The organism is Heliomicrobium sulfidophilum (assembly GCF_057715735.1).
On the sequence record NZ_JBVTZZ010000001.1, the window covers coordinates 57,672 to 112,477 of the forward strand.

Sequence of the window (54,806 nt, forward strand, 5' to 3'; positions counted from 1 at the left end):
GGTGCTGACGACGGCGACGGTGATGGAGGTGTCCAAGGGAAACCTCGATGTGGCCATCGCCCTCAGCTTAATCCTGCTCATTTTGGCCTATACGGTGACCTTGATTCTGACTGTCATTCAACAGGGGAGGCGGATGGGATGACGCCGAAGATCTGCGCTGCCTTAGAAAAGGTCGAGGTGGTCAAAAGCCGCCGCAGCCTGCTACATATCGACGAACTGCATTTTCGCGCCGGCGAGATCACGGCCATCATCGGCCCCAACGGCGCCGGCAAGAGCACCCTGCTCAAAGTCCTGCATGGGCTGGAAAAGCCGACAGTGGGCACGGTCCGCTTCCGCGGCCAGCCCGTCGGCGGCCCGGACCTGTTGTCGACCCGGCGGCAGATGGCCATGGTCTTTCAAAGCCCTTGCCTCTTTCAAACGACGGTCTACGAAAACATCGCTGCCGGATTGCGCATCCGCAAGGTCCGGCGCTCGGAGATCGAACCGATCGTCCGCCGTTGGGCGGCTCGTTTTGGCGTGGAACACCTCCTGGACCGGCAGGCGCGCCATCTCTCCGGCGGCGAAGCCCAGCGGGTGGCTTTGGCCCGGGCGCTGGCCTGCGGCCCAGAACTGTTTTTGTTGGACGAACCCTTTGCCTCCCTCGACCCGCCGACGCGGGACACCCTCTGCCGGGAACTGCGCGCCGTGATTAAGGAAGAAGGGATCACCGCCGTCATCGTCACCCATGTGATGGAAGAGGTCTTCCTGCTCGCCGACCGGGCGGTCATGCTGTCAGCGGGGCGGATCGTCCAGGACGGTGCGCCGGAGGAATTGCTGGCGCGACCGGTCAACAGCGAGGTCGCTGATTTCGTGGGTAAGCGGCGCATCCTCTTAGGCCGGGTCGTGGACCGCACTGGGGAGATGGTGGAAGTGGTCACGGCGGAGGGCCGATTCCGGTTGCCAGCCGCCGCCGGCGGGGAGGGAACCTTCCTCCTCTGTCTGCGCGACGGGGAATAAAAATAAAAATACATAAGGAGGTCATTCTATTGCTCCGTAAGACACCCCGGAAGACACTCGCCCTTGCCCTGTTCCTTATCCTTTCCCTGTTCCTGGCGGCCTGTGGAACGACGCCACAGCCGGGCGCGCAACCGGGGGGACAAGCCCAGATCGCCCCGACGCCCGCTCAACCTGATCTGATCCTGGCCACGACAACCAGCACCATGGACAGCGGTCTCCTCGACGTGCTGATCCCGGCCTTTGAGAAAAAGACAGGGTACAAGGTAAAGCCCCTTTCCGTCGGGACCGGACAAGCCCTCGCTTATGGGGAAAAAGGGGAAGCCGACGTGCTGCTCGTCCACGCCCCTGACGCCGAGAAGAAGGTCGTCGAAAAAGGCGCCGCCGTCAACCGCAAACTCGTCATGCACAATGACTTCATCCTCGTCGGTCCCGCTAACGACCCAGCCGGCGTCAAGGGGCTCCATTCGACGGTGGAGGCGTTAAAGAAGATCGCCGCTTCCGGCAAACTCTTCGTCTCCCGTGGCGATGATTCGGGCACCCATAAGATGGAGAAATCCTTCTGGCAGAAAGCGGCCATCACCCCGGCGGGCAACGCTTGGTACCAAGAGACAGGCGCGGGGATGGGGCAGACCTTGAGTGTGGCTTCGGAGAAGCAGGGCTATACCCTGACTGACCGGGCCACTTACCTGGCCCAGAAGAAGAACCTGCAACTGGGCATCGTTTTGGAGAAAGAGCCGGCGCTCCTCAACATCTATCATGTGATGGAAGTCAATCCGGAGAAGTTCCCCAAAGTCAACAAAGACGGTGCCAAAGCCTTCAGCGATTTCTTGCTTTCCACTGAAGGCCAGGCGATGATCAAAACCTTCGGCGTCGACAAGTACGGCGAACCGCTCTTTGTGCCGGACGCTGGGAAAAACGTGGAGACCCTCGGGAAGTAAGGAAGGCAGAAAGGCAGTCGTAGGGAGCGCCTGACCAGGAACTCTCCCTGGGGAGTCGTCGAGCAAAAAAACAGCAAAATGATGTATGTAAAGCGGAGGCGCCAGTCTTCGCTTTTTCTTTTGCTTCCGTTCCTTTGGTTGAGCAAAACGGTGGAGTCATAGGACGGGTGCCAAAGGCGTATGTATCAGAAAGGCAGTATGGCCTTTTTTGCGATACCCTTCAGTAAAGAGGGGGCCGACACCGTTTGGAGAAGGACGATGCTGCCGGAGGAGGGTGATGATGAAGACGATGACCCTCTTGCTCCTCTTTCCCCTTGACGGTTATGCGGAGGCTGGCAAAGCTTTTTTACGCGAAACCGGTCCAGGGGAAGTCGAGCTCTCGCTGCTTCCCGGCGCAGGGTGGCCGAAAGGCCGGATCCGTCTTCTCCTGTCTCCCTGGTCAGAGGCGGTTCGAGAAAAGCTGGTCCGGCTGGGCCGGATCGTCGACGGGCACCTATTGGGTACCTGGGAGGCGGAGATGGGTCCGCCATTTTGGACGCGACGCCTGAAAAGTTGTCCCTTGCAGCAGCCCTTTTCCTTGATCGCCCTTGTCGATGAGCAGGGTGGTCCTGTCCACCTCTTTCACGGGCGAAGGCCGATTGCTGTCGTATTGAATCGGTCGGTCTTTCCGGTGGATCGGGGGTGGCGGCAGTGAAATCCGCCTCCGCGATAAGCGGAATCGATCCGCGGGTGCTCTTGGTCTATGGGATACGACCCCGGCGCATTGAACCGATGCGGGGCGCTTTTCGGATCGACGGGGCTGAAGGCGGATGGGTGATCAAGCGGTTTCTGCATTCCGTGGAGGACTTGCAGTTCCTATTCCGGGCGCAGCGCCATCTGGTTGAGCGGGGCTTTCGGCGCTTTTCCCCTATCGTGCTGACGCCCCAAGGCGCCCTTTGCCTGAGCCTGGGAAGGGAGTATTGGCTTTGTTCGGCTTGGGTGGAAGGACGCGAGTGTGATTACGACCGCTGGCGCGATCTGGCGGCAACGGCGGCGGCTGTGGCAGAGCTGCATTATGCCGGGCGAGGCTTCACATCGCCTGAGTTTGCCGGGCGTTATCTCTGGCTGCGGTGGCCCCAGGTGTTTGCCGAAAAGGTAGCTCAGTTGGAGACCTGCCGGCGATTTGCGGAACAACGGATGGAACAGCAACTTCGGCCGGCAGGTAGCGAGCAAGGCAAATCGATGGAATTTGACCGGTTGTTTCTGGACCATGCCGACGCCCTGCTGGGCGAGGCCCGCGAGGCGTGCGCCCTCCTTGACCAGTCTCCCTATCTCAGGCTGATGGAAAGGGAAGCCGGTGAGGGCGGTCTTTGTCACCATGATCTGGCCCATCACAACGTGATCATCGATGGCGTGGGACAGATCTTCTTTCTTGACTTCGATCATGCGCTGATGGACACGCGGCTCCACGACATCGGCAGCTTGCTGATCCGGGCCTTGAAACGGGATCGCTGGTCTGTGGAGAAGGGGGTCAATCTCCTGGCCGCCTATCATGATGTTTACCCTCTGTCCCAGGATGAACGGGAAGTATTGATGGCTTTCCTGTCCTTCCCCAACGATTTTTGGCAGTACGCCTATGCCTACTATTTTGAATCGCTCAGCCAGTCGCCCGAATACCATATCAAGCGGCTAAAACGCTTCTTAAGCCACCAGAAGCAGAGGCGGCGTTTTTTGTGCGATTTTCCCGGGCGTCTATAACCCATGAAACAAAAGACGCCGGAGCGGAGGCGGGGGGAGGTGGAGCGTGAGGATAGGGATTGACGCCCGCGCGGCCGTCTGGTACCGGGGAACGGGAATCGGAACATACACCTATCAGTTATGCCGGCATCTTTACGAGTTGTATGACGCCGCTGCGCCGGAGCGGTTGCGGCTGTTTTGGCCCGGCGAGGAGTACCGCCATCTGCACATCACCCAGGACGATGTCTTTCGCCTCGTCGAGCAGAACCGAGAACGCTTTTGGGAGGAGGTGCACATTCCCCAGGCGATCCAACAGGAGAAGATCGATCTCTATCATGTCCCCCAAAACGGCATCGGCTTGCCGGCCAACAAGGCATGCAAACTGGTCGTCACGATCCACGATCTGATCCCCTACATCTGCCCTGAAACGGTGGGCAGGGGATACCTGAAAATCTTTCTGGAAGAGATGCCTCGCATCTTAGAAAGGGTCGACCATATCATCGTCCCCTCCTGTTGCACCGCCCGCGACCTGATGCAGATCGCCGGGGTGCCGGAAGGGAAGATCACGGTTATCTATGAAGCGGCAGAACCGATCTACCGGCCCTTGGACAAAGAGCGGGCGCGGCGGTTCATGCAAGCAAAGTACGGTGTCACCCGCCCTTATGTTCTCTATGTGGGCGGTTTTTCCCCCCGAAAAAACCTGAAGCTCCTGATCCATGCCTTCCACCAGGTCCGCCGCCATCTGCCGGAGGACGTTTGCCTCGTTCTGCCTGGGAAGCAGTCGAAGGAGTTCAACGATATCGAGATCATGGTGTCCGCGCGAGGGTTGCAGGAGCATGTGCATTTTATCGGTTTTGTGGGGGTGGACGATCTGCCCTGGATTTACAATGGGGCAAGCGTATTCGTCTACCCTTCCCTGTATGAGGGGTTTGGCCTCCCGCCTGTGGAGGCCATGGCCTGTGGCACGCCAACCCTGGTGGCCAATGTGGCTTCACTGCCGGAGGTGGCCGGTGATGGCGCCTTGTTCTTTTCTCCCGTCGGCGCCAGCCAATTGGAGGAACTCCTCTATGCCTTGCTGACCGATCGGGCGCTGGCCGCAGAATTGGGGGAGAGGGGATTGCGCCGGGCCGCTTACTTTAGTTGGCGCCAGGCGGCATTATCCACAGAGGAAGTGTTCACGCGCCTGATCTAAGTGATCTGTGGCGAGACGACGAAGGTTGGGAGGGAACAACATTGACCCTGGAAAGGATCAACGGTTCTGGAAACGGGGAATGGGGGCAATCGGGCGTTGAACTGTATCTCGTTTCCCTCGATCTCGGATACCCGGACCGGGATAGGGAACGGGTGGGGAGTGTTGACGCGGAAATGGAACTCCTCCATGTGACACGCAAGGATGATGAGGTGCGAGCCAATGTCCGGTTGCAGGTGCGCGCCATCATGGAGACTGCTGAGGAGAGAGGTGGCTCCAGTGGCGCTGGAGGCAGGGAAGGCGACGGCGGCGGCTCTGGCGCGGGTTTTAGAGAGAGCTTGGAAACCCTGTCTCTGATCGAGCAGGAGATCCCGCCGGGACCGAAGATGTTTCGCCAGGAGCAGATGCTGGTCGTCCAGATGCCAAGTCACGGCGATGACCAGACGTATGATGGAGACATCGATATGGCGCAAGAGGCTTCCGCCCTGTCGATTCTGCATATCCATCCCTATTGGAGCGATGAACGGTTAAAAGTCGATCTGCTCCTGTCTGTCGGTCTGGTGACCGAGGGGGTCTCTAGCAGCCGCGCCTTCCGGTGGATGGAACAGACGGTCCGGATCGAGGGGGAAGGGCTTCCGGAAGAGGCCAAGGTCATCGCCTTTGCCTGGCGAGTCGAGGGAGGCAACGGGGAGGCGACGACAGAGCTCCGCACGCAACTGGCCTATCTCTCTGATGAGCGGGAACCCATGGGGATCTTAGAAAAAGTGACGCCCTTCAGCGGCGGGATCCTCTGGCTCGGAGAGCCTCGCCTCACTCTTGGCCAAACGAATTGGGAGATACAAGGCCCGGCGTGGCTGCCCCAACCGCAATGGGAGGAAGCGATGTACAGCGGCGTCGTCGAGGGGCACTATGTAGGAGCCGAACTGCCTGAGGAAAAGGGATTGTATGAAGAATCCGAACGCGAGAGGCCGGAGGGGCTAGTCGATGATGGAGACGAGGGAGTGAACATTGCTCATGGTATCGCTGCCCGGGGCATTGCTGGAGTGGATGTTGCAGGAGTGGACGCTGCTAGAGCGGGCATTGCTGGGGCGGATGTTGTGGAAGCAGTCGTTCCTGGAGCAGGTTTTTATGGGGACGTGCCAGTGGAAACAGATGATATGTATGGAGAATTTGGCCCCATTCCATTGAGCGCATATCGAGAGGACGCAGAGGAGCGTACGGAGAGCGGGTACGGAGAGATTGCAGCGACAAGTGATGATACGACTTATAGCGTCGAAACGGCTTTGAGCGGTGATGAGGCTGTAAGCGGTGAAGGTGATCTCCATCTTGAACGGTTGAGTATCGCCCAGGCTGAGGCGGATGCCGCTCACGAAGAGGCCACGGTGACGTTGGATGAACCGATTTTCTCCGAACCGAAAAGAACAGGAGAAATGGGCGAAGCGCCTCTTCCTGATGTAAGCCTCTACCCGCTGCCCTTCGGGAACCTGGATGATGCATCGAGTGGTCCGACGTCGCCTGCTTTTGAGGGCGATACCGAGTATCCGGCAGCCGATGCCGATATGCCGCAGGTGTTTCATGATGAAGTGGCGGACGCCAGCGAGGCGGGGCTCACGGTGGAACGGGACGACCGGGACGACGCGACCCAACTTATCGGGGGATTTGCCGATTACCTCGACAGTTCTGCCTACACCATTCAGTATGCGGAAGGCTTCTTATCGGCAGAACCGTCGCCGGCGATAGATGCGAGTGAGAGTGTGGCAGCGGAACCGGGAACGGCTGTTGGTATCCTATCTGTGCCAGAAGAGTCCGGCGAGCCGGTGATGACGAAGATAGAGGAAGAATCTCCCCTTCTTTCATCAGACGCTGAATCTCCCCGGATAGCTGCCGAAACGGAAGATCCGCTCCTTTCAGCCAGCCTAGAAGCGCCGTTCATTGCAGCCGAACCGGAGCCCTTGAAAATACAACCCCTTTCCGTAAAACCCTCCCTACCGTCAACACCGCGCATCACCTCGCGATACCGGGAGCGGATGGGAGCGGGCGATGAGGTGCCGGAGAAAAGGATCAGCCACCGGGAGGAACCGCAAACGGTTCCGGCAGTGCGACGGCTGGCGCGGCCTCTTCCCGACATCCCTGCCGCCGCCAACCCTGTGCCGGAAAGGCCGCCCCGGGAGTCAAAACCTCGTGACATACGCCGGATCCAACGCCCCGGAGACGATTCAAACAAGACGGCGGCGGCAAAAAACGCCATAGTCGATTCGGCCGAAGTGAAAAGAAGTCGCAAAGACGGCAGTTGGCGATTTGTCGTCGTCGGCGCCGGCGACACCGTCAGCAGCATTGCGCGCCGTAACCGCATCCCTGAGGAAGTGGTGCGCAGCGTCAACAAGCTGTCCACCGAGGACACCTTGCGAGCCGGCCAGACGTTGATGCTCCCCCGGCACTGGATGTAATGGCTGTGATCGGCGATGGACGACGAGAACCAAAAGGGCGAATGGAAAACGCTTGCCGATGTGTCCGAACAGTTGAAAATTCCTCAGGAACGGGTGGTGGCCTGGGTTTTATCGGGCGATCTGGCGGCTGTGGACCTTGACGGCACCGGCGACTACCGTATCCGCCAGGAGGAAATCAGCGACTTTATCGATCGGCAACGGGAACGGACCAATCAGGCTGTCGAAAAGACGCGCCGCAAGATCGAGGAAGAGGCCATCGTCCTGTCCGGCCTCTATGACTGGCTGCAACAGGAAAACACCTCCCTGGCTGCGTTGTATAAGGCGATGGACGATTGTCTGCTGCAGGTGATCGACCAGTTTAAAAGCCAATACGACAACGCCCGCGCCTCAGGGGAATCGTCCCGGGCGCGGGCCTTCCAGGATGGCCTGCTTGAAGTCTACGCCCGTTGGGAAAAACCGAAACAGGCCTATCAGCAGTGGCTGTTGTCACAGGAGCGGCGGTGGCAGATCTTCATCGCCCAACTGGGGCCGATGATGGAGTCTGAGGGGGTGCTGCTCACACCGGCCGATCCCTTCCTGGCCATCAATATGTCGGACAGCAATGATGACAGCCAGGGAACGGCCTTGGAGAACCGGCGCCGTTACAGGGATTTTTACCAGGCTCTGTACCTCTGGACTAAGCGGGAGAACAACAGTCTGCGCGAACACTATGAACGGATAGAACGCTGCATTAGTAAGATGGTCGACGCGATGCAGGACATGGCCAAAAAGGCCAGCAAGAACATGGAGTTCGAGCGGGGCCAGGCATTTCAGGAGGCGTCGACGATCATCTACCAGCAGTGGGAGATCGCCCGCTCCCAGTATAACCAGTGGCTGCTGGGTTTTCATGAACGCTGGCTCACCTGTCAGTCGTCGGTAAAGCTGGAATTGGCGAAATATCGGCAGCAATAGGAGCGATTCGTTGGCAGGCGCAGAAGGTCGGCATAGGGATAGCGAGGCATCGCGGTGACAGGCTGAGGGCCGGAAACCTTTTGAAGCGGTTTCCGGCCCTTGGCATTTCTTCGTCCGGGAGGGTACAATAAAAACCGGAGGGAGAAGATGGAACGTCATGAAGTATTGCGCCTGGCTATGGAGGCCGGCGAAATCATGTTGGTTAACGGCGGGGAGACCTACCGCGTGGAGGATACGATCCGGCGCATCTGCCAGGCCGGGGGGTTGTCTGGCGCCGAGGCCTTCGTCACCCCGACGGGAATTTTTCTGTCTGTCGACGGCGCCGGCAACGATCCGCCGCTGTCTCTGGTCCGGCGGATCTCCCAGCGGACCATTGACCTGAACAAAATCGCCGGGGTCAACGATTTTTCCCGCCGTTTCGCCGCTGGCCAGATGGCGGTGGCCGAGGGGCTGGAGGCGCTGGCGGCCATCCGAGGCGAAGTGACCCACAACCCGGGGCGTACCCTGCTGGCCTCGGCGGTTGGCGCCGCTGCCGCGACGCTGCTGCTCGGGGGAACCCTCGCTGACCTGGTTCCGGCTGCCCTCGTTGGCGCCGTCACCATGCGTCTTTTGGATCGGCTGACGGTCTTGCAGACGACCCACTTTATCAAAGAGTTTGCCGGCGGAGCCATTGCCGCCGTGATCGCCCTGCTGCTCTCGGAAGGGGTCCGCCTGGCCGGTGGACAGGCCGGGTTGTTGCATCCCGACAAGATCATCCTGGGCACACTCTACCTGCTGGTGCCAGGCGTGACCTTTACCAACGCTGTCCGCGACCTGATCGCCGGAGACCTGGTCTCAGGGGCGGTGCGGGGGCTGGACGCGCTGCTGGTAGCCGGGGCGCTGGCTGGGGGCAGCGGCTTTGTGCTGGCCTTCTGGGGAGGCGGTTTCTGATGGCCCTTTTGCTCGATCTCATCCTATCCTTCATCGTGACAGCTGCCTTCGGGGTGCTTCAGCAACTGCCGTCCCGGACGTTGCTCCCAGCTGGGATCTTGGGCGTTGTCGGCCGCTTAATTTACCTCGGTGTCAATGCCCAGGAACCGTCGCCGGTTATGGGATCCTTTTTAGGCGCGGTCGCCATCGCCGTTCTGGCGGAGGCGCTGGCACGCTGGCAGAAGATGCCTGTCATCGTCTATGTCGTCGCCAGCTTCATTCCCCTCGTTCCCGGATTGACCATCTACGAATCGATGCGCGTCCTCTTGCAAGGGGAATACACACGGGGGATCGCCCTGGCCACCCAGGCCGGGCTGATCGCCGTAGCCATCGCCGCCGGGTTGGCCATCATCTCTTCGGTGGCGCGCTTTTATAAATCCCGGGCGGCCCAGGGACGCCGCTGAAAGGAGTTGCCGCCATGCTGCTGCACCAGATGAAGGTTTTTTGGGACCGTTACGCCCGCAAGGGTCCCGTCACGGAGGGGAACATGGCATTGGTCGTCGATCACGCCTCTGACCGTTACGGCCTGCCGGTGCGGGTGCTCGCCATCCAAGACGGTTTGGCGACCGTCTTGCCGCTTCGCTTCGCCGAACCGACGCAGGAGTGGCCCGGCGAGGCGGGCGCTTTTTCTGAAACACCGGAGGAGATGGAGCTGCGCAGCCTGATCGGGATCGCCGAGGTGACGCCGGAGGCCATGTGGGACCGCGTCGCCGCCGCCATTGCCAGAGTGGAAGCGGAAGCGGAGCGAGAGCACTGGCGGGAGAAGTTTCTCGAAACGCTCCGCTCCTTCCGTTTCGTGCCGGGCGGGCGCATCCTGGCGGCAGCCGGGACGGAACAGAAGGTGACCTTTTTCAACTGCTATGTGCTGCCCCATCCCAAGGACAGCCGCTCGGGCATCATGCAGCGCGTCACCGAGATGGTGGAGATCATGAGCCGCGGCGGCGGCGTCGGCATCAATCTCTCCTCCTTGCGGCCGAGCGGCGCTAGGGTCAAAGGGGTGATGGGGACCTCTTCAGGCCCCCTCTCCTGGGCTTGCGTCTTTTCGACAGCCACCGCATCCGTCGAACAGGGGGGAAGCCGCCAGGGCGCCCTCATGCTCATGCTGAACGATTGGCACCCTGATATCCTTGAATTTATCACCTATAAGAACCGGCGTCCCGGCGAACTGACGAAAGCCAATCTGTCCGTGGCCCTTTCGGACGCCTTCATGGAGGCTGTTCAGGAGGATCGGATGTGGGACCTGCTTTTCCCTGATACGGATGATCCCGACTACAACCGGCTATGGGACGGCGATCTAACCGCCTGGAAGGAGCGGGGCAAGGGCGTCATCGTCTACCGCCGCATCCCGGCCCGGGAGATCTGGCAGGCGATCATCGCCGGCGCCCATGCTTCGGGCGAACCGGGCGTCGTCTTCCTGGAGCGGTACAACCGTCTCTCCAACACGGCCTACTGTGAGCGGATCGTGGCCGTCAACCCCTGCGGCGAGGAGGGCTTGCCGCCCTGGGGAGTCTGCAACCTGGGCTCGCTCAACCTGACCTCCTTCGTCGACGGCGAAGGGGACGATCGGCGTTTTGACTTTGAGGCCCTTGACGCGACGACCCGGATCGCCGTGCGCTTTCTCGATAATGTCATCGACGGAGGCTTCTACTTTTTTGCCGAAAATGAGCAGCAGCAAAAAGGCACGCGGCGCATCGGCCTCGGCACGATGGGTTTAGCCGATACGCTGATCCTGCTGCGCCTCCGCTATGGCAGCGCCGAGAGCCTGGCCTTCATCGATGCCGTGTATAAGCGGATCAAGCTGGCCGCTTATGCTGCTTCTGTTGAGATCGCCCGCGAGCGGGGGCCCTTTCCGCTGTTTGAGCGGGATGGCTTTCTCCGTTCTCCCTTCCTTAGCGATTTTCCTGAGGAGTTGCGGGATGACATCGGTCGGCACGGCATTCGCAACGCCACGCTGCTCACCCAGGCGCCGACGGGGACGACGTCCCTGTTGGCCCGGGCCAGTTCGGGCATCGAGCCGGTCTTTGCCTTCCGCTTCCGGCGGCGGGACCGCTTGGGCGAACACCACCTCTGGCACCCACTGGCGGAGGCATGGATGCAGGAGCACCCCGGAGGGGAACTGCCGTCCTGGTTCGTCACTGCCGGCGAACTGACGCCGGAAGAACATATTCACGTCCAGGCCGCCATCCAGGCCCATGTGGACGCCTCCATCTCCAAGACGGTCAACGCCCCTCACCACCACAGTGTCGATGATACGGAACAGGTCTTCCTGCTCGCCTACCGGGAGGGCTGCAAGGGCGTCACCTACTTCCGCGACGGCAGCCGCGAAGGCGTCTTGGCCAAGGTGGAGGCCGGCGCCTGGCGGGAAGCCGGCGAGCCGGGACGCGGGATGGTTGGCCCGGAAGAAGGGGAGGGAGCGGGCGCTGGAACCGGCTCGGACGTTCTGACAAGGCCTAGAGCCCTCTCCGCGCCTTCGGTAATTCGCGTCAATGGGCCCGTCGTTGAAGATGTGCCTGAACGGGTGACGGGGAAGACCTACCGGATCAAGAGCCACCTGGGGACGACGCGGGTCACCGTCAACGAGGTGGACGGGGAGCCTCATGAGGTGCTCGTCATCCAGGGCAAGGGCGGTACCGATCTGAACGCCATGGCGGAAGCCCTCGGACGAACCTTGTCGCTCTACCTGCGGACGCGCTGTGACGTACCCAAGCTGGACCGGTTCTCGCTGGCGCTGGAACAGTTGCAGGGGATCACCGGCCGCACCTCGACCGGCTTCGGACCGGACCGGGTGTCCTCTTTGCCGGATGCGGTGGCGCTTGCCTTGCGGCGGTATCTCGCTGAGACAAGCCGACCTGACGCCTCGCGTATCCCCTTCCAGGCGGATGTCTGCCCCCACTGTGGCGCTGTGGCGCTGGTGCGGGAAGAGGGGTGCGCTAAGTGTCATGTCTGCGCCTATAGTGAGTGCTAAGCTGACGCTAAGAAAAAACCGCCTCAGATTGATTTCTGAGACGGCTTTGCTTTAAAATCTTATTTGTAGTTCTGTCACTTTTTCCAACTCTTTTTACCCAATCCGGATTCCCGCCAACCTCCGCACCCTCTCTGCAATCGGCGGGTGTGTGCTGAAGAGGCTGGCCAGGGAAGAGCCCGACAAGGGGTTGGCGATGTACATATGGGAGGCGGCGGGGTTGACCGCCATGGGCATCATCCGCATGGAGAGACCTTCGATCCGGAGCAGGGCGTTCGATAGGCCTTGAGGGTTTCCGGTGATGCGGGCGCCCGTCTCGTCGGCCAAGTACTCCCGCTGCCTCGAGATGGCCATCTGGATGATCATGGCCGCAATGGGCGCCAGGAAGGCCATGACGATGGCGCCGATGCCGCCGCCTTCCTCTTCGTCATCATTGGAACCGAAGATGGCGCCAAAGGTGAGCATGTCGGCGATCATGGTGATCGCGCCTGCCATGGAAGCGGCAATGGTGCCGACCAGCACGTCCCGGTTTTTGATATGGGCCAGTTCATGGGCGATGACGCCTTCCAACTCGTCGCGGCTGAGCGCTCGGAGCAGGCCTTCCGTCACGGCGACGGCGGCATGCTTCGGGCTCCGTCCGGTGGCGAAGGCGTTCGGCTGTTCCGTCGGCTGGATGTACAGTTTAGGCAGCGGCATGTCAGCCCTGCGGCAGAGCCGCTCGACCATCTCATAGAGTTCGGGGGCTTCATGACGCTCAACAGGGTGAGAACCAGTCATCTTGATGGCAATTTTGTCGCTGTAGAAGAAGCTGAAGAAGTTGATCGCCAGGGAGATGAGGAAAAAGAGCAGGGCGCCCGATTTTCCGCCGATGAAAGAACCCATCAGGACGAATAAACCGGAGATGAGCCCCATCAACACCCAGGCTTTGAAATTACTCATGGTAACCTTGTTTCCTCCTTATACACGTTCTAATACTTTTGGTAATAACCGACGTTTTTTACCCTGGCCTTTCTGCATGGTCCCTCGCTACCAGCTTACAAAAGACTGAAGTCAGACGCAAAGGGCGCTAAAGGGCAAATTTGCTGGTTTTCTGGCGTAAAAGACGATTTGCTCGCCTTTTCAAACCGTACAGTTTTGCTGTATGGTTATTATCGCCCTTTTGCGGTCAACCTAAACGTAACGTGAGATGAGGTGATTCTCTTGGGAAGGGCCTGCTGAAGATCGGCGAGTTAGCCGAACGGTGCAATGTCAACAAGCGGACCGTCGATTACTACACGGCGATGGGGTTGCTCTCGCCGGCCCAGCGCTCGGAGGGGAAGTATCGCCTCTACGACGAAAGCGCCGTCGAGCGGATCCACTTCATCCGCTCCATGCAGGACCAACGGTTCAGCCTAGAGGAGATCCGGCAGATGCTGTCGGACGACCCGCTGGTCCAGAAGCTGAAACTGCTGCAATCCCAGGTGGATGTGGCGAAGGCGGAACTCAGTTCTCTCTTTCCCGCCATGCACCAGGGTGTCGACAAAAGTGACGAGGTGAATAAGCTGCTGGTGGAGTTGCTGATCAAAGAACAGGAATTGACCCAGTTGATCATGAAGCTGCTGGGAAACGGTTTCTAGGCTTTTTCTAGAGCCGTTTTTTTCTTTTGGCGCTCATTCAGATGCCAGCCCAGGCCCAGGACCAATGCCGTCACGACGGCGCTGACCAGTTTTTCTTCCAGCAGAAAGGGCGAGACGCCGGCGTTTTTCATGAAAGCGAAGACCATGGGGTCGTGAATCAGCATTTTACCGGCTGACCAGGCCAGGATGCCAGAGCCGCCGTAGAGGATCAAGGGGAAGCGATCGATCAGGGTGAGGAAGAGTCGGCTGCCGTAGACAACAAGGGGGATGCTGACGAGGAGACCAAACCAGAGCAGACCCGGTTTGCCATGGGATACGCCAGCGACCGCGAGGACGTTGTCGAGGGACATAACGGCGTCGGCGATGATGATTGTCTTGACGGCCTGGAAGAGACGCTCCGGACCGGCCACGTCACCGTGGTCGTTTTCCTGGATCAAGAGCTTGACGGCGATCCAGATCAGCAGGAGCGCGCCAACCGCTTGCAGGAGGGGCACCTTCAAGAGGTAGATGATCAGGGCGCCGAGGATCATGCGTAAGCCGATGGCGCCGGCGGTCCCCCAGATGATGCCTTTCGATCGCAGTTCCGGCGGAAGGTTGCGGCAGGCCATGGCGATCAGGATAGCGTTGTCGCCGCTGAGGATCAGGTCGATGAGGATGATGCTGCCGACGGCCATCCAAAAGGCGGGGTCAGAGAAGTCGCTGAGCGTAATGCCGCTGAGTTGACTGAGCAGTTCCAATTGGGGCACTCCTTTCCAAAGAAGGTGATGTTTTTTTCGATATATAAAAAGACCTTTGATTCAAAGTGTGAGCACTTTGAATCAAAGGTCTTGCTAGCGAATGTACGCTCTGGCGGCCAGGTTTTACAACCGGTTGTTGACCGACCAGTAGGAAGCTACTCCCCTTTGAACAAACCATTCGGTTTTGCTGGACGATTTTAGTATATCCTATTTTTTTTCGCTGATCAAGTGCCACTGGGAAGGGGAATCAAGAAATATTTTCGGCAAGATAGCCTAGAGCACCAAGTCAAGGACTTTTTGCATACCCATCGTCCCCATGATCCCGATCAGGGAGATATAGACCGTCGCCACGGCGGTCATTACATAGCCCGATAGAACGAGGTAGCCGTCTTTTTCCAACAAGCCCATCGATAGCAGCAGGATGCCGTAGGCCGGCAGGGCGTTGGTAAAGGGGAGCGGGAGGGGGATCATCAGCAGCAGCGCGCAGAGGAACAACAAAAAGCCGTTCAAGCGCTGCGCAAGGCGGCCGTGGGTGACAGAGGCGCAGCGTGGCCGAACGATCCGCTCCATCCGTTCAAAGAGGCTGACACCGCGGTGCAGCGCTGTTCCCAGCTTTTTCGAGCAGATGGGCCGGTCCATGATCTTTTCGGGGAAAGAGGGGGTCTTCTGGGTCATGAGACCGAGTCCGACAAGGGCGATGACGAGCCCGAAGGGCGTGCTGGTTCCGGGGATCGAGACAGGAAACAAAAAGGGGATCGTCAGAATGGCGCTCAGAAGCAACAGGCCCTGTTCGCCGAAACGGTCGAGGATATGCCGGAGCGTAGTGCCCTGTTCCGGCAAGGAGCTTTTAAACAATTCCAGTTCTTTGGAAAAGCGGTTACCCTCTCGCACTGCGTCGCATCCTTCCCTGGTCTACGTGATTTGCGCTGCGCCGAAAGAAGAATAGATTCTCATGATCGCATCGCTACTATTGTACTCAAATTCTAGAGGGGAAGTAAAGAAGCGGAGAGCCGCCAACCATAAGAAAAAGTGTCCCTGAGCACAGGTGACGACCCCCTTATAGCCTGCGCCGTTTGCTTTGTCCTAAACATGCCTGTAAATCACTTGTTAAAAGTACGTTCTTGAACTTACCCCCTGGTGTCGATAAAATGACAAAAGGATCTTAGTGCTATTTTCCGGTTTTTTCGCATTTATTCGACAATTTCCAGGCCGATGAATAAGTGTTGAAATTCACAAGCGCCTATGCTACAGTAAAAGTGTCCTAGTGGTCTGATCATTGTACCATACTACGATTTTTTGTGGGGGGTTCGGAGTAATGCTCTCGCAGCGCTTGCGAAACGAGTCATTCAAAGATCGGATTGTGTCTGCAGAAGAAGCCGCCATGCTGATCGAAGACGGCATGACACTTGGTTTCAGCGGTTTCACGCCGGCCGGCGACGCCAAGGCGGTTCCTGTCGCCCTGGTCGAGCGGGTTAAACAAGAAGGTCAGCCGTTCAAGATCAACCTCTTCACCGGCGCCTCTATCAGCTCAAAAATTGACACCCTTCTGTCTGACGCCGGCATCGTCAATATGCGTTTGCCCTACCAGTCTGACAAAGGGATGCGCAAGAACCTCAACGCTGGCAAGGTCCATTACATGGATCAGCACCTTTCCCATACAGCCGAATTTCTTCGCTCCGGTGCGCTTCCGCCCGTTGACGTGGCCATTATCGAAGCTGTTGCCATCACGGAAGAGGGCCATCTAGTCCTCAGCACCGCTGTCGGCAACACCCCGATTTTTGCCCACATGGCTCACACCATCATCGTGGAACTGAACCTGGCCCAACCGCTGGCTCTGGAAGGGCTTCACGACCTCTATATGCCGGCACCTCATGGCGACCGCGAACCGATTCCCTTGAAGCACCCCGGCGACCGCATCGGCACGACCACCCTGGCTGTCGATCCGGACAAGATCAAGGCCATCGTCATCACCAACCAGGCCGATGTGAACGCTGCCATGACGCCGGCCGATGAAGAGACAGCCACCATGGCCAACTACCTGATTGACTTCCTCCGCAAAGAAGTGGAAGCTGGTCGCCTGGGCCCCAACCTGGCCCCGCTCCAGTCCGGTGTTGGTTCTGTCGCCAACGCTGTCTTCTACGGCTTCCTCAACACCGATTTCAGCGACCTGGAAGTCTACTCGGAAGTACTCCAGGACGCTGTCTTCGAACTGATGGACGCCGGCAAGATCAAGATGGCTTCCGGCTGCTCCCTCACCATCTCTCCGGCCAAGCATGAAGAGGTGCTGGAAAACCTGGACAAGTACCGCGACCGTCTGGTCTTGCGGCCCCAGGAACTGTCCAACAACCCTGAGATCGCCCGTCGTCTCGGCCTGATCGCCATCAACACGGCCATCGAGGTCGACATTTACGGCAACGTCAACTCGACCCACATCATGGGCACCCAGATGATGAACGGAATTGGCGGTTCCGGCGACTTCGCCCGCAACGCCCGCCTGACCTTCTTCTGCACCAAGTCCACCGCCAAGGATGGCAAGATTTCCAGCATTGTGCCCATGGTCTCCCATTGTGACCACACAGAGCATGACGTCGATGTCATCGTCACGGAGCAGGGCCTGGCCGACCTGCGTGGCCTCAGCCCCCGCGATCGTGCCCTGGTACTCATTGAAAACTGTGCCCACCCCGACTACAAGCCGCAACTGATGGCCTACTATGAAGAGGCGCTCCAGCGCGGCGGCCACACGCCCCACGTCATCGAAAAAGCCCTCTCCTGGCACGCCAAGTTCGTCAAAGAAGGCACGATGAAGGACTAATTTAGACTTCGTTTCAATAGAAGCAGTCAAATGGACATCAAAGACGAAAAAGGGAGCCGATCCGGACCAGGATCGGCTTCCTTTTTGCATTGTGCTTAACGGGTTCCTCCGGCAGCGGAATCATCAAATCTCCCTTGTTGCCGGACTAAGCCGGTGCTAGACTTATTCTATTGGACTTTTTTTGAGCATTTGCGACTTGCTTTTTCGCTTTTTGCCATCGAAGACTTTCTGCCCGAAAGAGGGTTTGACTATGACGAAAAAAAGCGTCATTGAAGAAATCCAACTCCTGCGGGGTGTCGCTTTTCTCGGCGTAGTCTTGCAGCATGCGCTCGGTGTTTACATCCACCAGCCAGACGTAGTCATGGAAGACGCTGTAGCCTATGCCATACTCTTCATCCTGGCGAAACTGGCCGTTCCCGCCTTCGTCTTCATCACCGGCATGGTCGTCTTCTACAACTACTACGACCAACTGGACTATCCCCGCTTTCTCCGTCGCCGCGTCCAGGAGATCCTGATTCCTTACCTCGCCTGGACTCTCTTTTTCGCTTTTTACGCCGGGCAACCGTCCGAATCGGCCATCCTTTGGGTGCGTGCGTTGGTGAAACAACTGATAACAGGCGAAGGCAGTTACCACTTATGGTTTGTCGTCATGATCTTTCAGTTTTACCTCTTCTACCCCGTCTTCCGGTGGGGCTTTCGTCGCCTCAGCAGGATGGGCCGTTCCCAAGGCCGGCTGTTCGCCCTGATCGGCCTGTTGGGAATCCTCTATCTGGCGCTCACCTGGTTGTCTCACTCGGTGATCCCCCGTGTGGGCGAACCGCTGGCGCTTTCGAAGGCATGGCAACTCGTCAGCGATTATCGCGACCGGACCTTCCTTTTTTGGATCTTTTATTTCATCCTCGGCGGCGTGGCCGGCCTGGCTGTGAGCCGGTGGCGGGAGTGGACCGCCAAGGTCTTATGGTGGAACGGCGCACTCTTTGCGGTCCTCTTTTTCTGGGTGACGGCGCAACTGATCAGGGGTATCACAGAAGGACCGGCAGGCGTCGTCCTGGATGTCAACATCGCCACCTCCTTGCGCCCGTCCCAATTCCTCTATTCGGTAAGCATCATTGTGCTCGCCTACGGTTTAGCGGCGCGGTGGCGCTTTTCCGACAACCCCTTGAGCCGATTGCTACACCTGCTGGGGAAACATTCCTATGGCCTGTATCTGGCCCATGCCCTCACCCTTGACCTGGCTGCCAGGGCGCTCCGGCCTTATCTACATACCCTTCCGCCCCTGCTGGCGTTGGCTTTGACTTTCATCGGTTGTGTGGCCGGCGCACTGGCATTGACGATTCTGAGCGGTCTGATGCCGAAAGGGGAATGGCTTGTCGGCGCTAGTTCGCGCCGGAAGCGCCTCATCGAACCCAGGCAGACAGCGGAAATGCTCGCTGCCGCATCAGATACGTCGGCTAAGTCGGCCAACCATCCCAACCCTCCTTCAGTGTAAAAAGAGCCGCCGTGGTATAATGGAGGACAAACAGGCATATAAATTCCAGAAAAAGTAAGTTTGCAGGTTCTTACGTCGCGCCACCTCCCTACAGGGTGCCATCTTCCTGTTATTTTGGAAAAAACTGTTGATAAATCTGTGGATAATGTGAATAGTTGGGAGGAAGTTGATTGAAAGTCGGACTTTTACAGTTCAACGTGCGCAGTGGCGAGCGAAAGGCGAATGAAGCGACAGTGGCGCGGTATATGGCAGAGGCGCGAGAACAGTGTCCGGACGTGCTGGTCCTGCCGGAGATGTGGACGACGGGATATGACCTGGCCAACCTGGCTGCGCTGGCTGATGACGGCGGGCCCTTTGGCAGCCTCCTCGCTGGCTGGGCCGGGGAGACAGGGGCAACGATCATCGGCGGCTCCTCCCCGGTAGGCGCTGACGGAAGGTTTGCCAATACCCTTTATGCCTACACGCCGGGAGGGGAGAGGGTCCTCACCTATGAAAAGGCGCACCTCTTTGGCCTGATGGGGGAGGATCGCTACCTGGCTGCCGGTTCCGCCGCCGGCAATTTTCGCATCGGCGTGGTTCCTTGCGGCGCAGTGATCTGCTATGACCTGCGATTTCCCGAGTGGGTCCGCAAGACCGTCCTGGCCGGTTGTGAGCTTCTCTTCATCCCGGCCCAGTGGCCCCTTTCCCGTCTCGACCACTGGCGCGTCCTCTTACAGGCTCGGGCGATCGAAAACCAGTGCTATGTGATCGCCTGCAACCGGACCGGCAGGGATGAAAAAGGGGTCGCTTTCGCTGGTCATTCCATGGTCATTGATCCATGGGGAAGCATCGTCGCCGAGGCCGGCGAGGAGGAAGGCTGGCTCTGGACCGAGATCGACAGGGACAAGGTCGAGCGGGTTCGTCGGAAGATAACCGTCTTTGCCGATCGTCGGGTGGATCTGTACTAATTTTGCCATTGCCCGTCCCTTCGGTGAAACGTATAATCTAAGATGTGGAAAAGCCTGTGTAGATTTACGGGGGGGACCTGGTTGAAATCTTTGATCAAAAATATTGCCCTCTTCATGGTCGTCAATATCTTGGTGGGCGTGATCATGGGACCGCTGCTCGTCTTCTACGGTCCCGTTCCTTCGTTGCGGCAGATGGTGGTCGGTTCCATCATGACATCACGCCATGGTTTTGTGGCCGAGTGGTTCTTGTCAGATGAGCGCATCAGGGAGATCCTGGGCCGCTTTGAGGCCGATGAAAGCATCCGCTCAACTCTGAATGGTGTCACGATCGCCCATGCCAACAGCAAAGGCTCTGATCGCATCGAGGTGGAGGATATCCAGGGATATCGCTTCACCGGCAAGGTGATGACCGTTCACGACCCGCTACGGCTCAAGGTGGCTGTCTCGTCGAAACTCGGCGAAGCCGGGGAGACGGTTCCCGAGATGGCCCAGCGGGAAGGTGCCGTGGCGGCTGTCAACGGCGGCGGCTTCATCGACCCGAACGGCCAGGGGAACGGCGCTTATCCTGACGGGGTCACCGTCAGCCGAGGTCAGTTCATCTCGGTCATCGATGAGGATCAGAAAGAAAACATCATTGGGCTCACCAAGAAGGGCCAGATGATCGTGGGCCGCTATTCGGCGCGGGAACTGCGCGGCATGGATATCAGCGAAGTGGTCACCTTCGGGCCGCCCCTTGTCGTCAACGGCAAGCCGACCATCACCTCCGGTGACGGCGGCTGGGGTGTGGCGCCCCGGACCGGTATCGGCCAGCGGGCTGACGGGGCCATCGTCATCGTCGTTATCGACGGACGTCAGATTGGTTCCATCGGCGCCACGCTGCGGGAATTGCAGGACCTGCTGATCAAGTACGGCGCTGTGACGGCCGGCAACCTCGACGGCGGCGCTTCAACGACGATGGTCTATAACGGCAAGGTGATCAACCAGCCTTCAAGCGTCTTCGGGATCCGCTACATCCCGACGAGTTTCGTTGTGTTGCCTGCTAAGCAGTCCAAGGGAGGAATATAGAGAATGATGAAAACCATCAAAGCCATCGGCTCGATGGTCCTCCTGGCGGTCCTGTTGCAAGGCGGCCTTTTTTGGGGGCTCGAAAAATGGGCCGCTCAGGCTGTCAACCCTGATGATCACCGTCTGCCGGCGGCGAAAAGCCAGTGGCGGCAGCTCCGGGTCAACGCACCGCTCGATCGGGCGAAGCAGTTTTCCCTCTCCTATAAAGGGGAGTACCTGGTCTGGAATGATGGCGACGGTTTCACCGTCTGGGATATCGATGAGGAACGCGCCTTTTACAGCGAAAAGACGCCCCCTGGCCAGCGGGTGGCCTTGGTGCAGTGGCTGAACGACCGCAACCGCCTCTTGCTGATTACGGAGCAGTCGGCGGCGCCGGTGAACCTGCCTGCGCCTTCCTCGGCAAAAGGCAAAACGGCCAACCAGGTGTTGGTCGATTCGATGAACCGTGTGGACAAGCGACCCCTGCCGAGCAATCCCTCCTCCAAGCAGTTGGAGTTTTCTTTCCTGAACGCCGACGGCGGGCAGCGGATCTTCTCGACCCGCATCCGTGGGTTGACGGCTGCCGACGAGGTCAAGGAGGCGGTCGTGTCGGCCCAATCGAACCTGCTCTACCTGACCCTTGGCGACTCGCGCCAGACGACCGGCATTTACCGGGTCGATATCCAGCATGACGCCTCGAAGATTGCCCTGCGCTCAGGGACTAACGTGGAGCGGCTCAGCGTCAACCCGGCCCAGGGGCAGGTCTATGCCGAGTTCTGGAGCGGCGACAGCGCCAGCAAGCCGTTGGTGCAAGGGATCAAGGGCACCCAACTGACCAGCCCGGCGGCGGGACAGGCGCTCAATTACCTTCTCATCGGAAGTGACACGAAGAACAACCTCTATCTGGGGCAAGGAACAGGCCGCCAGGTGCAGGAACTGTGGGTATGGAACGGCAAGAAGCTGGAAAAGAGCATCCGCTTGCCCGAGACAGCCCACCGAGACCGGCTGGCCATCGGACCGGAGGGTCAACTGGTCGTCATGGACGAGCCGAAGTTGCTGCTAAAGGTCTACCCGAAGGGCAGCGAGAGCCCCTCCGTCTTTTCCTTTGAAGCGGGGGCCCGCCTGATCGACAGCGATAACCATTTTGTCGGTCTAATCCGCCCTGGAACTTCGGGCGGCGACTTGTGGCTGCTGTCGTTTTAATGCAACATCGCGCAGGATAAGGCGGCGGGTCGATGGTTTTGTGTTGGCATGGTCAAGGCTGAGGCTGAGATGTAACGTTAACGTTGCGGGTTCGCCCGCCGCGTCAAGGCGGTCGGACGGTTGCGCTCGTAGAGTAAGCGCAAGCCCTCCAGCGTCAGGGAGGGATGAATATGGTCCACTGTGGCGCAGCCTCGACCGATCAGTTCGCCGAAGCCACCAGTGGCGACGACCTTGATGGGGGAATCAGATGATTCCCCCATCTCATTTTTAAACCGCCGTACCAGGCCGTCCACCATGCCCACATAGCCGTAGTAGATCCCAGACTGCATGCCGGCGACTGTATTTTTGCCGATCGCTTGTTCCGGCTTGGTAATCTCCACGCGAGGCAGTTTGGCCGCATGGGCGACGAGGGCTTCCACCGATATGCCGATGCCTGGGCAGATCACCCCGCCGAGGAAATCCCCCTTTTCGTTGACAGCGCAAAGGGTCGTCGCCGTTCCCAGATCGACGATGATCACGGGACCGCCGTAGAGGTGGTAGGCGGCGACGGCGTTGACAATCCGGTCCGGTCCGAGGGCGCGCGGGTCGTCGATCTTGATGTTAAGCCCCGTTTTGATGCCCGGTTGTACGAGCAGGGGCTGGAGACCATAGTAGTCACGGAACATCTTGACGAGGACCGGGTTGACAGGGGGGACGACAGAGGAGATGGCGACGCTGTCGATTTCCCCCGGCGAGATCAGCTTGGCTTCCATGGCCTCCAGCATGAGGATGCGGTATTCGTCTACTGTTTTGCGGCGGTCGGTGGCCAGGCGCCAGAAGGCTTTTTGATCATCACCGTCAAAGACGGCGCAGACGATGTTCGTGTTGCCAATGTCGAGAACAAGCAGCAAGATTGATTCCTCCGTTCATTCGCTATGGTCTTAGTCTAGCGGGAACTGCTTCTCAAGGCAATGTGCGTCTGCGCATTTGGCGACCTTGCGTCCAATTCGTGAGCAGGAGACGACACTAGTTTTCACGAAAATGGAAAGACTACCATTGCCCGCAATGCGATCATGACCGCCATGTTAGGTCTCATGAAAGGAGTCTGCCATGTTTCGCATCACCTTCTTCGGGACGGGGAACGGCATGGGTTACGCCAATCGGGAGAGCACCTTTTTTCTGGTCCAGCACCTTGACGCCGGTTCCGCCTATCTGGTCGACTGCGGCGGCGCGCCCTGGCCCAAACTGGTCAAGGCAGGCGTCCATCCCGACGATTTGCATGCCCTCTTGATCACCCACGGTCATCCCGATCACACCTACGGTCTCCCTGCCCTGATCCAGAGCCTGTGGTTGGCCGGCCGGAAAACGCTGCTGCCTATCTATTGCCCGGCAGGGGCGCGGCCGATCGTCCAGGGATTGCTGGATCTCTTTGAACTGACGGCCAAACCGAACATGTTTCCCATCGAATTCCGTGAACAGTCCTTGGAAGAGAAGGAGACGGAGGCCCTGAAGGAAGGTTCGCTGACCGTTTCCACCTTTCCGGCTATCCACGGCATCCCCACGATGGGCATATCTTTCTTAGAAGAATTAAAGGATATGCCTGAAAAAAAGCCCACAAAAGTGGTCTACTCGGCGGACACTGTCTACAATCCACTCCTGGAGACGGTGGGCGCAGACGCCACCTGCCTCATCCATGAGTGCAACGGCGCCGATGAGGCGGCTGGAAAACACTCCTCTCTCCATGATGTGGTGCGGCTGATGGAGAAGACAGGGCCAAAGCAGGTGGTGCTCGTCCACCTCACCGAAGGGGAGAACTATGAACGGCTGATGGTCCATCACGGATTGAAACAGCCCCGCTTCATGCTCGCCGAAGACGGCATGAGCATCCGGGTGGCTTCGTAGACCGATTGATCCTTCAGGAATAACAGAGACTTCAAGAACAGTAGAAATCGAGGCATTGTCCGTGAACGACTGCTGCCGGCTTTTGGAGGCCGGCGTTTTTTTGTTTTCTCAAGTGCTGGAACGGCCAACAGGTTTTCTTCAACAATCAGGGAAGTCACAAAAAACCAAAGACAAATGGAATAATATGGTATTAAGCTGCGTATAATACATTGAGTTTGTCTATTATCTGAGTAACGCGGTGGGGGAAGTGAATTGAGACTGTTCAATAGAAAAACCTTTTTCGCGGCAGTCGTCCTGTTGCTCCTCCTGTTGCCCTCCTCCGAATGGAGTGAGGCCCAACTGACCGCGCCATCTGGCCGATCTAGCACAGATAAGCGGCCCGTCATCGTGTTAAACGGGTTGCCTATGGAGTTCGCTCCCCAACCCCGCTTGGAGCGGGGTTATATCCTGGCCCCTTTGCGCCCGCTGGCTGAGGCATTGGGGGCTGATGTGAGCTATGATAACAAAAACCGGAGAGCTCTGATTCGGCGGGACAACCTTTGCCTGGAGGTGCAGGCTGCGCCGTTGAATCATAAGTGGTTCCCCTGGGAACGGGGGAATCGCGTTTCCGGCAAGATCGAGGATGACCGGATGCTGGTGCCTGTCTACTGGCTTGCCCGCCACTTGGGCGATGGCTGGACCTGGGACCGGGATAGGATGACCGGCTTTTTGCGGGGCGGAGTTCCTTGGTGCGACGAGGATTATCTGGCTTTTACCCGGTGGGCCGAGATCCTCTGGATGCGAGCGGCGACGAAGGAAAACACGAAACTGTTAAAAGAACGCGGTCTCGAACCGCCTCCGGTGATCCATCGCGAAGAGGACCTGCAGCGGTTTCTCGGCGCCTACTGGTCTCGGGACAATGTTCAGGGCTTGTGGAAGAGCCAGTACGACGGCAAAGAGATGGCGGCAGCGACGAAACCGGCAGAGGGTTTGTTGATTGACGCGACGGCAGTCCATAGCTGGCGCATTGCGAGCCGGACGTCGGAAGAGGTTCTGGTAGAGGCTTATCTGCCGGGGGAGGGAAGGTTTGACTTTTTAGGACAAAAAGTAACCTATGTGCTGCGACCCGATGACCGGGGGGCTTATAAGGTTCATGAGCGGCGGGTTGGGGTGTTGAACTAGTTTCTTTTAGCCATGACGGTGTGAATCCGTTGTGGCTTTTTGTTTTTGATTTGGTTAGCCAAGGGACAAAATAAGTGAAGGTATTTGAAGTAAAAGGGCGATTACCGGAGCTGACAGAAAATGCGAAGGGGGCAATAAATGAGGTTAAAGAACGTTCTTATTTTCTTGGCCTTGACTTGCCTTCTGGGGGCGGCCGCTTTTCTGCCGGATTTGAGGGATGAGCAGCTATCGAGACTAAAAGGCTCTCATTCAGACCTGCTCCGTTACGCTGGTTTCATCGAATCTCATACCTTCATCGTTGCGGCGGAAGTGGCCGGACGGATTCAAGGTTTGTCTGTTCGAGAAGGCGACATGGTAACGGAAGGAACGGTGATCGCTCGAGTGGATGGAACCTATGCGGAACTGCGCCTTCGGCAGGCCGAGGCCGCCCTTGCCGCCTTGCGGGCATCTGGCGCGGCACAGGGGACAAAGGGCGGTGCTGAAACCCCCGAGCTTTTTACGGCGCAGATCGCCCAGGCAGAACGTTCCCTGGACATGGCTCGCTGGGAACTGGAGCGTCATGATATCCGCGCCTGGCAGGAGGGAACGGTGCAACGCATCCATATCCAAACGGGGCAGGCTGTCGGAGCGGGGACGCCCATCGCCACCCTTATCGACCGGCGAGATTTGACGGTCCGCATCTATGTCCCGGCGAAGGCATTGCCCCAGTTTTCTCCGGGGGGAAGGGTGCGTGTGATCGAGGGGGCGGAGACTTTCGCCGGCAGGGTGGAACAGATCAGCGAACAGGAGGAGTTTTCCCCCGTCATCGTCAACGGCGTCGATGACGACGGGAGCGATCTCGTTTTTGCCGTAAAGGTCGCCATTCAGGAAGGCTGGGAGCGGTTGCGGCCGGGAATGCCCGTCCATGTGACGCCGGACGGCGGGGAGGGGTAAGTCAAGGGAAGCGCTCTGCTCGGGGAAAGGAGAGGCTTGTCACCGATTGAAAGGCATGCGCTGGATACCCTTTTGGTCTGTCTTTCGCAAGGAATTCCTCCATCTGTGGCGAGATCGGCCCAGTCTTGCCATGGCGGTCGGCATCCCGCTGATGATGCTTTTTATCTTCGGCTATGGCGTCAATCCCGATGTGCGGCGCTTGCCGACGATCGTCTGGGATCAGTGCCGCAGCAGGGAAAGTCGCGAATTGTTGCAAGCTTTTGTCAACAGCACCTACTTTGAGATCAGGGAGAGAACCGAAGGGTATGGCGAAGTGGGGCGATCGCTGGCGACAGGACGGTGCCGGGTGGCGCTGATCATCCCGCCTGACTTTGCCGCCAACATGCAGGCGGGATTGCCGACTACAATCCAGGTGCTCGTCGATGGGACGGAGCCCCAGTCTACCCGGCAGGCGCTGCAGGTGGCGCAATCACTCGTGCAGGCGCGCGGTGCCCGGCTTTTGCGCGAGAAAAAACTATCTCCGCCGCCGCCTTTTCCCTTGGAAGCGCGCATTGGAATCTGGTATAATCAGGAGTTGAAAACTCACTTCTTCACGATTCCTGCCCTGATCGGTCTGATTATGCAAAACGTGACGATGACGTTAACGGCCTTTGCCCTTGTCCGGGAAAAAGAACGGGGCACCATGGAGCAGTTGATCGTTACGCCCGTCCGCCCTGCCGAACTGATTCTGGGCAAGCTCTGCCCCTACATCATTGTTGGCATGATCTCCTTTACTCTCGTCTTGATCGCTGGCAGCGCCTGGTTCTCTGTTCCGGTCCGGGGGAGCCTTCCCTTGCTGTTTGGACTGGCTTTTTTATTTATCTTGACTTCCCTCAGCATCGGCATGCTCATGTCCACCTACAGCGATAACCAGTTGCAGGCCATGCAGATGGCCTTCGCCTTCATTCTGCCCAGCATCCTCCTCTCCGGTTTTGTCTTCCCGCGTGAAACAATGCCTTCTGTGATCCGCCTTCTGGGCAACTTCATTCCCTTGACAGACTTTTTGGTGATCCTGCGTGGCATCTTCCTGAAACAGATCGGAATGGGGGAGATGTACCGCGAGGTTTTGTCGCTAGCGGCTTTTACGGTCTTTTTGTTTGTGGTGGCTTTGCGGCGGTTTCGGAAGCGGCTCGATTAGGTTGGCCGGGGGCATTGGACTGTTCGCTTAGCGCTGCGCGGCGGCTCCCTTGCCTGTTCCGCTTGGGCGCCAAACCTCTGGGCTTTTCTGCATGTGAACCATGGCGCCCTTACCGCTCCACAGGCTGCGGTCGCATTTCGCCGCTCCGCGCAAACCGCTCACAGTCCAATGCCCCCGGCCTGAGACAGGGACGGTTGGGGCTGCAGTCGCTCTTGGCCGCTCCGCGCAAAACCTCGCAGTCCAATGCCCCGTCCTGGGACAGGGGACGGTTGGGGATACAGTCGCGTCTTGCCGCTCCGCTCAAAATGCCCGCGACCGCTACGTCTGGCCTGAGACAGGAGACGGCTGGGGCTACGTCCGCCCATAAGCGCGAGGGCTGCGATCACCTACCACTGAATCTTACGCTAATGCGCAGAGATAGATCTTTTAATCACAAAATATTCGAAACCTTTCGAATAGATAGACCTAACAAATCATCAGCCGGGGAGGTGTTGTCGTTGCCGAAAGCCATATTCCGGGAAGAACGTTGCAAGGGGTGCCGCCTCTGTACGGCTGCCTGTCCGGTTGGGATCGTCGTCATGGATGAAAGCCGCCTGAATGCCAAAGGGTTTCAGCCAGCCGTGGTGACGGATATGGAAAAATGCAGGGGGTGCGCACTATGTGCGCGTGTCTGCCCTGATCTGGTCATCGAAGTGGAGAAATAGGAAGAAAGGTGAATAAAAATGGCCGAAAAGGTGCTGATGAAAGGGAACGAGGCCCTGGCCGAAGCGGCCATCCGGGCTGGTTGCCGCTTTTTCTTCGGCTATCCCATCACGCCCCAAAACGAATTGCTCGAGTACATGGCCCGCCACCTGCCTGAGGTGGGCGGAACGTTTCTTCAGTCGGAGAGTGAGATCGGCGCCATCAACATGGTCTTCGGCGCCGCTTGCGCCGGCGTCCGCGTCATGACCTCCTCGTCCGGGCCCGGTATCAGCCTCAAGCAAGAGGGTGTCTCCTACATCGCCGGTTCGGAACTGCCGGCAGTCATCGTCAACATCATGCGCACTGGACCGGGTCTTGGAGGGATCGCCCCGACCCAGAGCGACTACTTCCAGGCCACCAAAGGCGGCGGTCATGGCGACTACCGGTTGTTGGTGCTGGCGCCAGCCTCTGTCCAGGAGATGGTCGACTTGACGGCGCTCGCTTTTGAGAAAGCCGACGAGTACCGCAACCCTGTCCTGATCCTGGGCGACGGCGTCCTTGGCCAGATGATGGAGCCTGTCGTCCTGCCCGAACCGTCTCCCGAAAAAACCGTCGAGAAGCCCTGGGCCACGACGGGGAAAGGGGACAATGGGAAAGCGAAACTAATCACTTCCTTATATATAAAACCGGAGGAAGCCGAGCGCTTTTGCGACCACCTGCGCGCCAAGTATGACGCCATGGGGGAGCGGGAGACGCGCTTTGAAGGCTACCGGACTGAGGACGCCGAGATCATCGCCGTCGCCTATGGTACGGCGGCCCGCCTCTGCATGGCCGCTATCGACATGGTCCGCGAAAAAGGTATCCGCGCCGGCCTGATCCGGCCGATCACCCTCTTCCCCTTCCCGGCGGCGCCGCTCCGTGAAGCGGCGGAAGCTGGGGCATGGTTCCTCACGGTGGAATTGAGCACCGGTCAGATGGTGGAAGATGTGCGCTTGGCCGTCAACGGCCAGCAGCCCGTCGAGTTTTACGGGCGTTCCGGCGGCATGGTCCCTGACCCCCGGGTGATCGCTGCCCGTCTGGAGGAACTGGCCGAGAAAAAGGCGAACGCCGGGACGGCGAAACCAAACGAGGGAGGAGCGGCCTAAGCGATGGGAACAAAAGTATTCAGCCGGCCCGACTGCCTGCGCGATGTGGCCACCCACTACTGCCCTGGATGCCATCATGGCATCATTCACCGGCTGGTGGCGGAAGCTATCGATGAACTGGAACTGGCGCCTCGGACGATCGGGGTTGCTCCTGTAGGCTGTTCGGTCTTTATCTACGATTACATCGATACCGACTTCATCCAGGCCTCTCACGGCCGTGCGCCGGCAGTCGCTACCGGCGTCAAGCGAGCGCTGCCGGACCGGATCGTCTTCACCTACCAGGGCGACGGCGATTTAGCCGCCATCGGCACATCGGAGATCATCCACACGGCGGCTCGCGGCGAGAATGTGACGGTCATCTTCGTCAACAACGCCATCTATGGCATGACCGGCGGACAGTCGGCGCCGACGACCCTCCTCGGCCAGTCGACGACGACAGCCCCGAAAGGCCGCGACGCCGGCGCTGACGGGGCGCCCATCCAGGTTTGCGAGATGCTGAACACCTTGCAGCGCCCTGCCTTCATCAGCCGCGTCTCCGTACATACGCCAGCCCAGGTCGTGCGGGCGAAAAAAGCGATCCGCCACGCCTTCCAGTGCCAGCAGGAGGGAAGGGGCTTCTCCTTTGTCGAGGTCCTGTCGGCTTGCCCCACCAACTGGGGAATGACGCCACTGGACGCCAACAAGTGGCTGGAGCAGCAGATGATCCCTTACTACCCGATCAAGGAGTTTCGGGTCCCCGAGGGGGTGGAGTAAGATGGAACACCGATTGATATTCGCCGGCTTCGGCGGCCAGGGCGTCATGTTGATGGGTCAACTGGTGGCCTACGCCGGGATGTTAGAAGGAAGACATGTGGCATGGATCCCCTCCTACGGTCCCGAGATGCGTGGCGGCACGGCCAACTGCGCCGTCACCGTCTCTGACCGGCCTGTCGCCTCGCCCATTGTCTATGAGCCGACAGGCGCCATCGTCCTCAACCAGCCTTCACTAGAGAAGTTCGGCCCCCTGCTCGTCCCGGGCGGACTGCTGCTGGTCAACTCGTCTCTGATCGGCGAGTCCAGCCTGCGCAGGGACATCACGCAACTCCGCTTGGCCGCCAACGACCTGGCCAACCAACTGGGCAACCTGAAGGTGGCCAATATGTTCCTTCTGGGGGCGCTCCTCGGCCTGACGAACGTCGTCGACAAGGAGTCCATCATGGCGGCCTTGCAAAAAATCCTGCCACCCCGCCGGCATAACCTGCTTCCGGTCAACCGTTCAGCCCTGGAAACAGGGATGGAGCAGGCGCTTCGTCGGTAAGGTTCAGCGATGTACAGCTCTATCACTCATCTGACAATGCACCCATGGAAATAGAAAAACCGGGAAAATGTCCCGGTTTTTTTCATTTCCATGGGTGTTTCTTTATCGTGGCAAGTCTTTCACCGGCGAATCCTGCGGCACATTGACCTTAGAATTCGGCGTCAACTGTACCGTTTTCATGTTCGATTTGGGTTTCACATTGCTGTGCTTGTCCACCTGTTCCGTCTTGGTTGCATGGGGGTCGCCCAGTATCCCTTTGTCCATGTTTTCCTCCTCCTATCGTTCCCGATATATGCCTATTTTGCGCATAGCTTTTGCTAGTCCCAGCGGCTTCATTCCTTTTCCTCATCAGGACGGTAAGCGGGTCTGCCAAAGGGCGCTCCATTTTTCTGAGATGGCTGTTTTTCTTCCGCCTTATCGACCCTTCCAACGGCGCCAACCGATCCAAGCGTCCCCACCTCCCCAAGCTCCCGCGGCTCCGGCAGCCGGTAGGCCAGCAGTAGCGCGACCACCTCGATCACCACCACGACCCAGAATATCCACTGTATCGGCACGAGACGGAGGAAGGCGCCGGCGGTGATGGGGAGGAGGGCGACGGGAGCGGAAAAGAGGTTGGAGAGGCTCACATAGATGGGGCGCTTTTCCACTGGCGTCGTCTCCATCAGGTAGTTGACGAAGCCCAGCCATCCGCCGAAACAGGCGCCGAGGAACATGAAGCCAAGGCCTGTGCCGGCGAAGGCGGCGCCCCCCGTCAGCCGCTGCGAAAGGAGGATGAGCAGGGGAACGGCGATGTTGATCGTCGTTACGGTCATGATCGTCCGTCGGTTGCCGGCGCGATCGCTCAGATACCCCAACAGCAGACCGCCGCCCACCTGGCCGAGCACTTGAAGCGACAAGAGGATGCCTGGCGCCCAGGGAGGGAGAGCGCCTGCCTCCCGCACATAGAGAATATAGAAAGGAAAGCCCAGCACGTTGAAACTAGTCAGCACCTGAACGATCAGCATCCGGGAAAAGAGGCGGTGCTCGGCCAGGTACTGGGGGATCCGGCTGACCACATGGGTGACTGATAACTCACTCGCCTTCTCTTTCGTTTTCGGCGGATCGATTGCCAGGCGGATCATGGTTGTCGATATGAACATAAAAGCAGCGCCGATGGTGATGAGGAGGGCAAAGTTATCGGGGAAGGTCAAGCGGGGCGATGCAAAGACGCGCTGCACGACAAGGGTGCCGGCCAGCGCGCCCAGGCCGCCGAGGGCTTGCATCGTTCCGAAGAGCTTCCCCCGGTGGGAGTCGTCGATGGTCCGGCCGAAGACATCCATCCAGGGCACTTGGGCGATGCCCTCGCCGAAGGCGAACAGGGTGTAGGCGCTTAGGAACAGCAAGGCCACAAGCGCCGGCGGCGCGTCGAACCAAATCGCCAGCGCCGGCAGAAGCAACGGTAGGCGTGTCGTCAGGTGCAGGCGGAAGATGAAACGGTTTAGTCGGGTGGCGCCGGTCACCCAGCCGGCCATCAAAATCTGCGGCAAGAAAAAACCGACCGTGCGCACTGTGGAGGCCAAACCTACCAGGACCGGCGACTGGGTGAGTTGGTTGAGAAAGAGGGGCACAACGATGGTGCCGTCGATAAAGGCGAGCGCCGTGAAGTAGAGGGAGCCGTTGGCTGTCATAAAATAGAAGTTTCGCTTGTCAACCTGATCGCGCCATTGCACTCGGTCACCGCCTCCTGCCTTTCGATCGTCGTCTCGCCTTTTCCCCTAGAGAAGTGGAAAAAATGGCAGCGACATTTTATAATTCCCGGAAGGCAGAAGGAGGATTCCGGGATCAAACGTCGAATAGGATTTCAGATTGGTGGTCAGACCATCTGAACATCTGTTTGTACTTTTTTTAACATGGCAATCATCCCAGACCGGTCTGACCGTCCAATCGATATGAATAAAAGGAGTTGGAAGAAACGTGTCCTCGGAAAAACTTTTTTCCGTTTTTAAGGAAAAGGCGGGGGTCATGTCCGCTCAGGTTCACCGTGTGGGCACATGGGCCCAAGCCGGCGAACTGATCGCCGAACAGGTCAAAGAGCTGAAGGCGAAACGGGTTCACCTCTTTCCCACGCCCCAACTGGAGAAGACCAACTGCCGGGCCACGCTGGCCAAGACCGGGGTCACCATTTCCGAAAAACTCGATCGCCATGAACTCGACGTCACCGATGTGGGTGTTACTTTCGTCCCGTATGCGGTTGCGGAGACAGGATCAATCCTTCATCCCGAGACAGATCCCCTGGGCCGCGCTGTGACCATGCTGCCACCAACCCATATCGCTGTTGTTCCCTTCAACAAGATTCTCCCGACTGTCGCCGAGGCGCTGGAAACGGTCGTTAAAGATTATGGCACGGTTCCTGGCTACATGTCCTTCATCTCCGGCCCGAGCCGGACGGCCGACATCGAGCGGGTGCTCACCATCGGCGTCCACGGCCCCAGCAAGCTGATCGTAATTCTCGTCGACGAAGGGGTGTAAGAGGAATGTCCAACGAGCAGCACAACCAAGACTTCAAAGCGTCGATTCAAAAGGCCCTCAACGACCAGGTTATGCGGGGCGCCCTCAGCCGCTTCGCTGACGCCTACCCGACAGCCCGGAAAAACGCCTACCAGGGTGTGGACATTGAGGCGCTGCGCGGCGAGATCGCCTGCGCGAAAGCCAAAAACGGCGAAAACCTGGATCAACTGATCAAGCTCTTCACTGAGAACGCCACCAAGCGGGGCGCCAAGGTCTACTTCGCCAAAACGGCCGAAGATGCCAACCGCTACATCGCCAACCTGGCCATTGAGAAAAAAGTCAAAAAGATTGTCAAATCCAAGTCCATGGCCTCTGAAGAAATCCACCTGAATGATCACCTGAAAAAAGCCGGCCTGATCGTCAACGAGACCGACCTGGGCGAATGGATCATCCAACTCGCCGGCCAGAAGCCGAGCCACATGGTCATGCCCGCCATCCACCTCTCCAAGGAGCAGGTGGCCGGCTACTTCAGCAAGGAAATGAAATCGGACATCCCGCCCGATATCCCCCTCATGGTGCAAAAGGCCCGCGTCGAACTGCGGACCAAGTTCATCGAAGCCGATATGGGCATCTCCGGCGCCAACTTCGCCGTCGCCGAGACGGGCACCATCGCCACCGTCACCAACGAGGGCAACGCCCGCCTGACCACGACCCTGCCACGCGTCCACGTCGCCCTCGTCGGCATCGAAAAAGTGATCAAGGACTTCAAGGAAGCGGCCAACATCATCAAGGCCCTGCCGAAGAGCGCCACTGGCCAGTTGATCACCAGCTATGTCACCATGGTCACCGGCGTCACCCCCACCGAGGTCGACGGCCAGGTCCAGGACAAGGAACTGCACATCGTCCTCATGGACAATGGCCGCAGCGACATGCTGAAGGACCCCAAGTTCAAACAAGCCTGGCAGTGCATCCGCTGCGCCTCCTGCCTGAACGTCTGCCCCGCTTACCAGATGGTCGGCGGACACGTCTACGGTCATATCTACGCCGGCGGCATCGGCGCCATCCTGACCTTTTTCTTCAACGATCCCACCGACGCCGAAAAGCCGCAAAACCTCTGCCTCGGCTGCGGTCGCTGCACCGAGGTCTGCCCCGGCAAAATCCCCATCCCTGATCTGATCCTGGAGATGCGCCGTCGTATGGCCGAGAAAAAAGGCATCGGCCTGATCCCCAAGGCCATCTTCAACGTCGTCGCCAACCGCAAGCTCATGCACAGCCTGCTGCGCGTCGCCTCTGTCGGCCAGTTCCCCCTGACCGGCGGCAAGCCCTTCATCCGCCATCTGCCTTTCTTCTTCTCCGAACTGACGAAGGAACGGAGCCTGCCGGCGGTGGCGCCGAAGCCCTTCCGCGACATCGCCAAGGAGCGCGAGAAGAAGAACACGGGCAAGAAAAAGCGGGTCAACTTCTACGCCGGCTGTCTCATCGACTTCTGCTACCCCCACATCGGCACTGCCGTCTACGACGTCCTCGAACATGCTGGCTGTGAAGTCTACTTCCCTTGGGATCAGGCCTGCTGTGGCGCTCCGTCCAAGTATATGGGCGACACGGAGTCCCAGATCCGACTGGTCAAGCAGAACGTCGCCGCCATGGAAGAGGGCAACCCCGACTATATCGTCTCTGCCTGCCCGACCTGCACTGTCGCCATGATGGAAGATATCATCGAGGTGCTCAAAGACGACCCCGCCTGGTGTGAACGCGCCAAAAAGGTGGCCGCCAAGGTCCGCGACTTCTCCGCCCTTGCCGAGGAACTGGGCGTCAAGGCGCCCGGCAAAAAGAAGAGCCTCAAGGGCAAGTTCACCTACCATGATTCCTGCCACTACCGCCGCCACCTGCATCTCTCCGATGTACCCCGCAAGCTGCTCACCGAAGTGGCCGGCATGGAACTGGTGGAGATGAAAGATTCCGATCAGTGCTGCGGCATGGCCGGCTCCTACCTGGTCAAGTTCCCCGAAATCTCCGCCCCGATCCTGCAGAAGAAGCTTGACAACATCGCCGCCACGGGCAGCGAACTTGTCTGTGTGGACTGCCCCGGCTGCGTCATGCAGATTTCCGGTGGTTTAGATAAGCGTCACAGTTCCGTGAAGATCCGACACACCGCCGAGGTCCTAGCGGAAGCGCTGCGCAAAGGTTAAAGAAAGAGGAGGATTCATTCATGTCCGTACAACAAGCGATCCGGGAAGTGGAAGCACTGCTCGGCAAAGAGCGGGTTTTGACCACCGTCGAAGATCTGGCCTGCTACTCCTTTGATGGAACGGCCGACGCCCCGTCCCAACGCCCCGACGCTGTCGTCATGCCCAAGACCACGGAAGAAGTACAGGCGATCATGCGCATCGCTAGCAAGTACAAGACCCCCGTCTATCCCCGCGGCGCTGGCACCAACCTGTCTGGCGGCACCATCCCCCTCAAGGGCGGTCTCGTGGTCACCTTCCAACTGATGAACAAAATCCTGGAGGTCGACGCCGAAAACCTGACGGCCACCGTCCAACCGGGCGTCATCATCGCCTCGCTGAACACCGCTGTCGCCCCCTATGGCCTGATCTACCCGCCCGATCCGGGCACCGTTTCGACGGCCACCATGGCCGGTTCCACGGCGGAGTGCTCCGGCGGCCTGCGCGGCCTGAAGTACGGCGTCACCAAGCACTACATTATGGGCTTGGAAGTCGTCCTGGCCAACGGCGAGAAGTTCCGCGCCGGCGGCAAGACCGTCAAAAACGTGACCGCCTATGATCTCGTGAAGCTTTTCACCGGGTCGGAAGGCACCCTGGGCATCATTACCGAACTGATCGTCAAACTGATCCCGGCGCCGGAAGCGAAAAAGTCTATGCTGGCCATCTTCGGCGATCTCGATGACGCCGGCAAGACTATCGCTGGCATCATCGCTGCCAAGGTCATTCCGGCCACCCTGGAGATCATGGACAAGACAACCATCGAAACGGTGGAAGCCTTCGCCAAGGCCGGTCTGCCGACCGACGCCGAAGCCGTTTTGCTCATCGAAGTTGACGGCATCCCCGAGGTTGTGGAAAAAGAAGCCCAAGCCGTTGTGGAGGTCTGTAAGCGCTTCAATGGCAAGGTCCAAGTAGCCCGCGACGACGCCGAACGAGAAAAGCTCTGGGCTGCCCGCCGCGCCGCCCTGCCCGCTTTGGCCCGCAAATCGCCCACGACTGTTTTGGAAGACGCCACCGTTCCCCGTTCCCGCATCCCCGAAATGCTGCGGGCGATTCGCGCCATCGCCAAGAAGTACGACCTGCTCATCGGCACCTTCGGCCACGCCGGCGACGGCAATCTGCACCCCACCATCCTCTGTGACGAGCGCAATGCCGAGCAGATGAAGCGGGTCCACAAGGCCGTCGACGAGATCTTCCGCGCCGCTGTCGACATGGGCGGCACCCTGTCGGGCGAGCACGGCATCGGTATGGCCAAGATGAAATACCTCGAGTGGGAACTGGGCGCCACCGGTGTGGACGTGCTGCGCCGCATCAAAGAAGCCCTTGACCCCGATTACCTGCTGAACCCCGGAAAAATGGTCGCGGGGAGGTCCTAAGTGATGGCCGATCTGAAAACACTGGAAAAAGCTCAGGAACTGATCAATCAGTGCATGAAGTGCGGCAACTGCCAAGCCGTCTGCCCCCTTTATGCCGAAACGATGCATGAGGGCGCTGTGGCCCGCGGCAAGATCCGTCTGGCTGTGGACGTGCTGGAAGGCAAATTGCAGCCTAGCCATGCTGTCCTGGACAAGTTTGCCCTCTGCCTGACCTGCAAAGCCTGTGAAGCCAACTGCCCCTGCGGCGTCCAATGTGTCGGCATCATCCTGGCCGCCCGTGCCCAACTGGCCGAGAAGGTCGGCCTGCCCTTCATCAAGCAGTCCATCTTCCGCGGCCTCAAGCTGCGCCGTCTCTTCAACCTCGGGTTGAAGGTGGGCGCCAACTTCCAGGGCGTGGCCCTGAAAAAGCGCGGTGAAGGCCTGAAAGGCCGCACCATGCGCTTGCCTGTCATGGGCATGGATATGCGCCGCGTCATCCCCGACCTGGCCACGACTCATTCTCGGGATATGTATGACGAGTTCAACCCGGCCCACAGCGGCAAAGGGAAGGTGCGCGCTGCCTTCTTCACCGGCTGTGTCAACAACCTCATCTACAACGACACCTGCAAGGCCATCGTGGAAGTCCTCCGCGCCAACGACGTGGATGTGATCATCCCGAAAGCCCAGCACTGCTGCGGCGCCCCTGTCTTCATCAACGGCGACCGCAACATCGGCCGCGACATGGCCCGCCACAACCTGGAGGTCTTCACGGCTGCTGACGAGAAGTACAACTTCGATTATATCTTTACCGCCTGCGGCACCTGTGTCTGCTCCTTCGCCGAACACTACCCGCACCTGCTCCATGATGAGCCCAAGTACAAGGCCATGGCGGAGAAACTGGCGAAGAAGACGACCGACGTGAACCCGTTGGTGATCAAGATGGGCGGCCTGCAAAAGCCCCTCGGCAAGGTGGAGCATGTGGTGACGTACCATGACTCCTGCCACCTGGCCCGGAGCATGAAGGTCACTGCCGAGCCCCGGGAGATCATGAAGGCCATCCCCGGCATTCGCTTCATCGAGATGAAAGACGCGGCCCGCTGCTGTGGCGGCGCCGGCTCCTTCAGCCTGACCCATTACGACCTGTCCAAACAGATCACCACCAAAAAGGCCGAGAACATCCGCAACACCGGTGCCACCCTGGCCACCACCGGCTGCCCTGGTTGCCGGATGACCATCGAAGACGGCCTGGCCCAGTCCAACGTCAAGATCGACACCGTTCACCCTGTGGCGCTGCTCTACGAATCCTACAAGAACAGCGGCGTCATTAAGGGGTAAAGGTTAGGGCGTGGCGAAAAGCCTGGAGCCTTAACATCCGACCGGTTAACGTGAGATAAAGAAAAAGAGAGGTTTGTCCCGGTAAAGGGCATGCCTCTCTTTTGCTTTTATTATCGTGCTCATCTCAGAGCCCGGATAACGCATTGAGCTGACCCTATGTGAGGATGTGTTATTTTAGCAACGGCTCGACGCGCTTGACGAAATCGTTTTTGCTCCGTGCCGCGCCGATCAAGACATCAGCGATGTTCCCGTCTTTATCAATGAAAAAGGTGGCTGGGATCGGCTGAATCCCATAGGCCGCCGCCGCCGCATGAGAAGGGTCTTTGTCGAGGAGGATCGGGAATTTGATGTCCAACTTTTGCACGATCTTCTGTACATCCGCCTCTTTGTCGTTAAAGGTGAGGTTAACGCCCAGCACGGCGACCTTGCCCTCGTATTCTTTGGCAAATTCGTTCAGATCCGGCATCTCGTTGCGGCAGGGAGGGCACCAGGAAGCCCAGAAATTGACCACGACAGGTTTCCCTTTGTAAGCGGACAGGGATTCCTCCTTGCCGTAGAGCGACATGAGCTTGAAGTCAGGCGCCGGCCTTCCCTTCACTGCAGCCACGGGGTTATCGGAGGCTGTCGAAGAGGGGTTCCCAGCGCCGCTGCCGCCGCTCTCCGCATCGGTGGAGATACAACCGCCTGCCGCCAGTGAAAGGGCGAGCACCGGGGCAAAGAACCACTTTGTCATCGCTGTTTTCATCGGCACGAATCCCCCTAAACGGAAATTTACATTGGCACAGGCAATTCTCACAGATACCCCACGGGGTATCTGGTCCCTCTATATATTACCTTTTTTTTGCCAGGGTGGCAAGGGGGGATTGGTGGAAGGGCAGAGTGAGGGTGCGGAAGAGCAGTGGATCGAAGGGAGATAGATGGCCTATAAGGAGAAAAAAACCCCACGCCTGGGGGCGCGGGGTTTAACACAGGAGATTCTAGATTCTGGGCGTAAACCGTGTATCGATGATTTGGTTCGGCAGTTTAGCGCTTGGAGTAAGCGCCTTTGCTGTCGGTTTGACCCATGACGGAGAAGCCGAGGATGGCTACGATGACGGCGGTGATGCCGAGGAGCATATAGCCTTCGGACTGCAACTGGGCCAAGTTGGCGGCAGCAGCAGCAGCAACACCTTTCTGGTAGACGGGAATCATCCACTTCAGGACAGTCGCTTGCAGATAGGTGATAATGCAGACAATCACGAGGAAGAACAAGGAGTGTTTGACAGTGAAGCGGAACAGATCCGATTCCTTGCCGACCAGGCCAGTGGCGGCGGTGGCGACGGCGATAGACTGGGGCGAGATCATCTTGCCGGTGACGCCGCCAGAAGAGTTGGCAGCGACGGTCAGAACGGGATCGGTGCCAATCGTGTCGGCGGTGATGGCTTGCAGCTTGCCGAAGACGGCGTTGGCCGAGGTGTCAGAACCGGTGATGAAGACGCCAAGCCAGCCGAGGACGGGCGAGAAGAGGGGGAAGAGGGCGCCTGTGGTGGCCAGGGCCATGCCCATAGTGTAGGTCATGCCGGAGGAGTTGCCGATATAAGCATAACCAAGAACGGACGCGATGGTGATCATGGGGAACTTCAGCGACTTGACGGTATCCCAGAAGATGCCGAGGGTCTGACCAAGAGGCATCCGCACGATCAGCATAGTGATGAAGGCGGAGAGCAGGATGGCCGTACCAGCAGCGGAGAGCCAGTTGAACTTGAAGATGGCAGCGATGGGTGCATTGGTGGTCGGGTTGATGACAGCATTGTGGATGACAGGGAAGGCGAACTTGATGGTAACCGTATCGAGGACTGCGTTGACAGCCTTCATGCCCCAGTTGCCGACCAAGATGGTCAGGATGATGAAGGGGCTCCAGGCTTTCAGGACTTTCTTAAAGGTCAGGTTGGCCGCGGAAGCGTTGTAGGTGGCAGCCGGTTCGTTCTCAAAGCGCCAGATGTTCTTGGGCTTCCAGAGCTTGAGGAAGATGACCAGCGCGATGATGGAGCAGAGGGAGGAGATGATGTCGGGGAGCATGGCGCCCAGGTAGTTAGCGGACCACCACTGGCCGAGGGCGAAAGCGCCGCCGGAGACGAGAGCGGCTGGCCAAACTTCTTTAACGCCTTTCCAACCGGACATGATCATGACCAGCCAGAAGGGAACGAAGACGGACAGCAGGGGAAGCTGGCGACCGACCATCTGGGAGATGGCGAAATCGTCGATGCCGGAAACCTGACCGGCGACGATGATGGGGATACCGATACCGCCGAAGGCAACAGGCGCCGTATTGGCGATCAGGCAGAGACCGGCGGCGTAGAGGGGGTTAAAGCCGAGGCCGACGAGCATACCGGCCGAGATGGCGACGGGAGTGCCGAAGCCGGCAGCGCCTTCGAGGAAGGCGCCGAAGGAAAAGGCGATCAGCAGCGCCTGGAGACGGCGGTCGTCGGTGATGGAGGCGATGGAGTCTTTGATGATCTCAAACTGGCCGCTCTTTACCGTCAGGTTGTAGAGGAAGACGGCCGTGATGACGATCCAGCAGATGGGGAAGAGACCGTAGAGGGCGCCTTGCAGCGTCGATGCGATGGCGACTTGGGCCGGCATGCCGTAGACGACGATGGCGATGAGGACGGCGATGGTCGTCGTGGTGGTGCCGGCGATGAAGCCTTTCATCTTCTGAATGGCCAGAGCCCAGAACAGATAGATGATGGGAATGACGGCAATGGCGGCCGACAAGAAGATATTCCCCATGGGATCGTATACTTGAGTCCACATAGTTGGGGGCCTCCTTTCAAATTGAGAAAGTGCATGTGACATCTAGCACAAAGATAAGTGCAGTGAGGCAGGGAAACTGTAATCAGGAAGACCTGTCGTAGAATCAGCGACGGTTGGCGGTAATCCCCCCTCTACGTGCTTGCCGGTTAGTTCAAAACCGTTTCTCCATTGTCATCTTACGATAAGATGAACTAACCAACAAGAGATATGATGGTCTGACCGACACTTTTATTACTATTCTCTGAATATCTGAAAACTCCTTCTCGTATGTGAAAACTTTTTCGATTTCCCGAAAGAAACAAAAAACGGACCTCAATAATGGGAACGGGCGGAGGCAATAGGTGGAAATATCACTGATTCAAAACATGTTATAATAGGAAGTGATTAAGAACAGATTCACAAATATTCAGATTAGACCCTTTAATTTGACTAGAAAGATAATACAGTCACTTCCGAGCATTGTCTAGATAGCCGACTGCGCTGAGGGCGGCGACAGCGCCCTGGCCGACCGCTTTGGCCAGTTGATAGGGCTTTCCCGTGCAGTCGCCGGCGGCGAAGACGCCAGGAATATTGGTCGCCATCTGCCCGTCGACGGTGACGGCCTTGTTATCGGTAGCTATGCCTGGTACGAGGATTTCCGCCTTTTGGGTCTCTCGAAGAATAAAGACGCCGTCAACAGTGATATCTTGCCCATCGACGCCCAGGGAGGTGACGGTTTCGGCGCCCTTGATGGAGAACGCCGTTCCTCTCAGAAGTGTCGTTTTTGCGGGCAGGGAAGGAGCGGTCCCGGCGGAGTTCGCATCGGAAGGCGCAGCCCTGTTGCCTTGCGGTAACAGGTAGTAGAGCTTGCCTGCCACGTCGTCCAGAAACAAGACCTCATCATAGGCGGCGCCGCCAGTGTAATCAATCAAGGCTACCGTCTTTTCTCGAAAGAGGGGACCGTCACAGGTGGCACAGTAGGAGACGCCTTTGCCCAGGAAATCATTTTCCCCAGGGAGCACCTTCTCGATATGGACGCCAGTGGCGATGATCAGTGACCGAGCTGAGTAATGCCCTTTTCCAGTCGCCACCGCAAAGTCGCCGTCTCCAGGATAGACCGCCGTCACCCGTTCCTCCCGCAGTTCGATGCCACGGCTGCTGACATGGCGGAGAAACCTGTCCATCAGGTCCTTGCCGGAGATCTCCGGCAAACCCAGGTAGTTGTCGATCCTCTCCGCCTTGGACAAGCGATGGCTGCATTGCTTCGATCCTAAGATGATAAAGGACTTGTTCCGGATGCGCAGGTTCAAGGCGGCAGACAGGCCGGCTGGTCCGCAGCCGATGACGATGCAGTCATAACGATCGGACATGTCGAGACTCCCCTCTGTTGGTGATGCATCGAATGTGTCCCAACTAGTGTGTCCCAAAAGGACCCCCTTTCTTTGAGAAAAGGAGATTCTGCACAAAAGTAAAAATATTCTTGAAATTATCGCAATGAATGTGTTACAGTCATCTCCAGACAGGTATCGACAAGCAAGCGTCTAACAGCATGACAGCAGGCAGTGAACCATAGACGAAGAACAAGTCGGTCCTAGCGGAATTGTCGAGAAAAACGGGGATATATTTTGGTCAAGTTGCCATAATTGTCTATACTTTGCGAATGGTATGTTTAGCTTGTTACGTAAATATACAAGTATGAAAAAGAATGAAACAAGGACGTAAAGGATGAAATCGAGACCTAATCAGTTTATTTGCGCTTGTACACATGGTTGACTCCCCTTGTCCACGATGCTAAACTACGCGATGAGAACAGGGTTCGCTTAATTCACGAAGGAACAGGGAATGGAAGGAGGATGATTGAGAAAAAAAGTGCAAGTTACAGAAGCGGGGACCTGCTCTTAGGCGGGCCTTTTGCCTGTTAACGGGCTTGGGCAGCCGATGGAGCAGCATAAAACGGTTTCAACGGGTTTCTTTTTAGGTTAAAGTGTGAATTTTGTGAATTGGGCGAAAAGAAAGAGAGATTAGGTTCTTCTAATACCCTTGGGGGCGGAAAGGAGCAGCGGAATGTCGGACAATAATCATTTTCTGATCCGTAAAGTTCACTCCTTGCTCGGCATCATTCCTATCGGTCTGTTTTTTGCTGAGCACACGTTGATGAACTCCATGGCTATCGTCAGCCCGGACATCTGGCTGGCTTGGACGAGTTTCCTTCATCACCTGCCGTTCAAGATCTTCCTTGAGATGGCAATGATTTTCCTTCCCATCGCTTTCCACGCCATTTACGGTCTCTATATCGTCTACGTGGCCAAGAATAACACCCTCCAGTACAACTACTTCCGGAACTGGATGTTCTACCTGCAGCGCATCACAGCCATCATTACCGTTCTTTTTGTGGTCTGGCACGTCTGGTCCCTGAAGATGATGGACTTCTGGAGCACGACCAGCGGCACCTACTTCACCAACTTCGGCCAATACCTGGCTTCCAGCCCCATCGCGTTGGCCGCCTATGTCATCGGCTTTCTGGCTGCGGCCTTCCACTTCGCCAACGGCATCTGGAGCTTCTGTGTCGCCTGGGGCATCACGATCGGTCCGAAAGCGCAAAATGTGACCTTCGTGTTGTGCATGGGCATCCTGGGCGTCCTGTCTGTCGGCGGTCTGGGAGCGCTCTTCTTCCTGATGAATGCGGCACACTAACGATATATAGAGGTGGGATGAAATGGAAACGCGTATTATCGTCGTTGGTGGCGGTCTTGCCGGTCTGATGGCCGCTATCAAAATCTGCGAAGCCGGCGGTAAAGTCGACCTCTTCTCCTTGGTTTCAGTGAAACGCTCCCACTCGGTCTGCGCCCAGGGCGGGATCAACGGGGCTGTCAACACCAAGGGTGAAGGCGACTCCCCTTACGAACATTTCGACGACACTGTCTACGGCGGCGACTTCCTGGCGAACCAGCCCCCCGTCAAGGCCATGTGCGATGCGGCTCCTGGGATCATCTACATGATGGACCGCATGGGCGTCATGTTCAACCGGACTCCGGAAGGCCTTCTGGACTTCCGTCGTTTCGGTGGCACGAAGCACCACCGCACCGCTTTTGCCGGCGCCACGACGGGCCAGCAGCTCCTCTACGCGCTGGATGAGCAAGTTCGCAAATGGGAAGCGGCCGGCCGTGTTACCAAATATGAGAACTGGGACTATCTCTCCTCCGTCATCGACAGCGAAGGCGTCTGCCGCGGCATCGTCGCCCAGGACATGGCCTCCATGGAGATCCGCGCTTTCCGCGGTGACGCGGTCATCTTGGCCACTGGCGGCATTGGCATGATCTTCGGCCGTTCCACCAACTCGACCATCAACACCGGTTCGCCCCAAGCCTCGGCCTACCAGCAGGGCGTCTACTACGCCAACGGCGAGATGATTCAGGTGCACCCCACCGCCATCCCCGGCGAAGACAAGCTGCGCCTGATGTCCGAATCGGCCCGCGGCGAAGGCGGCCGGGTGTGGACTTATAAAGATGGCAAACCCTGGTACTTCCTCGAAGAATGGTATCCCGCCTACGGCAACCTGGTTCCCCGGGATGTGGCCACCCGCGCCATTCACAAGGTCTGCTACGAACTGGGCCTCGGCGTGGACGGCAAGCCCCAGGTCTACCTGGATCTGTCCCACATCGACGCCAAGACCCTGGACCGCAAGCTCGGCGGCATCCTTGAGATTTACGAAAAGTTTGTCGGCGACGACCCGCGCAAAGTGCCCATGAAGATCTTCCCCGGCATGCACTACACCATGGGCGGCCTCTGGACCGACTACGACGGCATGACCAACATCCCCGGCCTTTTCGCCTCTGGCGAAGCCGAGTACCAATACCATGGCGCGAACCGTCTCGGTGCCAACTCGCTCCTTTCGGCCATCTTCGGCGGCATGGTCTCCGGCCCGGCGACCATGAAGTATGTCAAAGGCCTGAAAAAGTCGGCTGCCGACGTTTCCCAGTCTGTCTTTGACCAGGAACTGAAGCGCCAGCAGGCCAAGATGGAAGAGATCTACCGCATGAGCGGCACTGAAAACCCCTACAAGATCCACGAAGAGCTCGGCGACATGATGCTGCAGCACGTCACCATCGTCCGGATCAACAAAGATCTGAAGGCGACCGACGAGAAACTGCAAAATCTCATGGCCCGCTGGAAAAAGATCGGCCTGCCGGACAGCAGCCGCCATGCCAACCAGTCAGCCATCTTCACCCGCCATCTCTGGAATATGCTTGAACTGGCCCGCGTGATCACCATCGGCGCCCTCAACCGGAATGAAAGCCGCGGTGCCCACTACAAGCCTGAATTCCCGAATCGTGACGACGAGAACTTCATGAAGACGACGAAGGCGAAGTGGACGGCCCAAGGCCCGGTTCTCGAGTATGAAGACGTCGATGTCTCTCTCATCAAGCCGCGGCCCCGCCGTTATGACGTGGACAAGGGGGCGAACTAATCATGGCCGAAACGATTCGTTTGCGTATAAAACGGCAAGACGGTCCGAACGGGACCCCGCGTTGGGAAGAGTTCGCCATTCCTTACCGGAAAAACCTCAACGTGATTGCCATGTTGCAGGACATTCAGAAAAACCCCGTGCTGGCCAACGGTCAGAAGACGACCCCTGTCGTCTTCGAGTGCAACTGCCTGGAAGAAGTCTGCGGCGCTTGCAGCATGGTCGTCAACGGCAAACCCCGCCAGGCCTGCTCGGCCCTAGTGGACCAACTGAGCCAGCCCATCACCCTGGAGCCGCTCTCCAAGTTCCCCCTGATCCGCGACCTGCAGGTCGACCGGACCCGGATGTTTGAGAGCTTGAAAAAGGTGAAGGCCTGGATCGACATCGACGGCACCTATGATCTGGGCGCCGGCCCCCGCATGGCCCCGCGCGACCAGGAGTGGGCCTACCCCCTCTCCCGTTGCATGACCTGTGGCTGCTGCGCTGAGTCCTGCCCCAACTACAACCAGAAGTCGGCCTTCATCGGCCCGGCGGCCATCTCCCAAGTCCGCCTCTTCAACGCCCACCCCACCGGCGAGATGCAATCCCATGATCGCCTTGACTCCGTCATGGGCCCGGGCGGCATCACCGACTGCGGCAACGCCCAAAACTGCGTGCGCGTCTGCCCGAAAGAGATCCCCCTGACCACTTCCATCGCCGATATCGGCCGGCAGACGGTGTTCCGCTGGATCGACCGGGCGCTGCGTTCCTAATCGCCATAGATTCTGATTCGCAAAGTTCCTTCTTCATCGGTTGCTATAAAATGACCTAGCTGGGGCGGGGCCCCGGCTAGGTCTTCCACCGCCCGGATAAGTCTTATCCGAGGGTTTGTCTGAACCGCCACAACAACAAGGGACCATACAACTATGCATTGATTTACGCATCCCTACATAATCCTTCCGACAGTGCATCGCGCTCCGCATCGCAGCAACGACCGCCGCGTCATCTCCCACCACCAGTCACCGCAATGCCATTGTCCACTGTCGATTTGTTAAAAAACCTTTCCGTCTACTGGTAAGGGTTGGCCCCGAAAGGGTTAACATATCAACAGCGAACAAGGAGGGCATTGAAAAACAGTGAAGTGCTTCGAGTTCATGGGGAAGGATATCTTCGCGCGCTTTGGCATCCCAGTTCCCCAGGGCCGCATGGTCATGACCCCGGAAGATGCGGCGAAAGTGGCGGCGGAGATCGGCAAGCCGGTCGTCATCAAATCCCAGGTCCTTTCCGGCAAACGGGGCAAAGCCGGCGGCATCAAGTTTGCCGACACCCCGGAAGAAGCCGCTCAAGCGGCGGCGGAAGTGCTGTCCATGACGGTTCAGGGTCTGCCGGTCCAGCGCGTTCTTGTCGAAGAAAAGCTGAAGATCGACGCCGAACTCTATGTGGCCATCACCATCGACGGCGCTGCCAAAGCGCCTGTCGTGATCGCCTCGGCCAAAGGCGGCATGGACATCGAAGAACAGGACGAAGTAGATATCGTCAAAACCCATCTGGACGTCTTTTTAGGGCTACCGGCCTTTCTTGCCAGGGATTTGGCGAGAAAAATTGGTATCCGCGGCAATCATGCCAAGGAGTTTTCTGACATACTGTCGAAAATGTATTGTATCCTTAATCACAAGGATGCCGAACTGGTCGAGATCAACCCCCTCGTCATCTCCGGCGACCACCTGATCGCCGCGGACGCCAAGCTGACCATCGACGACAGCGCCCTCTACCGCCAGAAGGACATCCCTTTCGTCGACGAAGACATGACGGAAGTGGAAAAGATGGCCAAGGCAGCCGGCGTTGGCTCTTTCGTCGAACTGGGCGGCGACATCGCCATCATGGCCAACGGCGCCGGCATCACTATGGGCACCCTGGACATGATCCAACTCTTCGGCGGTCGGCCGGCCAACTTCATGGATGCCGGCGGCGGAACAGGCGTGGAAGGCACGGCCAAAGCGATCCGCATCCTCCTAGCCCAGAACCCCAAGGTCATCTTCATCAACATATTTGGCGGGATCACCCGCTGTGATGACGTCGCCAATGCCCTGGCGCAGGTAAAGCGGAATATCGGCATCCCCGTCCCGGTCGTCGTCCGCATGGTCGGCACCAACGAGGAGGCGGGTGTTCGCATCCTGAAGGAAGTCGGTATCGACGCCTATCGGGATATGAAAACGGCCGCTCAAATGGCCGTTGCGCTTGCAAAACGCGGGGAGGGGGCGTAATCATGGCGATCCTGGTCGATGCGGCATCGAATGTACTTATTCAGGGAATCACGGGCAAGCAGGGAAGTTTCCACTTCAAGCAGATGCGGGCCTTCGGGACCAACGTCATCGCCGGCGTCGCGCCGGGGAAGGGCGGCAGCGAGTTTGAGGGCGTGCCTCTCTACGAGACGGTCCAAGAAGCCTGCGAGCATCACGCCATCGACGCAACCGTCTTATTCATTCCGGCGGCCTTCTGCAAAGATGCGGCCTTGGAAGCCATTGAAGCTGGCATCAAAGTCATCGTCATCATCACTGAACATATCCCGGTGCAGGATGAGTTAATCATAGTCAATCGGGCCAAACTGAAGGAAGCAGTCATCATCGGACCCAACACCTTCGGCATGGCCTCCTGGAAGTGCAAGCTCGGCATCCTCCCCAACGTCGCCTTCTCCCCGGGTCCGGTCGGCGTCGTGGCCCGTTCAGGAACCTTGACCTATGAGATCGTCGGTTCCTTGACGAATGTCGGCATCGGCCAGACCAGTGTCGTCGGTCTCGGCGGAGACCGTGTCCCGGGTTCATCATTTGTGGATATGCTCAAGCGGTTTGAGGTCGACCCAGACACCAAGTGTATTGTCCTGGTGGGCGAGATCGGCGGCAACGCCGAAGAAGAGGCGGCCGAGTTTATCAAGACCATGAGCAAGCCTGTCGTCGCATACCTGGCCGGGAAGAGCGCTCCTCCGGGCAAGCGGATGGGTCATGCGGGCGCGATCATCGAGCGCGGCAAGGGCACTTACGAAGGAAAAGTGAAGGCTCTGACCGCCGCCGGCGCACAAGTGGCCACCTTCCCCTACGAAGTCGTAGAAAAAGTCCAGACGCTGCTCGGCCATCCCTGAACGAAGCCATCCCCGGCGCCGCCGCTTTGAGCGGCGGCCCGGACCTCCCTCGATCAGGCGGTCAGGAAACATGGCGATCCACGGGCGAGAAGGACACCGCACCATTCGTTCCCAAGTTCGAAAGGAGGTTCATCGGTTCGTGTTTGATTCGGAAAAAGTCGCACAAGTCAGTGAAGCAAAAGCAAAGTGGCAGGAGAACTCGCTGGGCAAGGTCCTGAAAAAGGCTCCCGAGCGCCGGCCCGAGTTTGTCACCGATTCCGGTATCACCATGAACACCCTCTACACCCCCGACGACGTAGCCGATCTCGACTACGCCCGTGATCTTGGTTTCCCCGGTGAGTATCCCTATACCCGCGGGGTGCAGCCGAACATGTACCGCGGTCGTCACTGGACCATGCGCCAGTACGCCGGTTTCGGTACCGCCGAGCAGTCGAACGAGCGTTTCCGCTATCTGCTGGAACAAGGTCAGACCGGTCTTTCTTGCGCCTTTGACCTGCCCACCCAGATCGGCTATGACTCGGACGATCCCCTCTCCCAGGGTGAGATCGGCAAAGTCGGCGTCGCCATCGACACCATGGCCGACATGGAGATCCTCTTCGATAAGATCCCCCTCGACAAGGTCTCCACGTCGATGACCATCAACGCCCCTGCTGCGGTGTTGCTGGCCATGTACATCGCCGTCGCTGAAAAGCAGGGCGTCAGCGCTGACAAAATCGCCGGCACCATCCAGAACGACATCCTCAAAGAGTACATCGCCCGCGGCACCTACATCTTTCCCCCGGCGCCGTCGATGCGCCTGATCACGGATATCTTCGCCTATTGTGCCGAGAAGGTGCCCAACTGGAACACCATCTCCATCTCGGGCTACCACATCCGTGAAGCTGGCTCCAGCGCCGCCCAGGAAATCGCCTTCACCCTGGCCGACGGCATCGCCTACGTTCAGGCGGCCATCAATGCCGGCTTGGATGTCGATAAATTCGCGCCTCGTCTCTCCTTCTTCTTTAACGCCCACCTGAATTTCTTCGAAGAGATCGCCAAGTTCCGGGCGGCTCGCCGCCTCTGGGCCACGATCATGAAAGAGCGCTTCGGCGCCAAGAACCCCCGTTCCTGGGCGTTCCGCGTGCACACCCAGACGGCCGGTTCCACCCTTACGGCCCAACAGCCTAATGTCAACATCATGCGCGTCGCCTTCCAGGCCCTTATGGCCGTCCTTGGCGGCACTCAGTCGCTGCACACCAACTCCAAGGATGAAGCGCTGGCACTGCCCAACGAAGAGTCGGTGCTTATCGCGCTGCGGACCCAGCAGGTCATCGGCTACGAGATCGGCGCCGCCGATGTGGTCGATCCCCTGGGCGGATCCTACTACATCGAATCCCTCACCAACCAGCTCGAAGCGAAGGCCAAAGAATACATCCAGAAGATCGACGAGCTGGGTGGAGCCCCCAACGCCATCGAATACATGCAGCGTGAGATCCAGGCCAGCGCCTACCGTTACCAGAAGGGCGTCGAGTCCGGTGAAAACGTTGTCATCGGTGTCAACAAGTTCCAGATGAAGGAAGAGCCGCCTAAAGGCCTGCTCAAGGTCGACCCGGCCCTCGGCGAAGCCCAGAAGGCCAAGCTGAAGAAGGTCAAAGAATCCCGCGACAATGTGGCTGTGCAAAACGCCCTGGCCCGCGTCAGAGCGGCCGCTGAAGGCAATGAAAACATGATGCCTGTCATCATTGACGCCGTAAAGGTCTACGCCTCCCTGGGCGAAATCTGCGGTGTCATGCGGGAAGTCTTCGGCGAATATCGTCAACAAATCATTTTCTAAGCGGGGAGGGTCGATCGTACCATGGAAAAGAAACCGATTCGCGTAGTAGTTGCCAAACCGGGCCTCGACGGCCACGACCGCGGCGCCAAGGTCATCGCCCAAGCGCTCCGGGACGCCGGCATGGAAGTCATCTACACCGGCCTGCGCCAGACGCCGGCCCAGATCGTTGAAGTCGCCATCCAGGAAGACGCCCAAGTCGTCGCTCTGAGCTCGCTCTCCGGCGCCCACAGCGCCCTTTTCCCACAGGTGGTGGACGGCCTGCGCGCTCAGGGACTGAACGATGTCCTTGTCCTTGGCGGCGGCGTCATCCCTGATGACGACATCCCCTTCCTGAAGGAATCGGGCGTCGCCGAAATCTTCACCCCCGGCACAGACACGCGGGACGTCGTGGCTTTCATCGAAGAGCACTTTTACGGCCCAAAAAAAAAGCCTGAAATCCTGCACATCGACCACGTCGGCATCGCTGTGAAGGACCTAAAGGCGGCCATTGCCTTCTATGAGAACGTCATCGGCATCAAGTGCACCGCCATCGAAGAGGTAGCTGAGCAGAAGGTTCGCGTGGCCTTCCTGCCTTCGGGCGACGCTGAGGTGGAACTCCTCGAATCGACCGATCCGGAGGGTCCCATCGCCAAGTTCATCGCCAAGAACGGCGAAGGCATCCAGCACGTGGCCTACCGTGTCGACGACTTGGAAGCCAAACTGGAAGAACTGAAGAAGGCGGGCGTTCCTCTCATCGACCAAAAACCGCGGCGCGGCGCCGGCGGTGCTGACATCGCCTTCCTCCATCCGAAAGGCACTTTCGGCCACCTGGTCGAACTTTGCCAGCGTCCCGGCAAACTGAAGTAAGACCGGCGCCGCCACACCACCGTTCCTGCTGTGGCCTGCCGAACCCTGCATGAAGTGGGGGGAGGGGGCGCAACATAGTTCCACAAAAACAGGTGTATGAAGATTGGGAGGGATCATTCCCTTGAACATGGAAGAACGTTTGGCACAGTTGGCGAAATACCGCGAGAAAATCACCCAGGGCGGCGGCCCCAAGCGGATCGCCAAACAGCACGAGTCTGGCAAGATGACCGCCCGCGAGCGCATCGAGGCCCTGCTCGATCCCGGTTCCTTCGTGGAACTCGGCGTATTTGTCGGCGACAGCAACTTTGACAAGCTAGAAAACCCCGGTGAAGGCGTCGTTGTCGGACACGGCACCGTCGAGGGCCGTGTGGTCTATATCTACGCCCAGGACTTCACCGTTTCTGGCGGTTCCCTCTCGAAGGCCCATGCCGACAAGATCGTCAAGGTCATGGACCTGGCCCTGAAAAACGGCGCTCCCTGCCTCGGCTTGAACGACTCCGGCGGCGCGCGGATTCAACAAGGCGTCGACGCTCTGGAAGGATACGGCAGCATCTTCTACCGCAACACACTCTCCTCCGGCGTCATTCCCCAGATCTCGGCCATCCTCGGCCCCTGCGCTGGCGGCGCCGTGTACTCTCCCGCCCTCACCGACTTCATCTTCATGGTCAACGGCATCTCCCGCATGTTCATCACCGGTCCCCAGGTCATCAAGGCCGTCACCGGTGAAGACGTGTCGCCAGAGGCCCTCGGCGGCGCCCTTACCCATAACCAGAAGTCCGGTGTGGCTCACTTCATGGCGGACAGCGAACTGGAGTGCTTCGAGCAGATCCGCGCGTTGCTCTCTTACCTGCCCTCCAACAACATGGAAGAGCCTCCAGTTGTCGATCCGGCCGAACCCGAGTTCGATCCGGAAGAACTGATTACTATCATTCCCCCCAATCCCAACCAGGGCTATGACGTCCGCGACGTGCTGGTGCGCATCCTCGACGCCGGCTCCTTCTTCGAAGTACAGCCCCTCTTTGCGCCCAATGGCATCACCGCCTTTGGCCGCCTGAACGGCAAAGTGGTCGGCATCCTGGCCAACCAGCCGAAGGTTCTGGCCGGCTGCCTTGACATCGATGTATCTGACAAACTGGCCCGCTTCGTCCGTTTCTGCAACGCCTTCAACATCCCCCTGCTGACCTTTGAAGATGTGCCCGGCTTCCTGCCCGGCACCAACCAGGAGTACGGCGGCATCATCCGGCACGGCGCCAAGATGCTCTACGCTTACTCGGAAGCGACTGTTCCCAAGATCACCATCATCCTGCGCAAGGCTTATGGTGGAGCCTACCTGGCCATGTGCGGCAAGCCCCTCGGCTGTGACGCCGCCTTCGCCTGGCCGACAGCTGAAATCGCCGTCATGGGTCCCGATGGCGCCGCCAACATCATCTACCGCAAGGAGATCGAAGGCGCCGAAGATCCCATCGCCATGCGCAAGCAGATGGTCGAAAAGTACCGGGAGGAAGTCTCCAATCCGTTTATCGCCTGTGCCCGCGGCTATGTGGAAGATATTCTCGACCCGAGGGAAACCCGCAGCCGCCTGATCGCGACCTTGGATGCCCTGGCAACGAAGCGCGAAAACCGGCCGCGTAAGAAAAACGGAAACATCCCGGTCTAAGGTCCTGGGGGTGTCGCCCCCCTTTGGAAAGGGGTTGGGTAACGAAACATGCTAAACCGTGACCGCAAACGTCGTCGCCAAGCGGCCATCGCCGCCGTCATGTCGGCCATCGGCTATCAGATGGCCAGCATCAAGCGGCGGGGAAGAGTAACAGGCGGACAGAGCTTCGCCCGCTCGGCCTGGACCGGACGGACAGATTGGAAGACCATGGGTCTTGCCGATGCCTTGGGGCAGAGGGACTCGGATACCCCAGTTGAGGAGATTGCCAGGCAGATCGCTGCCCGAATGCCTGACAGCGGGAGGGAAATTTTTGTGAAGAGATTCAAAGTCCGTGTCGACAATCAGATGTTCTATGTAGAAGTCGAAGAAATCCCTGGTGAAGGCGCCATGGCAGCTGCCGCTCCGGCTCCCGTAGCCCGTGCTGCCGCTCCGGTTGCCCCCAAAGCCGCACCGGCAGCTGCGCCCAAAGCCGCTGCTGCTGCTCCGGCGCCCAAGGCTGCGCCGAAAGCCGCCGCTCCCGCCCCTGCCGGCGGTGGCGGAATCACCGCCCCCATGCCGGGCACCATCCTGGACGTTCGCAAAAACGTCGGCGATGTGGTCAAGGCTGGTGAAACTGTCCTCATCCTCGAAGCCATGAAGATGGAAAACGAAATCCAGGCGGACCACGCGGGCACCATCCAAGAGATCCGCGTGAAGAAGGGCCAAGCGGTCAACGCCGGCGAGGTTCTGGTCGTCATTGGCTAACCGTAAGCGAGGAACGTCGACCCAGACGAAGGGCAGGAAGGAGTCGAACATGGAAAAACGGGTTATCAAGTTTACAGACACCACGCTTCGCGATAGCCATCAATCCCTGCTGGCTACCCGAATGAAAATCGAAGACATGCTGCCGATCCTCGAAAAAATTGACGCGATCGGATACCACTCCATCGAATGCTGGGGTGGCGCCACCTTCGATACAACCATGCGCTTCCTGAACGAAGATCCCTGGGAACGTCTCTGGACCATCAAGAAATACTGCAAGACTCCCACGCAGATGTTGCTGCGGGGCCAGAACTGCGTCGGCTACAAGCACTATGCCGACGACGTTCTGGAAGCTTTCATCAAGTACGCCTGCGAAGGCGGCATGGACATTTTCCGGATCTTTGACGCCTTAAACGACGTACGGAACATGGAAAAGGCGATGGAGTACACCAAGAAGTATGGTGGGCACGTGCAAGGCGTGCTCTGCTATACCATCAGTGAATTCCACACCACCAAGTACTACGTCGATATGGCGAAGAAACTGGCCGAGCGGGGTGCCGACTCTATCTGTGTCAAGGATATGGCCGGCATCCTCACCCCCGGCGCCGCTTACGAGGTTGTCAAAGAGGTCAAAGCCGCCGTCGGTCTGCCGATTCAGTTACACACCCACTACACCTCCGGCATGGGCGGCATGATGTACCTGAAGGCGATCGAAGCTGGTTGTGATGTCATCGACACGGCTATCTCCTCGCTGGCCCTGTCCACTTCGCAGCCCGCCTGCGAAACGATGGTGGCTACCCTGGAGAGCCTCGGCTACGAGACCAACCTGGATCTGCTGAAGCTCAAGGAGATTGCCGACTACTTCAAGGATGTCCGCAAGAAGTACAGCCAGTTCGACCTCACCGACGGCACGCCCGACACGAACGTGCTCGTCTATCAGGTCCCCGGCGGCATGATCTCCAACTTCCTCTCCCAGCTTGCCCAGCAGAACGCTCTGCACAAGCTGCCCGATGTGTTGGCGGAAGTGCCCCGCGTCCGGGAAGACTTCGGTTACCCGCCGCTCGTCACCCCCTCCAGCCAGATCGTCGGCTCCCAGGCGGCCCTCAACGTCCTGCTCGGTGAGCGGTACAAGATGGCCACCAACGAGGTCAAGCAGTACATGCGCGGCTTCTACGGCCAGCCCCCTGCGCCGGTCAACGAAGAAGTACGCAAGAAGATCGTCGGCAACGATGAAGTCATCCATTGCCGCCCGGCCGACCTCATCCCCCCTGGGATGGAAGAAGCCAAGAAAGGCGTCGCCTCGGTCATGCAGAAGGAGCAAGATGTCGTCACCTACGCCATCTTCCCGAACGTGGCCCTGCCCTTCCTGGAAGAGCGCCTGGCCCAGCAAGCCAAGGTGGACTTCAAGCTCGCCAAGGAAGGCGCCGATGACGAAGGCAAGGTAGTCACTTATCCTGCTTAAGTAAGCAATTAAAAAAACTTTTGCTAACATTTAACAAAGGTTTAATATGCGAAAAAGCCGCCGGTGATATGCTGGCGGCTTTTTTTCCTTCGTTCAAGCAGACCTTTGATACGCGCCGAAATCAAACAAGCGTCCGGCCGATATAGCCGAACGCCTGAATCATCTATTCTGATGACCTGCTATTTAGTTACTCTTTGATGTAGGAGCAGCAGTAATCAGACACTTCTGTGGCCGATACTTTGAAT

General features: G+C 58.5%; 47 protein-coding genes and 2 pseudogenes (1 of these 49 only partly in view). 40 read left to right on the forward strand and 9 right to left on the reverse strand.

What is annotated here, in order from left to right; genetic code table 11:
• The 11 genes from AC0CW1_RS00285 to AC0CW1_RS00335 form a co-directional block, all read left to right on the forward strand.
• Positions 1–142, forward strand: the final stretch of a protein-coding gene (locus AC0CW1_RS00285) for an ABC transporter permease (protein WP_488181150.1). 557 nt of this gene lie to the left of the window's left edge; 142 of the gene's 699 nt are visible here — the last part of the coding sequence; its start codon lies off the left edge, out of view; it ends in the stop codon at positions 140–142.
• Positions 139–996 (forward strand): ABC transporter ATP-binding protein, encoded by an 858-nt coding sequence (locus AC0CW1_RS00290; RefSeq protein ID WP_488181151.1) that lies wholly within the window; start codon positions 139–141, stop codon positions 994–996. The genes AC0CW1_RS00285 and AC0CW1_RS00290 overlap by 4 nt, the downstream gene beginning before the upstream one ends.
• A gap of 29 nt (positions 997–1,025) precedes the next feature.
• Positions 1,026–1,934 carry an ABC transporter substrate-binding protein gene (locus tag AC0CW1_RS00295; RefSeq protein WP_488181152.1) on the forward strand — a complete coding sequence of 303 codons (909 nt, stop codon included), beginning with the start codon at positions 1,026–1,028 and terminating at the stop codon, positions 1,932–1,934.
• Positions 1,935–2,214: 280 nt separating this feature from the next.
• Entirely contained in the window at positions 2,215–2,628 is a 414-nt protein-coding gene (locus tag AC0CW1_RS00300) for a hypothetical protein (protein ID WP_488181153.1), read from the forward strand.
• A complete protein-coding gene (locus tag AC0CW1_RS00305) occupies positions 2,625–3,671 on the forward strand; it encodes a CotS family spore coat protein (protein WP_488181154.1) in 1,047 nt (348 codons plus the stop codon). The genes AC0CW1_RS00300 and AC0CW1_RS00305 overlap by 4 nt, the downstream gene beginning before the upstream one ends.
• 46 nt (positions 3,672–3,717) lie before the next feature.
• Complete coding sequence (locus AC0CW1_RS00310) at positions 3,718–4,842, forward strand: glycosyltransferase family 4 protein (RefSeq protein ID WP_488181155.1); 1,125 nt, start codon at positions 3,718–3,720, stop codon at positions 4,840–4,842.
• A gap of 41 nt (positions 4,843–4,883) precedes the next feature.
• Positions 4,884–7,286 (forward strand): LysM peptidoglycan-binding domain-containing protein, encoded by a 2,403-nt coding sequence (locus tag AC0CW1_RS00315; protein ID WP_488181156.1) that lies wholly within the window; start codon positions 4,884–4,886, stop codon positions 7,284–7,286.
• A gap of 15 nt (positions 7,287–7,301) precedes the next feature.
• Complete coding sequence (locus AC0CW1_RS00320) at positions 7,302–8,237, forward strand: helix-turn-helix domain-containing protein (RefSeq protein WP_488181157.1); 936 nt, start codon at positions 7,302–7,304, stop codon at positions 8,235–8,237.
• 147 nt (positions 8,238–8,384) lie between these two features.
• Complete coding sequence (locus AC0CW1_RS00325) at positions 8,385–9,167, forward strand: threonine/serine exporter family protein (protein ID WP_488181158.1); 783 nt, start codon at positions 8,385–8,387, stop codon at positions 9,165–9,167.
• On the forward strand, positions 9,167–9,610 hold the full coding sequence (locus AC0CW1_RS00330) for a threonine/serine exporter family protein (protein WP_488181159.1): 444 nt from the start codon (positions 9,167–9,169) through the stop codon (positions 9,608–9,610). The genes AC0CW1_RS00325 and AC0CW1_RS00330 overlap by 1 nt, the downstream gene beginning before the upstream one ends.
• 14 nt (positions 9,611–9,624) lie before the next feature.
• On the forward strand, positions 9,625–12,171 hold the full coding sequence (locus AC0CW1_RS00335; RefSeq protein WP_488181160.1) for an adenosylcobalamin-dependent ribonucleoside-diphosphate reductase: 2,547 nt from the start codon (positions 9,625–9,627) through the stop codon (positions 12,169–12,171).
• A 93-nt stretch (positions 12,172–12,264) separates the two neighbouring features.
• Here the strand turns inward: AC0CW1_RS00335 and AC0CW1_RS00340 are convergent, their stop codons facing one another.
• Complete coding sequence (locus tag AC0CW1_RS00340; RefSeq protein ID WP_488181161.1) at positions 12,265–13,107, reverse strand: zinc metalloprotease HtpX; 843 nt, start codon at positions 13,105–13,107, stop codon at positions 12,265–12,267.
• A 281-nt stretch (positions 13,108–13,388) separates the two neighbouring features.
• On the opposite strand from AC0CW1_RS00340, the gene AC0CW1_RS00345 reads away from it, so the two are divergent.
• Positions 13,389–13,784: a MerR family transcriptional regulator gene (locus tag AC0CW1_RS00345; RefSeq protein ID WP_488181198.1), complete on the forward strand. Its 396-nt coding sequence runs from the start codon at positions 13,389–13,391 to the stop codon at positions 13,782–13,784.
• On the opposite strand, the gene AC0CW1_RS00350 is transcribed toward AC0CW1_RS00345, so the two are convergent.
• Positions 13,781–14,521 carry a TerC family protein gene (locus tag AC0CW1_RS00350; protein WP_488181162.1) on the reverse strand — a complete coding sequence of 247 codons (741 nt, stop codon included), beginning with the start codon at positions 14,519–14,521 and terminating at the stop codon, positions 13,781–13,783. The genes AC0CW1_RS00345 and AC0CW1_RS00350 overlap by 4 nt on opposite strands.
• A gap of 273 nt (positions 14,522–14,794) precedes the next feature.
• Entirely contained in the window at positions 14,795–15,412 is a 618-nt protein-coding gene (locus AC0CW1_RS00355) for an exopolysaccharide biosynthesis protein (RefSeq protein ID WP_488181163.1), read from the reverse strand.
• A 424-nt stretch (positions 15,413–15,836) separates the two neighbouring features.
• Here AC0CW1_RS00355 and scpC point away from each other — a divergent pair, with 424 nt between their 5' ends.
• The 5 genes from scpC to AC0CW1_RS00380 all read left to right on the forward strand — a co-directional run bounded on the left by scpC (position 15,837) and on the right by AC0CW1_RS00380 (position 22,016).
• Complete coding sequence (gene scpC, locus AC0CW1_RS00360) at positions 15,837–17,333, forward strand: succinyl-CoA:acetate CoA-transferase ScpC (RefSeq protein ID WP_488181164.1); 1,497 nt, start codon at positions 15,837–15,839, stop codon at positions 17,331–17,333.
• 250 nt (positions 17,334–17,583) lie between these two features.
• Positions 17,584–18,822 carry an acyltransferase gene (locus AC0CW1_RS00365; RefSeq protein ID WP_488181165.1) on the forward strand — a complete coding sequence of 413 codons (1,239 nt, stop codon included), beginning with the start codon at positions 17,584–17,586 and terminating at the stop codon, positions 18,820–18,822.
• Between the two features lie 170 nt (positions 18,823–18,992).
• The gene (locus AC0CW1_RS00370) at positions 18,993–19,769 is read left to right on the forward strand and encodes a carbon-nitrogen family hydrolase (protein WP_488181166.1); all 777 of its coding nucleotides are present in this window, start codon (positions 18,993–18,995) and stop codon (positions 19,767–19,769) included.
• 81 nt (positions 19,770–19,850) lie between these two features.
• Positions 19,851–20,834 (forward strand): phosphodiester glycosidase family protein, encoded by a 984-nt coding sequence (locus AC0CW1_RS00375; RefSeq protein ID WP_488181167.1) that lies wholly within the window; start codon positions 19,851–19,853, stop codon positions 20,832–20,834.
• Positions 20,835–20,840: 6 nt separating this feature from the next.
• A complete protein-coding gene (locus AC0CW1_RS00380) occupies positions 20,841–22,016 on the forward strand; it encodes a hypothetical protein (RefSeq protein WP_488181168.1) in 1,176 nt (391 codons plus the stop codon).
• A 77-nt stretch (positions 22,017–22,093) separates the two neighbouring features.
• Here AC0CW1_RS00380 and AC0CW1_RS00385 read toward each other — a convergent pair whose 3' ends face one another.
• Positions 22,094–22,906, reverse strand: coding sequence for a type III pantothenate kinase (locus tag AC0CW1_RS00385; RefSeq protein ID WP_488181169.1), 813 nt, complete (start codon positions 22,904–22,906; stop codon positions 22,094–22,096).
• A gap of 199 nt (positions 22,907–23,105) precedes the next feature.
• On the opposite strand from AC0CW1_RS00385, the gene AC0CW1_RS00390 reads away from it, so the two are divergent.
• From AC0CW1_RS00390 to AC0CW1_RS00425, 8 genes are all read left to right on the forward strand, one after another.
• The gene (locus tag AC0CW1_RS00390; RefSeq protein ID WP_488181170.1) at positions 23,106–23,897 is read left to right on the forward strand and encodes an MBL fold metallo-hydrolase; all 792 of its coding nucleotides are present in this window, start codon (positions 23,106–23,108) and stop codon (positions 23,895–23,897) included.
• A 252-nt stretch (positions 23,898–24,149) separates the two neighbouring features.
• The gene (locus AC0CW1_RS00395) at positions 24,150–25,058 is read left to right on the forward strand and encodes a stalk domain-containing protein (protein ID WP_488181171.1); all 909 of its coding nucleotides are present in this window, start codon (positions 24,150–24,152) and stop codon (positions 25,056–25,058) included.
• 138 nt (positions 25,059–25,196) lie between these two features.
• A complete protein-coding gene (locus tag AC0CW1_RS00400; protein ID WP_488181172.1) occupies positions 25,197–25,991 on the forward strand; it encodes an HlyD family secretion protein in 795 nt (264 codons plus the stop codon).
• Positions 25,992–26,046: 55 nt separating this feature from the next.
• The gene (locus tag AC0CW1_RS00405) at positions 26,047–27,168 is read left to right on the forward strand and encodes an ABC transporter permease (RefSeq protein ID WP_488181199.1); all 1,122 of its coding nucleotides are present in this window, start codon (positions 26,047–26,049) and stop codon (positions 27,166–27,168) included.
• 497 nt (positions 27,169–27,665) lie between these two features.
• A complete protein-coding gene (locus tag AC0CW1_RS00410) occupies positions 27,666–27,872 on the forward strand; it encodes a 4Fe-4S binding protein (protein WP_488181173.1) in 207 nt (68 codons plus the stop codon).
• An 18-nt stretch (positions 27,873–27,890) separates the two neighbouring features.
• On the forward strand, positions 27,891–28,994 hold the full coding sequence (locus AC0CW1_RS00415) for a 3-methyl-2-oxobutanoate dehydrogenase subunit VorB (protein WP_488181174.1): 1,104 nt from the start codon (positions 27,891–27,893) through the stop codon (positions 28,992–28,994).
• 3 nt (positions 28,995–28,997) lie between these two features.
• Complete coding sequence (locus AC0CW1_RS00420) at positions 28,998–29,747, forward strand: thiamine pyrophosphate-dependent enzyme (protein WP_488181175.1); 750 nt, start codon at positions 28,998–29,000, stop codon at positions 29,745–29,747.
• A gap of 1 nt (position 29,748) precedes the next feature.
• Positions 29,749–30,291, forward strand: coding sequence for a 2-oxoacid:ferredoxin oxidoreductase subunit gamma family protein (locus AC0CW1_RS00425; protein WP_488181176.1), 543 nt, complete (start codon positions 29,749–29,751; stop codon positions 30,289–30,291).
• 102 nt (positions 30,292–30,393) lie between these two features.
• Here AC0CW1_RS00425 and AC0CW1_RS00430 read toward each other — a convergent pair whose 3' ends face one another.
• Positions 30,394–30,555, reverse strand: a complete 162-nt coding sequence (locus AC0CW1_RS00430) for a hypothetical protein (RefSeq protein WP_488181177.1) — start codon at positions 30,553–30,555, stop codon at positions 30,394–30,396.
• A 68-nt stretch (positions 30,556–30,623) separates the two neighbouring features.
• Complete coding sequence (locus AC0CW1_RS00435; protein ID WP_488181178.1) at positions 30,624–32,000, reverse strand: MFS transporter; 1,377 nt, start codon at positions 31,998–32,000, stop codon at positions 30,624–30,626.
• A 244-nt stretch (positions 32,001–32,244) separates the two neighbouring features.
• On the opposite strand from AC0CW1_RS00435, the gene AC0CW1_RS00440 reads away from it, so the two are divergent.
• Genes AC0CW1_RS00440 through AC0CW1_RS00455 form a run of 4 tightly spaced genes read left to right on the forward strand, consistent with a single transcriptional unit; the run spans position 32,245 to position 37,690 of the window.
• Entirely contained in the window at positions 32,245–32,799 is a 555-nt protein-coding gene (locus AC0CW1_RS00440) for a LutC/YkgG family protein (protein ID WP_488181179.1), read from the forward strand.
• A 5-nt stretch (positions 32,800–32,804) separates the two neighbouring features.
• Positions 32,805–34,967 (forward strand): L-lactate dehydrogenase (quinone) large subunit LdhH, encoded by a 2,163-nt coding sequence (gene ldhH, locus AC0CW1_RS00445; RefSeq protein WP_488181180.1) that lies wholly within the window; start codon positions 32,805–32,807, stop codon positions 34,965–34,967.
• Between the two features lie 20 nt (positions 34,968–34,987).
• Positions 34,988–36,376, forward strand: a complete 1,389-nt coding sequence (locus tag AC0CW1_RS00450; protein WP_488181181.1) for an FAD-binding oxidoreductase — start codon at positions 34,988–34,990, stop codon at positions 36,374–36,376.
• A gap of 3 nt (positions 36,377–36,379) precedes the next feature.
• Positions 36,380–37,690 (forward strand): (Fe-S)-binding protein, encoded by a 1,311-nt coding sequence (locus tag AC0CW1_RS00455; protein WP_488181182.1) that lies wholly within the window; start codon positions 36,380–36,382, stop codon positions 37,688–37,690.
• Positions 37,691–37,859: 169 nt separating this feature from the next.
• Here AC0CW1_RS00455 and AC0CW1_RS00460 read toward each other — a convergent pair whose 3' ends face one another.
• From AC0CW1_RS00460 to AC0CW1_RS00470, 3 genes are all read right to left on the reverse strand, one after another.
• Positions 37,860–38,435, reverse strand: a complete 576-nt coding sequence (locus AC0CW1_RS00460; RefSeq protein ID WP_488181183.1) for a TlpA family protein disulfide reductase — start codon at positions 38,433–38,435, stop codon at positions 37,860–37,862.
• Between the two features lie 278 nt (positions 38,436–38,713).
• Positions 38,714–40,483 carry an L-lactate permease gene (locus AC0CW1_RS00465; RefSeq protein ID WP_488181184.1) on the reverse strand — a complete coding sequence of 590 codons (1,770 nt, stop codon included), beginning with the start codon at positions 40,481–40,483 and terminating at the stop codon, positions 38,714–38,716.
• A 446-nt stretch (positions 40,484–40,929) separates the two neighbouring features.
• Positions 40,930–41,832, reverse strand: coding sequence for an NAD(P)/FAD-dependent oxidoreductase (locus AC0CW1_RS00470; RefSeq protein ID WP_488181185.1), 903 nt, complete (start codon positions 41,830–41,832; stop codon positions 40,930–40,932).
• A 694-nt stretch (positions 41,833–42,526) separates the two neighbouring features.
• Here AC0CW1_RS00470 and AC0CW1_RS00475 point away from each other — a divergent pair.
• From AC0CW1_RS00475 to AC0CW1_RS00525, 11 genes and pseudogenes are all read left to right on the forward strand, one after another.
• Positions 42,527–43,156, forward strand: a complete 630-nt coding sequence (locus AC0CW1_RS00475; protein WP_488181186.1) for a succinate dehydrogenase/fumarate reductase transmembrane subunit — start codon at positions 42,527–42,529, stop codon at positions 43,154–43,156.
• 22 nt (positions 43,157–43,178) lie between these two features.
• Positions 43,179–44,930, forward strand: a complete 1,752-nt coding sequence (gene sdhA, locus AC0CW1_RS00480; RefSeq protein ID WP_488181187.1) for a succinate dehydrogenase flavoprotein subunit — start codon at positions 43,179–43,181, stop codon at positions 44,928–44,930.
• Positions 44,931–44,932: 2 nt separating this feature from the next.
• Positions 44,933–45,679 carry a succinate dehydrogenase iron-sulfur subunit gene (sdhB, locus tag AC0CW1_RS00485; RefSeq protein WP_488181188.1) on the forward strand — a complete coding sequence of 249 codons (747 nt, stop codon included), beginning with the start codon at positions 44,933–44,935 and terminating at the stop codon, positions 45,677–45,679.
• A gap of 363 nt (positions 45,680–46,042) precedes the next feature.
• Positions 46,043–47,170 (forward strand): ADP-forming succinate--CoA ligase subunit beta, encoded by a 1,128-nt coding sequence (gene sucC / locus AC0CW1_RS00490; protein WP_488181189.1) that lies wholly within the window; start codon positions 46,043–46,045, stop codon positions 47,168–47,170.
• Positions 47,171–47,172: 2 nt separating this feature from the next.
• Entirely contained in the window at positions 47,173–48,042 is an 870-nt protein-coding gene (gene sucD / locus AC0CW1_RS00495; RefSeq protein WP_488181190.1) for a succinate--CoA ligase subunit alpha, read from the forward strand.
• Positions 48,043–48,181: 139 nt separating this feature from the next.
• Entirely contained in the window at positions 48,182–49,855 is a 1,674-nt protein-coding gene (locus AC0CW1_RS00500; RefSeq protein WP_488181191.1) for an acyl-CoA mutase large subunit family protein, read from the forward strand.
• Positions 49,856–49,876: 21 nt separating this feature from the next.
• Positions 49,877–50,263, forward strand: a pseudogene (locus AC0CW1_RS00505) (cobalamin B12-binding domain-containing protein); the annotation flags it as partial.
• 45 nt (positions 50,264–50,308) lie between these two features.
• Positions 50,309–50,701 (forward strand): annotated as a pseudogene (mce, locus tag AC0CW1_RS00510) (methylmalonyl-CoA epimerase); the annotation flags it as partial.
• A 121-nt stretch (positions 50,702–50,822) separates the two neighbouring features.
• Complete coding sequence (locus tag AC0CW1_RS00515; RefSeq protein ID WP_488181192.1) at positions 50,823–52,358, forward strand: acyl-CoA carboxylase subunit beta; 1,536 nt, start codon at positions 50,823–50,825, stop codon at positions 52,356–52,358.
• A gap of 48 nt (positions 52,359–52,406) precedes the next feature.
• The gene (locus AC0CW1_RS00520) at positions 52,407–53,102 is read left to right on the forward strand and encodes a biotin/lipoyl-containing protein (RefSeq protein ID WP_488181193.1); all 696 of its coding nucleotides are present in this window, start codon (positions 52,407–52,409) and stop codon (positions 53,100–53,102) included.
• A gap of 49 nt (positions 53,103–53,151) precedes the next feature.
• A complete protein-coding gene (locus tag AC0CW1_RS00525) occupies positions 53,152–54,561 on the forward strand; it encodes a pyruvate carboxylase subunit B (protein ID WP_488181194.1) in 1,410 nt (469 codons plus the stop codon).
• The last annotated feature ends 245 nt before the right edge of the window (positions 54,562–54,806 follow it).

Bases quoted from the DNA above. Each gene is read 5' to 3' on its own strand.
- AC0CW1_RS00420 (WP_488181175.1), top strand. From the start codon at position 28,998: ATGGGAACAAAAGTATTCAGCCGGCCCGACTGCCTGCGCGATGTGGCC.
- AC0CW1_RS00425 (WP_488181176.1), top strand. From the start codon at position 29,749: ATGGAACACCGATTGATATTCGCCGGCTTCGGCGGCCAGGGCGTCATG.
- AC0CW1_RS00330 (WP_488181159.1), top strand. From the start codon at position 9,167: ATGGCCCTTTTGCTCGATCTCATCCTATCCTTCATCGTGACAGCTGCC.
- sucD (WP_488181190.1), top strand. From the start codon at position 47,173: ATGGCGATCCTGGTCGATGCGGCATCGAATGTACTTATTCAGGGAATC.
- AC0CW1_RS00475 (WP_488181186.1), top strand. From the start codon at position 42,527: ATGTCGGACAATAATCATTTTCTGATCCGTAAAGTTCACTCCTTGCTC.
- AC0CW1_RS00335 (WP_488181160.1), top strand. From the start codon at position 9,625: ATGCTGCTGCACCAGATGAAGGTTTTTTGGGACCGTTACGCCCGCAAG.
- AC0CW1_RS00365 (WP_488181165.1), top strand. From the start codon at position 17,584: ATGACGAAAAAAAGCGTCATTGAAGAAATCCAACTCCTGCGGGGTGTC.
- AC0CW1_RS00380 (WP_488181168.1), top strand. From the start codon at position 20,841: ATGAAAACCATCAAAGCCATCGGCTCGATGGTCCTCCTGGCGGTCCTG.
- AC0CW1_RS00405 (WP_488181199.1), top strand. From the start codon at position 26,047: ATGCGCTGGATACCCTTTTGGTCTGTCTTTCGCAAGGAATTCCTCCAT.
- AC0CW1_RS00340 (WP_488181161.1), bottom strand. From the start codon at position 13,107: ATGAGTAATTTCAAAGCCTGGGTGTTGATGGGGCTCATCTCCGGTTTA.
- AC0CW1_RS00450 (WP_488181181.1), top strand. From the start codon at position 34,988: ATGTCCGTACAACAAGCGATCCGGGAAGTGGAAGCACTGCTCGGCAAA.
- AC0CW1_RS00525 (WP_488181194.1), top strand. From the start codon at position 53,152: ATGGAAAAACGGGTTATCAAGTTTACAGACACCACGCTTCGCGATAGC.
- AC0CW1_RS00300 (WP_488181153.1), top strand. From the start codon at position 2,215: ATGAAGACGATGACCCTCTTGCTCCTCTTTCCCCTTGACGGTTATGCG.
- sdhA (WP_488181187.1), top strand. From the start codon at position 43,179: ATGGAAACGCGTATTATCGTCGTTGGTGGCGGTCTTGCCGGTCTGATG.
- scpC (WP_488181164.1), top strand. From the start codon at position 15,837: ATGCTCTCGCAGCGCTTGCGAAACGAGTCATTCAAAGATCGGATTGTG.
- AC0CW1_RS00400 (WP_488181172.1), top strand. From the start codon at position 25,197: ATGAGGTTAAAGAACGTTCTTATTTTCTTGGCCTTGACTTGCCTTCTG.
- sdhB (WP_488181188.1), top strand. From the start codon at position 44,933: ATGGCCGAAACGATTCGTTTGCGTATAAAACGGCAAGACGGTCCGAAC.
- AC0CW1_RS00320 (WP_488181157.1), top strand. From the start codon at position 7,302: ATGGACGACGAGAACCAAAAGGGCGAATGGAAAACGCTTGCCGATGTG.
- AC0CW1_RS00465 (WP_488181184.1), bottom strand. From the start codon at position 40,483: ATGTGGACTCAAGTATACGATCCCATGGGGAATATCTTCTTGTCGGCC.
- AC0CW1_RS00415 (WP_488181174.1), top strand. From the start codon at position 27,891: ATGGCCGAAAAGGTGCTGATGAAAGGGAACGAGGCCCTGGCCGAAGCG.
- AC0CW1_RS00455 (WP_488181182.1), top strand. From the start codon at position 36,380: ATGGCCGATCTGAAAACACTGGAAAAAGCTCAGGAACTGATCAATCAG.
- AC0CW1_RS00290 (WP_488181151.1), top strand. From the start codon at position 139: ATGACGCCGAAGATCTGCGCTGCCTTAGAAAAGGTCGAGGTGGTCAAA.
- AC0CW1_RS00470 (WP_488181185.1), bottom strand. From the start codon at position 41,832: ATGTCCGATCGTTATGACTGCATCGTCATCGGCTGCGGACCAGCCGGC.
- ldhH (WP_488181180.1), top strand. From the start codon at position 32,805: ATGTCCAACGAGCAGCACAACCAAGACTTCAAAGCGTCGATTCAAAAG.
- AC0CW1_RS00460 (WP_488181183.1), bottom strand. From the start codon at position 38,435: ATGAAAACAGCGATGACAAAGTGGTTCTTTGCCCCGGTGCTCGCCCTT.
- AC0CW1_RS00430 (WP_488181177.1), bottom strand. From the start codon at position 30,555: ATGGACAAAGGGATACTGGGCGACCCCCATGCAACCAAGACGGAACAG.
- AC0CW1_RS00520 (WP_488181193.1), top strand. From the start codon at position 52,407: ATGCTAAACCGTGACCGCAAACGTCGTCGCCAAGCGGCCATCGCCGCC.
- AC0CW1_RS00325 (WP_488181158.1), top strand. From the start codon at position 8,385: ATGGAACGTCATGAAGTATTGCGCCTGGCTATGGAGGCCGGCGAAATC.
- AC0CW1_RS00390 (WP_488181170.1), top strand. From the start codon at position 23,106: ATGTTTCGCATCACCTTCTTCGGGACGGGGAACGGCATGGGTTACGCC.